The 57,671-nt window shown below is 45.8% G+C and carries 49 protein-coding genes and 1 rRNA gene (1 of these 50 running past the window's edge); 34 read left to right on the top strand and 16 right to left on the bottom strand.

What is annotated here, in order from left to right; genetic code table 11:
- Nucleotides 1-527, bottom strand: partial view of a DmsE family decaheme c-type cytochrome gene (locus tag Q1A86_RS02430; RefSeq protein WP_299802563.1) — the 5' portion only. The gene continues 337 nt to the left of window position 1, outside the view; the window shows 527 of its 864 coding nt (coding positions 1-527); it begins with the start codon at nucleotides 525-527; its stop codon lies beyond the left edge, outside the window.
- A gap of 664 nt (nucleotides 528-1,191) precedes the next feature.
- Entirely contained in the window at nucleotides 1,192-1,377 is a 186-nt protein-coding gene (locus tag Q1A86_RS02425) for an enolase C-terminal domain-like protein (RefSeq protein ID WP_299803124.1), read from the bottom strand.
- Between the two features lie 6 nt (nucleotides 1,378-1,383).
- On the opposite strand from Q1A86_RS02425, the gene Q1A86_RS02420 reads away from it, so the two are divergent.
- Nucleotides 1,384-1,617 carry a hypothetical protein gene (locus Q1A86_RS02420; RefSeq protein WP_299802557.1) on the top strand — a complete coding sequence of 78 codons (234 nt, stop codon included), beginning with the start codon at nucleotides 1,384-1,386 and terminating at the stop codon, nucleotides 1,615-1,617.
- 123 nt (nucleotides 1,618-1,740) lie between these two features.
- Here Q1A86_RS02420 and Q1A86_RS02415 read toward each other — a convergent pair whose 3' ends face one another.
- The 4 genes from Q1A86_RS02415 to Q1A86_RS02400 all read right to left on the bottom strand — a co-directional run bounded on the left by Q1A86_RS02415 (nucleotide 1,741) and on the right by Q1A86_RS02400 (nucleotide 8,738).
- On the bottom strand, nucleotides 1,741-3,009 hold the full coding sequence (locus Q1A86_RS02415) for a NupC/NupG family nucleoside CNT transporter (RefSeq protein WP_299802554.1): 1,269 nt from the start codon (nucleotides 3,007-3,009) through the stop codon (nucleotides 1,741-1,743).
- A gap of 201 nt (nucleotides 3,010-3,210) precedes the next feature.
- Nucleotides 3,211-4,050: a 5'-methylthioadenosine/S-adenosylhomocysteine nucleosidase gene (locus Q1A86_RS02410; RefSeq protein WP_299802549.1), complete on the bottom strand. Its 840-nt coding sequence runs from the start codon at nucleotides 4,048-4,050 to the stop codon at nucleotides 3,211-3,213.
- 449 nt (nucleotides 4,051-4,499) lie between these two features.
- Nucleotides 4,500-7,700, bottom strand: a complete 3,201-nt coding sequence (locus Q1A86_RS02405; protein WP_299802543.1) for a DUF3427 domain-containing protein — start codon at nucleotides 7,698-7,700, stop codon at nucleotides 4,500-4,502.
- 174 nt (nucleotides 7,701-7,874) lie between these two features.
- Entirely contained in the window at nucleotides 7,875-8,738 is an 864-nt protein-coding gene (locus tag Q1A86_RS02400) for a YicC/YloC family endoribonuclease (protein WP_299802539.1), read from the bottom strand.
- A 263-nt stretch (nucleotides 8,739-9,001) separates the two neighbouring features.
- Between Q1A86_RS02400 and rph the strand changes: the two genes are divergently transcribed.
- Nucleotides 9,002-9,715, top strand: a complete 714-nt coding sequence (gene rph, locus Q1A86_RS02395; RefSeq protein WP_299802526.1) for a ribonuclease PH — start codon at nucleotides 9,002-9,004, stop codon at nucleotides 9,713-9,715.
- A 101-nt stretch (nucleotides 9,716-9,816) separates the two neighbouring features.
- Nucleotides 9,817-10,458, top strand: a complete 642-nt coding sequence (pyrE, locus tag Q1A86_RS02390) for an orotate phosphoribosyltransferase (protein WP_220760937.1) — start codon at nucleotides 9,817-9,819, stop codon at nucleotides 10,456-10,458.
- A 265-nt stretch (nucleotides 10,459-10,723) separates the two neighbouring features.
- Here the strand turns inward: pyrE and folE are convergent, their stop codons facing one another.
- The 5 genes from folE to coaBC form a co-directional block, all read right to left on the bottom strand.
- On the bottom strand, nucleotides 10,724-11,383 hold the full coding sequence (gene folE, locus Q1A86_RS02385) for a GTP cyclohydrolase I FolE (protein ID WP_299802514.1): 660 nt from the start codon (nucleotides 11,381-11,383) through the stop codon (nucleotides 10,724-10,726).
- A gap of 235 nt (nucleotides 11,384-11,618) precedes the next feature.
- On the bottom strand, nucleotides 11,619-13,583 hold the full coding sequence (locus tag Q1A86_RS02380) for a S9 family peptidase (RefSeq protein ID WP_299802509.1): 1,965 nt from the start codon (nucleotides 13,581-13,583) through the stop codon (nucleotides 11,619-11,621).
- 134 nt (nucleotides 13,584-13,717) lie between these two features.
- On the bottom strand, nucleotides 13,718-14,311 hold the full coding sequence (gene slmA, locus Q1A86_RS02375; RefSeq protein WP_202722731.1) for a nucleoid occlusion factor SlmA: 594 nt from the start codon (nucleotides 14,309-14,311) through the stop codon (nucleotides 13,718-13,720).
- A gap of 99 nt (nucleotides 14,312-14,410) precedes the next feature.
- Complete coding sequence (gene dut / locus Q1A86_RS02370) at nucleotides 14,411-14,869, bottom strand: dUTP diphosphatase (RefSeq protein ID WP_299802502.1); 459 nt, start codon at nucleotides 14,867-14,869, stop codon at nucleotides 14,411-14,413.
- Nucleotides 14,869-16,062, bottom strand: coding sequence for a bifunctional phosphopantothenoylcysteine decarboxylase/phosphopantothenate--cysteine ligase CoaBC (gene coaBC, locus Q1A86_RS02365; RefSeq protein WP_299802494.1), 1,194 nt, complete (start codon nucleotides 16,060-16,062; stop codon nucleotides 14,869-14,871). Before coaBC ends, dut begins: the two co-directional genes overlap by 1 nt.
- A 150-nt stretch (nucleotides 16,063-16,212) precedes the next feature.
- Here coaBC and radC point away from each other — a divergent pair, with 150 nt between their 5' ends.
- The 5 genes from radC (at nucleotide 16,213) to Q1A86_RS02340 (ending at nucleotide 19,670) form a co-directional block, all read left to right on the top strand.
- Entirely contained in the window at nucleotides 16,213-16,890 is a 678-nt protein-coding gene (gene radC / locus Q1A86_RS02360) for a DNA repair protein RadC (protein WP_299802481.1), read from the top strand.
- 124 nt (nucleotides 16,891-17,014) lie between these two features.
- Nucleotides 17,015-17,251, top strand: coding sequence for a 50S ribosomal protein L28 (gene rpmB, locus Q1A86_RS02355; RefSeq protein ID WP_028769274.1), 237 nt, complete (start codon nucleotides 17,015-17,017; stop codon nucleotides 17,249-17,251).
- 6 nt (nucleotides 17,252-17,257) lie between these two features.
- Entirely contained in the window at nucleotides 17,258-17,431 is a 174-nt protein-coding gene (gene rpmG, locus Q1A86_RS02350; RefSeq protein ID WP_299802451.1) for a 50S ribosomal protein L33, read from the top strand.
- A 328-nt stretch (nucleotides 17,432-17,759) separates the two neighbouring features.
- Nucleotides 17,760-19,079: an amino-acid N-acetyltransferase gene (gene argA / locus Q1A86_RS02345; RefSeq protein WP_299802444.1), complete on the top strand. Its 1,320-nt coding sequence runs from the start codon at nucleotides 17,760-17,762 to the stop codon at nucleotides 19,077-19,079.
- An 84-nt stretch (nucleotides 19,080-19,163) separates the two neighbouring features.
- Nucleotides 19,164-19,670: a hypothetical protein gene (locus Q1A86_RS02340; protein ID WP_299802439.1), complete on the top strand. Its 507-nt coding sequence runs from the start codon at nucleotides 19,164-19,166 to the stop codon at nucleotides 19,668-19,670.
- A gap of 74 nt (nucleotides 19,671-19,744) precedes the next feature.
- On the opposite strand, the gene rarD is transcribed toward Q1A86_RS02340, so the two are convergent.
- The gene (gene rarD, locus Q1A86_RS02335; protein ID WP_299802434.1) at nucleotides 19,745-20,632 is read right to left on the bottom strand and encodes an EamA family transporter RarD; all 888 of its coding nucleotides are present in this window, start codon (nucleotides 20,630-20,632) and stop codon (nucleotides 19,745-19,747) included.
- Between the two features lie 166 nt (nucleotides 20,633-20,798).
- Nucleotides 20,799-21,263 carry a thioesterase family protein gene (locus Q1A86_RS02330; protein ID WP_299802426.1) on the bottom strand — a complete coding sequence of 155 codons (465 nt, stop codon included), beginning with the start codon at nucleotides 21,261-21,263 and terminating at the stop codon, nucleotides 20,799-20,801.
- Between the two features lie 166 nt (nucleotides 21,264-21,429).
- Between Q1A86_RS02330 and recQ the strand changes: the two genes are divergently transcribed.
- A complete protein-coding gene (recQ, locus tag Q1A86_RS02325) occupies nucleotides 21,430-23,253 on the top strand; it encodes a DNA helicase RecQ (protein ID WP_299802417.1) in 1,824 nt (607 codons plus the stop codon).
- A 48-nt stretch (nucleotides 23,254-23,301) separates the two neighbouring features.
- On the opposite strand, the gene Q1A86_RS02320 is transcribed toward recQ, so the two are convergent.
- Nucleotides 23,302-25,092, bottom strand: a complete 1,791-nt coding sequence (locus Q1A86_RS02320) for a histidine kinase (RefSeq protein WP_299802409.1) — start codon at nucleotides 25,090-25,092, stop codon at nucleotides 23,302-23,304.
- Nucleotides 25,093-25,616: 524 nt separating this feature from the next.
- On the opposite strand from Q1A86_RS02320, the gene leuA reads away from it, so the two are divergent.
- The 7 genes from leuA (at nucleotide 25,617) to glpK (ending at nucleotide 34,697) form a co-directional block, all read left to right on the top strand.
- Complete coding sequence (gene leuA / locus Q1A86_RS02315) at nucleotides 25,617-27,188, top strand: 2-isopropylmalate synthase (RefSeq protein WP_299802403.1); 1,572 nt, start codon at nucleotides 25,617-25,619, stop codon at nucleotides 27,186-27,188.
- Nucleotides 27,189-27,274: 86 nt separating this feature from the next.
- A complete protein-coding gene (leuB, locus tag Q1A86_RS02310; protein ID WP_299802398.1) occupies nucleotides 27,275-28,369 on the top strand; it encodes a 3-isopropylmalate dehydrogenase in 1,095 nt (364 codons plus the stop codon).
- 2 nt (nucleotides 28,370-28,371) lie between these two features.
- Nucleotides 28,372-29,772, top strand: coding sequence for a 3-isopropylmalate dehydratase large subunit (gene leuC, locus Q1A86_RS02305; protein ID WP_299802389.1), 1,401 nt, complete (start codon nucleotides 28,372-28,374; stop codon nucleotides 29,770-29,772).
- Between the two features lie 9 nt (nucleotides 29,773-29,781).
- Nucleotides 29,782-30,387 (top strand): 3-isopropylmalate dehydratase small subunit, encoded by a 606-nt coding sequence (leuD, locus tag Q1A86_RS02300; RefSeq protein ID WP_299802376.1) that lies wholly within the window; start codon nucleotides 29,782-29,784, stop codon nucleotides 30,385-30,387.
- Nucleotides 30,388-30,901: 514 nt separating this feature from the next.
- Entirely contained in the window at nucleotides 30,902-32,188 is a 1,287-nt protein-coding gene (locus Q1A86_RS02295; protein WP_299802364.1) for an outer membrane protein transport protein, read from the top strand.
- A gap of 481 nt (nucleotides 32,189-32,669) precedes the next feature.
- The gene (locus Q1A86_RS02290; RefSeq protein WP_299802337.1) at nucleotides 32,670-33,203 is read left to right on the top strand and encodes a nuclear transport factor 2 family protein; all 534 of its coding nucleotides are present in this window, start codon (nucleotides 32,670-32,672) and stop codon (nucleotides 33,201-33,203) included.
- A 12-nt stretch (nucleotides 33,204-33,215) separates the two neighbouring features.
- Complete coding sequence (gene glpK / locus Q1A86_RS02285) at nucleotides 33,216-34,697, top strand: glycerol kinase GlpK (protein WP_299802331.1); 1,482 nt, start codon at nucleotides 33,216-33,218, stop codon at nucleotides 34,695-34,697.
- A gap of 22 nt (nucleotides 34,698-34,719) precedes the next feature.
- Here glpK and Q1A86_RS02280 read toward each other — a convergent pair whose 3' ends face one another.
- Nucleotides 34,720-35,058, bottom strand: coding sequence for a hypothetical protein (locus Q1A86_RS02280; RefSeq protein WP_299802314.1), 339 nt, complete (start codon nucleotides 35,056-35,058; stop codon nucleotides 34,720-34,722).
- A 533-nt stretch (nucleotides 35,059-35,591) separates the two neighbouring features.
- On the opposite strand from Q1A86_RS02280, the gene mraZ reads away from it, so the two are divergent.
- From mraZ to lpxC, 15 genes are all read left to right on the top strand, one after another.
- Nucleotides 35,592-36,050, top strand: a complete 459-nt coding sequence (mraZ, locus tag Q1A86_RS02275; protein ID WP_299802309.1) for a division/cell wall cluster transcriptional repressor MraZ — start codon at nucleotides 35,592-35,594, stop codon at nucleotides 36,048-36,050.
- Between the two features lie 30 nt (nucleotides 36,051-36,080).
- Complete coding sequence (gene rsmH / locus Q1A86_RS02270) at nucleotides 36,081-37,028, top strand: 16S rRNA (cytosine(1402)-N(4))-methyltransferase RsmH (protein WP_299802292.1); 948 nt, start codon at nucleotides 36,081-36,083, stop codon at nucleotides 37,026-37,028.
- 16 nt (nucleotides 37,029-37,044) lie between these two features.
- Nucleotides 37,045-37,359 (top strand): cell division protein FtsL, encoded by a 315-nt coding sequence (gene ftsL / locus Q1A86_RS02265; protein WP_299802285.1) that lies wholly within the window; start codon nucleotides 37,045-37,047, stop codon nucleotides 37,357-37,359.
- Entirely contained in the window at nucleotides 37,356-39,092 is a 1,737-nt protein-coding gene (locus tag Q1A86_RS02260; protein WP_299802279.1) for a penicillin-binding protein 2, read from the top strand. The genes ftsL and Q1A86_RS02260 overlap by 4 nt, the downstream gene beginning before the upstream one ends.
- A complete protein-coding gene (gene murE / locus Q1A86_RS02255; protein WP_299802277.1) occupies nucleotides 39,092-40,558 on the top strand; it encodes a UDP-N-acetylmuramoyl-L-alanyl-D-glutamate--2,6-diaminopimelate ligase in 1,467 nt (488 codons plus the stop codon). Before Q1A86_RS02260 ends, murE begins: the two co-directional genes overlap by 1 nt.
- On the top strand, nucleotides 40,555-41,934 hold the full coding sequence (gene murF, locus Q1A86_RS02250) for a UDP-N-acetylmuramoyl-tripeptide--D-alanyl-D-alanine ligase (RefSeq protein ID WP_299802276.1): 1,380 nt from the start codon (nucleotides 40,555-40,557) through the stop codon (nucleotides 41,932-41,934). The genes murE and murF overlap by 4 nt, the downstream gene beginning before the upstream one ends.
- Nucleotides 41,934-43,016, top strand: coding sequence for a phospho-N-acetylmuramoyl-pentapeptide-transferase (gene mraY, locus Q1A86_RS02245; protein ID WP_299802274.1), 1,083 nt, complete (start codon nucleotides 41,934-41,936; stop codon nucleotides 43,014-43,016). The genes murF and mraY overlap by 1 nt, the downstream gene beginning before the upstream one ends.
- Before the next feature lie 50 nt (nucleotides 43,017-43,066).
- Nucleotides 43,067-44,386, top strand: coding sequence for a UDP-N-acetylmuramoyl-L-alanine--D-glutamate ligase (murD, locus tag Q1A86_RS02240; RefSeq protein ID WP_299802273.1), 1,320 nt, complete (start codon nucleotides 43,067-43,069; stop codon nucleotides 44,384-44,386).
- A complete protein-coding gene (ftsW, locus tag Q1A86_RS02235) occupies nucleotides 44,376-45,593 on the top strand; it encodes a cell division protein FtsW (RefSeq protein WP_299802271.1) in 1,218 nt (405 codons plus the stop codon). The genes murD and ftsW overlap by 11 nt, the downstream gene beginning before the upstream one ends.
- 11 nt (nucleotides 45,594-45,604) lie before the next feature.
- Complete coding sequence (gene murG, locus Q1A86_RS02230) at nucleotides 45,605-46,702, top strand: undecaprenyldiphospho-muramoylpentapeptide beta-N-acetylglucosaminyltransferase (protein ID WP_299803121.1); 1,098 nt, start codon at nucleotides 45,605-45,607, stop codon at nucleotides 46,700-46,702.
- Between the two features lies 1 nt (nucleotide 46,703).
- The gene (murC, locus tag Q1A86_RS02225) at nucleotides 46,704-48,173 is read left to right on the top strand and encodes a UDP-N-acetylmuramate--L-alanine ligase (protein WP_299802269.1); all 1,470 of its coding nucleotides are present in this window, start codon (nucleotides 46,704-46,706) and stop codon (nucleotides 48,171-48,173) included.
- Between the two features lie 105 nt (nucleotides 48,174-48,278).
- Nucleotides 48,279-49,043: a cell division protein FtsQ/DivIB gene (locus Q1A86_RS02220; RefSeq protein WP_299802268.1), complete on the top strand. Its 765-nt coding sequence runs from the start codon at nucleotides 48,279-48,281 to the stop codon at nucleotides 49,041-49,043.
- 3 nt (nucleotides 49,044-49,046) lie between these two features.
- Nucleotides 49,047-50,282 (top strand): cell division protein FtsA, encoded by a 1,236-nt coding sequence (gene ftsA, locus Q1A86_RS02215; RefSeq protein WP_299802266.1) that lies wholly within the window; start codon nucleotides 49,047-49,049, stop codon nucleotides 50,280-50,282.
- A 31-nt stretch (nucleotides 50,283-50,313) separates the two neighbouring features.
- Complete coding sequence (ftsZ, locus tag Q1A86_RS02210) at nucleotides 50,314-51,501, top strand: cell division protein FtsZ (RefSeq protein ID WP_299802264.1); 1,188 nt, start codon at nucleotides 50,314-50,316, stop codon at nucleotides 51,499-51,501.
- A gap of 178 nt (nucleotides 51,502-51,679) precedes the next feature.
- A complete protein-coding gene (gene lpxC, locus Q1A86_RS02205; protein WP_299802262.1) occupies nucleotides 51,680-52,600 on the top strand; it encodes a UDP-3-O-acyl-N-acetylglucosamine deacetylase in 921 nt (306 codons plus the stop codon).
- A 7-nt stretch (nucleotides 52,601-52,607) separates the two neighbouring features.
- On the opposite strand, the gene Q1A86_RS02200 is transcribed toward lpxC, so the two are convergent.
- Complete coding sequence (locus Q1A86_RS02200) at nucleotides 52,608-53,060, bottom strand: DUF721 domain-containing protein (RefSeq protein WP_220761001.1); 453 nt, start codon at nucleotides 53,058-53,060, stop codon at nucleotides 52,608-52,610.
- Nucleotides 53,061-53,087: 27 nt separating this feature from the next.
- Between Q1A86_RS02200 and Q1A86_RS02195 the strand changes: the two genes are divergently transcribed.
- From Q1A86_RS02195 to Q1A86_RS02185, 3 genes are all read left to right on the top strand, one after another.
- On the top strand, nucleotides 53,088-53,987 hold the full coding sequence (locus Q1A86_RS02195; RefSeq protein WP_299802259.1) for a M23 family metallopeptidase: 900 nt from the start codon (nucleotides 53,088-53,090) through the stop codon (nucleotides 53,985-53,987).
- Between the two features lie 60 nt (nucleotides 53,988-54,047).
- Nucleotides 54,048-56,771 carry a preprotein translocase subunit SecA gene (gene secA / locus Q1A86_RS02190; protein WP_299802258.1) on the top strand — a complete coding sequence of 908 codons (2,724 nt, stop codon included), beginning with the start codon at nucleotides 54,048-54,050 and terminating at the stop codon, nucleotides 56,769-56,771.
- Nucleotides 56,772-57,605: 834 nt separating this feature from the next.
- Nucleotides 57,606-57,671, top strand: a 16S ribosomal RNA gene (locus tag Q1A86_RS02185); the annotation flags it as partial.

Here is a 57,671-nt window from a genome sequence, read left to right as displayed (position 1 = left end):
AGGTGCTCTAAGTGAGTCGAACGCTTAAACTGAGCAGACTCTTGCTGCATATGACAATTTGCGCACTGAGCTTGAGGTTGCTCAACGGCTAGCTGCGCCTGATGAATCTTGTGACAATCACTACAGGCTTGGTCGTGGAATGGAGTGTGCTCTTGAGTATGGCAAGACTCACAAACGCTGTTACGGCCTTCGACTGAGATTTCGTCGCCGAAAGTGAGCATGGGCTCATTTTTACCTTTGTGTTTACCTTGAGGACCATGGCAAGCTTCACACTGCAGACCAGCCATTGGTCCCTTATTAGTATCACCGTGTGGCGTATTAAAAATTGCCATCACAGATTGAGACTTCTTGTGACACACAAGACAGGTGTCAGCACCTTTCTTGGAATACTTAGCTTCAGTGAATTTATCAACCAGCTGTTGCTCTAAAGGAGTAGTGCTCTCCTTTGCTTGCACACTGTGCACAGTCAGTGAGGTTATTAGCGTTAAGCCTATTAACACCCAGATTTTAATTAAGATATTCATCATCTATCCCACACTTATTATTTCGAAAGTAAATGGTTTTTTATGTCTTAGTACCTAGTTTGAGATAATTGTAGAGACAGGTGTCTACTTTTTCGGTGATGAATGTCACAGCAAAATAAACATGTGTGTACTGCTGTGTGTTATTTTGAGGTTGTTCAAAAAAAGCGCTGCGTTGTGACGGTGATCAGCTATTTTATTAACTGATAAACTCATTTTTTAGGGCTTTGGTGTGATGTTTGTTGGCTTTGTGGTCTTGCTGTGATCAAGCTTGTGTTTGCGGGGGGGTGGATTTAGTCTTTGGTTGACAACTGTCTATCTTGGCTCGTGTGGTCTACGTGTTTTGTTTGCAATCAATACCTGCATACACCTTGAGAAAAGGTGCTTTGAACCATGAGTGTGGTTAATTTAAAAGCACTCATGGTTCATTTTTTCAGACTATTTAGATCGTGGGGCTAGGGGAAGGCGCACTGCATTTATACATTGCTATAAACCGGCGACAAGCTTGAAAAACAGACATAAAAAAATGCCAGTAAGCTTAACTTACTGGCATTGTTGTTTAGCGGGTAAACTAGTCGATACTAGATAGCGCTACTCATTTACGTGGGACTAATTCACACGAAAGTTAGTTAACACGGTGCTAGTTTACGCGGTACTAATTCACTCAATACTAGTTCACACGGTATTTGGCAATCAACTCTTCGTCTAGCTCGATACCTAAACCTGGCTTGTCGCAAACGGCTACATAACCGTTGTCGAATTGCAGTTGGTTTTTCACTAAGCTAGTGAACAGTGGGCTGCTGCTCTGAGAGAACTCCATTAGCGTGCCTTGCTCACAAGCCGCTAAGAAGTGCACTGAAGCATGCAACAAAATACCTGTGCTGAAACCATGAGGGATCAACAATACAAGCAGATCTTGTATTCGTTGCGGGTTTATATTGCGCTGACCCACCAAGATTATGACTTATCAGATAGCGCTTCTAGCCATCAGGCGTTAGTGCAAGCTATCTGTTCAGGTAATGCTGTTATGGCAGCCGAGCAAGCAAGGGATAATATTACACCAATGTTCCGCAGCGATGCATTGCAAACCAATTAGTGTCGAGTATTAGCCATCTTTGAGTCGGCTAATCGCTAAAGTTAAACTCCATAAAAACAAACAGGCCCATTTAGCGAGTAGCCAAATGGGCCTATCTTTTAGCTAGCGTATGCAATGAGCGGATTAAACAAAGCTCATAAACAAGCCTGCAATCGTTGCTGCCATTAGGTTAGACAAGATACCAGCAAATAATGCCTTCAAACCTAGTGATGCAATTTCAGAGCGGCGCTCTGGCACTAAACCACCAATACCGGCAATCGCAATCGCTACCGTACCTAAGTTAGCAAAGCCACACAGTGCGAATGATAAAATCACTTGGGTGCGCTCAGACATCGGCATACCAGTTGCTTCAACAATGGCATCACCGCTTAGGTATGGTGCAAGGTTGATATAAGCAAAGAACTCGTTGATCACAATCTTCTGGCCGATGAACGAACCTGCTAATAGCGCTTCATCCCACGCCACACCCATCAACCATGCAACAGGTGCGAAAAGGTAACCAAGGATCAGCTGTAAGCTTAGGCCGTCAAAACCAAACCAGTTACCAATGCCACCTAACATACCGTTCATTAATGCCACTAAGCTGACGAAGGCAAATAGCATAGCGCCCACAGCCATGGCTAACGATAGACCGTTCATGGTGCCGGTTGTCGCAGCATCAATAATGTTAGCTGGTGGATTTTCTTCAACAACCGTTAGGTCTTGATCGTTTACTTTCTCGGTTTGCGGAATTAATAACTTAGCAAACAATAGACCACCTGGCGCTGCCATAAACGAAGCCGCTAACAGGTATTCCATCTTAATGCCAAGCTGGGCATAACCGGCTAGCATGGTGCCTGCAATCGAGGCTAAACCACCACACATTACCGCAAACAGCTCGGCACGGCTCATCTTAGGAATATAAGGCTTAATTAGCAGTGGCGCTTCAGTCACACCTAAGAAGATGTTAGCACTGGCAGACATAGATTCTGCTTTGCTGGTATTAAGGATTTTCTGCAGTGCGCCGCCCACGATGCGAACTACCCATTGCATAATGCCGAGATAGTACAGCGCCGCCGAAATCGCCGAGAAAAACACGATAATCGGTAGCACTTTAAAGGCGATAACGAAGCCACCTGGGCCAAACAGTTCATACATCTTATCGCTAACAAGGCCGCCAAACATAAACGACATGCCTTCGTTGCTGTAGCCAATCACGGTTGAAACCGCTTCAGCCATATTAAAAATAACGGCTTGGCCAAACGATGAATAGATGACAAACGCACCCATAATTAACTGCAGTAAAAACGCCAAACCAACCGTGCGGTAGTTAATGGCTTTACGGTTTTCAGACGCCAAAAAAGCCACTGCGAGTAGGGTGATGATGCCAACGATACTGATTAAAATTTGCATGTATTTTGTCTATTACTATCTAAGTTGATGAAAGGAGAAGGCTAGTGTTCTCCCCTCATATATTGAAAACGATGCTTAAAGCATTCTTTAAAGCAATTAAGCGTTAAATTAGCGTTTTTAAAGCGAGCGAAAGCGGGCGGGAATACGCTTGTTATTCCCGTCACTCATCTTGTCGCTTAGGTGTTGTTGCTAAAACTGGCTTTAAAAGGTCTTAATTAATGCCTTGATGACATCAAGCACATAAACCTGACAGTCAATCGCGGTTTGCGGCTCAAAGTCTTGCTTATGTTGGTCGGTATTAGACAGTACGCGAATACTCACAAAAGGTAGTTTGTAAGCTTCGGCAACTTGCGCAGCCGCAGAGGTTTCCATCTCTTCAACTGAAGTGCCCATGGTTTCGTGGAACCAGTTAATACGGTCAACTTCTCGGTTCCATTCGTCACAGCTACCAATTCTACCCACAACCACTTTGCCTTGGGTGTAGCTGCTTGCTTGCGACAGGGCGATTTCAACAAGCTTTGGGTCGGCTTTAAAGTGGTTATGCTCAACCACAACGCCGTTTTCACGCAGGTACATTGGCATATCGAAGTTCTGCCAAGTCGTTGGGTGTATGCCTTGGCCTTTTTCTACGAACTCAATCTTGTAAGCACCCATGTTAAAGCTGGTTGCACCAATCACGATGTCAGAGCGGAATAGCTTAGGATCGTGGCCACCAGAGGTGCCCTGATTGATGATCACTTTTGGCTGGTAGTGCGCAATGCCCAAAGTGGTAGAGGCGGCGGCGTTAGCCAAACCAATCTCGGTACGCGACACCACAACTGGGTAGCCATCTAATAGACCTTGCCAGAAAGTCCACGCACCATATGTTTTTTGTTTTACATCACTAAGGGCGGCAACAAGCGTCTCGACTTCAACGTCCATCGCGCCTTGAACTAAGATAGGATTTAGCATTTTTGAGGGTAACTTTTCATTGTGTGACTGTTCAGAGTTTACGTGTTCAGGGTCTAACTTTTCAGCTGTTGGCTGCTCGCAAGTTGGCATGACAAATAACTTCAAATGGAAAGTGCGCGGATGGTAACAACGAGATTTAGGCTAAACAACGAAATGAAAAGTAAAATACTTGTTGCGGTTTCGGTGGTCTAAAAAGCACACAATTTCTGGCTTGAGTCGCTAATTCCTTGATGTTGTAACCACTTATTTTGTAAGGATATTTCAAAAGGTGATTATTTGTTGAACGCATCGCGTTTGGCAATGACTTTAAATTAGAAAACAGTGTTTAAGAAAACAGGCTAGTTAGTAGGGCAGGATTGAGACCGAATTGGGATTTGAGTGGGACTAGAGTAGGGGAATAGAGTAGGGGAATAGAGGGGCTCGGACGGGGAGATAATTGCGTTTGCTTAGATGAGTGAGTGGCGCACTTTTACTTTGAACAAGGGCCACTCATTTTATCATTGGGAATAGGCAGGTGGTGTGCTTAGTAAAACGACCTATCAGCCAACAGCTAGCTTAGCAGTGTCATGCCACATATATGCAGGCATAGCTTGTTTTAGCTTCCATGTAATATTCATTGGTTGAGAGCCTTCATGCTTAACAAAGTCTACAGGGCCAAAATTCACAAATCCCATGGTTTTTCCATATTCATCTTTAGCTTGCTCTCTAACAAATAGGATGAATGTCTTGTTGTTTTCTTGCTGCGTTATATAGCCTAATCCTCTACCAGAGGTTGGCTTGGCACTGTTTTGGGTTTGCCAATGAAATAGCGTAGGGCTAATCGCGTAGTCATGGTACATGGTCGTTGCTGAAAACTGTTTTTCGCATTTATCTAAGGTAACAAACAGCAGTTCAGTATTGGCACCAGCAATATTAAGTATCCCTTCTCTACTGGATGATTTCTTATCAAATGTACTATCGCCAAACGCGACTAATATATGTTCCTTGGGATAACGTACATGCATCTTCAATGGCGAGTTATCCACTACTGCATTGCTAACTGCAGACATTTTAAATTCTTGTGTCGCTAAGCGTTCAATAAGCAGTGAAATAACGTCACTAAGCTCGTCTTGTAGTTTGTTATGTTTTAGTGCAAACAAGCTCTGCTCAACGGTATCAAATCCGGCTTGTTTGCCCGTTTTGTCCCAAAAATCATAGTGACACATGGTTGAAAAAAGCTGATTGTGTTGCTCATCTTTTGGCTCAACACTAGCTTGAGTTGGCACTGAGAAGTTGTTTTCACATAATGCTTTGATGAATCGCAAATAAGAGATAGAAGTGCAGCTTAATAAGCGATTGTTGATAGCACGATAGTAAGCGGCATAAATGGCTAGCTGGTTCTGCTGTATATCTTCACCGCAGCTTGTTTCTATAAGTGCTCGCCAACCACCAAACTTACCTACTTTTACTTTATAGATATCCTCTAATGACAAATCAGGGTAGATATGCAGAAAGTTTGCTAGCGTAAGAGGTAAATCAGTCACGTTAGGGTAGTTTGAAATTAAGTTAAGCAGTCTGTTTTTGTTTAAGGTTGCTAGCGATATGTTCCTTAAGATCATTTGCTGCGTTTTTTCTTGCAGTTCTATTCGGCAGCCTAAAGGTAAATGTGGGAACCCTTGTTTGATCTCTTTGGAAATAGATTGGTTGGTTTTGCCGATAAGCGCTCTAAACTTATGGGAAAAATCATACTCAGGACGAGAGTTACCAACGAAATCAATGACGGTGCAGCACTCTTTATCTTTAGTCAGTCGTAAGCCGCGACCTAATTGTTGAAGAAAGATAGTCAGACTTTCTGTTGGTCTTAAAAACAGTAATGTGTCCAGCTCTGGAATATCGACACCTTCGTTGAATATATCAACCACAAATAGCACGTTAATTTCTTTCGATTTTAAACGTTGCAGCTGAATATCTCGTTCTTTTGAATTGTCACTGGTGAGTACGCCGCAAGGGATATTGCTTAAAGTGAACTTTTGCGCCATGAAGTTAGCGTGATCTTTACTTACGCAAAACGCCAATGCGCGCATTTGCGATATATCTGTAACGATCTCTTCTAAGCTTCGCAGTATTCGCAAGACCCTTTGGTCATTGTAAGTGTAGAGCTTAGTCAGCTCGGCGATATCATAACGGCCTTTTGCCCATGAAATCTTTGTGAGATCGGTGTCATCATCAACTGCGAAGTATTGGAACGGTGATAAATGCCGTTGATTAATAGCTTCTGGTAATCTGATTTCAGCGGCAATGACATTACAAAAGTCTTTAAGAATATCAGCGCCATCATGGCGCTCTGGTGTGGCTGTTAAACCGAGTAAGACTCGAGGTGTAAAGTGTTGCAGAATCGCGCGATAACTGTTTGCTGCTATGTGATGGACTTCATCGATAACAATGTAATCGAAGTAATCTTCGGTTAATTGAATGGTCGCTAGTTGATTGTTTAAGCTTTGGATTGATGCGAACAACTGATTAAACTTTTGTGGTTTATTTTGCCCTACAAGTAGTTCGCCAAACTGGTTACTTTTTAAAACGCCGCGATATGCACTTCTTGCCTGTTTTAAGATTTCCTCTCTATGAGCCAAAAATAAAAACTTAGCTTCAGGATTCTCTGCATAAAATTCAGCGAAATCAAATGCTGAAATGATGGTTTTTCCAGTGCCTGTTGCTGCGACAACAAGGTTTCGATACCTTCCGTGAAGCTCACGTTCTACTTTTAGTTTATCTAAGATTGCTCGCTGATGTGAGTGTGGTTTTATATCAAAATAAAAGCTTTGTGCGGATGTATCGTAGGTACCTCTGGCCTTCTGTAATGCGTTAACTAAGCGCTCTTTGCTTTGAGTCTTACCATCAAAATATTCAAAATCGGGTGACTCCCAATAGGTTTCAAATGTACTGAGAGATTTTTCAATAATATGTGGGATCTCTTGTGAGGTGATCTTTAAGTTCCATTCTAAGCCACTAGTTAAAGCTGAATGCGACAGGTTGGATGAACCGATATAACCAGTATGAAAGCTCGAATTACGCATAAATAGATAAGACTTTGCGTGTAGGCGTTCTCTGTTGGTGTTGTAGCTCAGCTTCACTTCCGTATTTGGCAAAGACGCCAAGAATTCAACGGCTTTAGCATCTGTCGCTCCCATATAGGAGGTGGTGATAATCTTTAGCTGTTTACCGCAGCGAGTAAATTCTTCCAATTCTTTTTTAAAGATCCTGATCCCAGCCCATTTGATAAATGAGACTAACCAATAGATCTTATCGGATGACTGGATCTCACGCTTAATCTCAGTTTCAAGAGATACGCCTGCATTGCTTCCACAAAATAACTCGCTCTGAGTGAGTCCTGTTAGTGGCATGATGCCTTCAATATACTTTGGGAAATCTGAGGATATTGGGTTTTGCTTGTCGAGCAATGCTGTCAGGATCTTGCCTTGGCTATCAATGAGATTTTCGGTGATGAGTTCACTATCGCGAATGTTAGCGCTAAGCCATTCGATGACTTTATTGGCTAAACTGATTTGCTCAAAAACACGGTTATCGCTACTAGGTACAGAGTCTATCGCTATTTCGATAATTCGAGTCAAAAAGCGAGAGAGCCAAGAGGCGGCTTCACCATTTTCTAATGAACGTTCGCCAACATAGAAAGCTTTTCGATCTAATTTCTGCTCGACTAACTGAGTTATCAGTTGCTCATATATGCCGGTTTGGTTCATTAAAAGTGCTTTTATTATTTGAAGTTAGCTAAGAATAACTGAATTGATTAATAGAAATAAGTAGTGATGTTTAATCTTATTACCTGAACTTGAATTACTGATTTGCAGCCAACAAAAAGCCCAACATTTAGCTGGGCTCTTTTTGTCAAAGCAATTTGTTCAAACGAAGAAAGCTTATTCTACGTTCTGGATCTGTTCACGCATTTGCTCGATAAGCACTTTAAGCTCTACCGCAGCAGCGGTTACTTCTGCACTGATTGATTTCGACGCTAGGGTGTTTGACTCTCGGTTGAACTCTTGCATCATAAAGTCTAGACGGCGGCCTTGTGCGCCACCTTTCTTAAGAATGCGGCGTGTTTCAGCTACGTGGGCGTCAAGACGGTCCATCTCTTCGGCAACGTCCATCTTCTGTGCTAGCAACACCATCTCTTGCTCCATACGAGCAGGGTCTAGCTCACCGGTGATTTCGGCTAAACGGTTAGTGAGCTTGTCACGCTGCCACTGCATGACTTGTGGCATGTGCTCACGCACTACAGCTACTTGCTCAACGATTTGGTCAAGGCGGGTTTGTAGCATGGTGTTGATTGCATCGCCTTCACGGCCACGGGCTTCGATAAATTGATCGATTGCCGCATCAAAAGCCACTAACAACTCTTTGCCTAGTGCGTCCATGTCTTGCTCTGAGCCTGACATCACACCTGGCCAGCGTAGTACGTCAACCACGTTTAGCTCGCCTTGGCCTGCTTCGTTCTTCACCCAGTTAGCGGCATTGATAATTTGCTTAGCTAGATCTTGGTTTAGCTGTAGTTCGCTGTCGTTCTTTTCGTTTAGGTCATAGCGAAGGTTAACTTCGACTTTACCGCGGTTTAGGCGTTTACGTAGACGATCTCTAAGAACAGGCTCCAAGCTGCGGAAATGTTCTGGTAGGCGCAGGTAAGTTTCTAGGTAGCGCTGGTTAACTGAACGGATTTCCCAAGAGGCGGTGCCCCAATCTGCTTTGTGCTCAATGCGAGCGTAGGCTGTCATGCTTTGGATCATTGATGATTTCCAGTGTGATTCGTCTAAGTGAGTTGTGATTATATACCCAAACAAATTGTAGGTGCATTTAATTTGCTCATGCTGCCGCTTTGTAAAAGAGTGCTTTAGGGCTTTCATAGCGTCGATTGCGGTTATTGCGAGCTTATGCGCAAAATCAGCAGGCTGTTTTCTGCTGAGTTTACGGATTCAGATAGCATAGTGGCGCACATGTCCCTATAATATGCAGCCAAATTACCCCATGCCCTTAAATACAGGAATTCATCATGCGCCCAAGCAACAGAACTCCAGCACAGTCTCGCCCTGTGACTATTACTCGCCAGTTCACTGCTCATGCCGAAGGTTCGGTTTTAGTAGAATTTGGTGACACCAAAGTACTGTGTACCGCTAGTTTTGAAGAAGGCGTACCGCGTTTCCTTAAAGGCCAAGGCCAAGGTTGGGTAACTGCTGAATATGGCATGTTGCCACGTTCGACTCACAGCCGCATGCAGCGTGAAGCCGCTCGTGGTAAGCAGTCAGGTCGTACGCAAGAAATCCAACGTCTAATCGGCCGTTCACTGCGCGCTGCAGTAGATATGAAGTTGCTAGGCGAAAACACCATTGTTATCGACTGTGACGTGATCCAAGCTGACGGTGGTACGCGTACCGCTGCGATTACTGGTGCATGTGTTGCATTAGTTGACGCGCTTAACTGGGCTCGTGGTAAAGGCATCTTGAAGACTAACCCACTTAAGTTCCTTATTGCTGCGGTAAGTGTTGGTATTTATAAAGGCGAGCCAATCTGCGATTTAGAATATATCGAAGACAGCGCTGCTGAAACTGACATGAACGTGGTAATGACTGAGACCGGTAAGATCATCGAGATCCAAGGTACTGCAGAAGGTGAGCCATTTAGCCATGAAGAGCTATTGAGCTTACTTGATTTAGCTAAGCACGGTATTCGCGAAATCGTTGATACTCAGAAAGCTTCATTAAGCTAATCATCGTTTTTGTTATTAGGGCCCTACGGGGTCCTTTTTGTAAGTAAAGAAAAACCAAATAATACACAAAGTATTATCCCCTACATTTTTAAGGAGAGATTGTGAAAGCCTATCAACGTGAGTTTATTGAATTTGCCCTAGAACGTCAGGTACTTCGATTTGGCGAATTTACGTTAAAGTCAGGCCGCACTAGCCCTTATTTCTTTAACGCAGGCCTGTTTAATACGGGTCGTGACTTAGCGCGTCTAGGTCGTTTCTATGCTGCGGCGCTAGTTGACTCTGGTATTGAGTATGACTTGCTATTTGGCCCTGCATACAAGGGTATTCCAATCGCGACGACGACTGCTGTTGCTCTGTGCGATCACCACGATATCGATATGCCTTACTGCTTTAACCGTAAAGAGAAGAAAGATCACGGTGAAGGTGGCAGCTTAGTAGGTAGCGAGCTGCAAGGCCGCGTAATGCTAGTTGATGACGTGATCACAGCCGGTACCGCGATTCGTGAATCAATGGAAATCATTGAAGCGCATAAAGCAGCATTAGCTGGTGTGTTGATTGCACTAGATCGCCAAGAGAAGGGCAAGGGCGAGCTTTCTGCGATTCAAGAAGTTGAGCGTGACTTTGGCTGTGACATCGTGTCTATCATCAAGCTTGAAGACTTGATCAACTACTTGTCTGAAAAGTCAGGTATGGAAGCAGAGCTTGCAACGGTAAGCGCTTACCGCGACCAGTATGGGATTTAAAAGATAAGCTCAGATTGCTAGAGCGTTCGCGAGCTCACTTCGAGAGCGCTCACAAGTTCGATTCTAGAAAAAAGCAAAAGCTATTTGGCTTTTGCTTTTTTGTTTTCAGTCTCTCGCAGCGGCATGCCGCGTTCTAGAAGAGCCGAAGGCTCGCTCTCGAATCTGCTTTGACTTTTCGTGAGGCCGAAGGCCGTCCTCGAAGCGAAGCGTCCTAGAACCTAGAACCTTCTTTTACCTAATTACTTAGCTCTTAGTTGCTTAACTTTTAGTTACTTAAGAATTCAGCTCTTGTCGCTGGGTTTGACTTAAATTTGCCGCCAAGTGCTGTGGTGGTGGTTGAGCTGGTTGAGTCCATCACGCCACGTGATTTTACGCAGTAATGCACCGCGTCCATCTTCACTGCCACATCTTGAGTGCCTAATAGCGCTTGTAGCGCCACTAGAACCTGTTGCGTTAAACGCTCTTGCACCTGAGGACGCTGCGAAAAGAAACGCACGATACGGTTTATCTTAGACAGGCCAATGATGTTCTCACGTGGTAGGTAAGCCACGGTAGCCACACCATCGATGGTGACTAAGTGATGCTCACAGGTGCTGGTTAAGCTGATGTCATTAACCTTGACCATTTCATCGAAGCCCATCTTGTTTTCGATGACGGTGATCTTGGGAAAGTTGGCGTAGTCTAAGCCTGAGAATATTTCATCGACGTACATCTTGGCGATACGACGTGGGGTATCCGCTAGGCTGTCATCGCTTAAATCCAGTGACATTAAGGTCAAGACTTCACGCATATGGTGTTCAATCTTGTCTTTGCGCACTTCAGCGGTTAGGTCGCTAGGTAGCATAGGCGTTTCTAAGCCGCGCTCCATTAATGCAGCCTTTACGATTTGAGCAGATTCACTGAGGATTGCTTCTCTTGATGTCATAAGTTCCTCCTTCACCATAAATCATCAATGGTGAGTTTCGTATCCTTTGTACTAGGGCCGTGAGTCTCATTGGGAGACTTGGTGATCTCATAAAAATGAACAGTTAGACTGGTAACTGTTTGCATTGTATTTAGAGAGGACGAGAGAATAGCGCTATTTGCTGTAAATATACACCGAAAACCGCATTGGAGATAAGAAAAACCGACTAAATTAGTCGGTTTTTCTATTTTGAGGATTACAATTTAAGATTGGTTTTTAAGAAGCTAAGCATTTCACTGTAGTACTTAGCTCGATGATCATCGTCATAAAAGCCATGGCCTTCGTCATCCATAACTAGCTTTTTAAAGGGGTAATTGTGTGCTTTCAACGCATCTTCAAGGGCTTCAAATTGCTCGATTGGCGCACGCTCATCTTCTCCGCCATGTACTAGCATGATATTAGCCTTTAACTTGTCGACATTGTGAGTAGGTGACATAGCTTTGAGTACCGCTTCATCTTCACCTAGAACCTCTTGGAGGTAGCGTTTACCTGCGCGGCGTCCTTGCACATCGCCTTCATCGAACATCAGCTGTAGATCATAAACCCCAGCAAAACCGATAGCGCATTTAAACAGATCCGGCTCTATCGCAGAGCTCTGAATCGCTGAGTAGCCACCAAAACTTCCGCCTACAATGCAGATGCGGTCTTTATCGACCATGCCTTGCTCGATAACATATTTAGTGGCGTCAATAATGTCGTACTGAATATTTGTGCCCCATTTTTGGTGGCCCGCATTTTCAAAGCCGTTGCCGTAACCACCTGAACCACGGAAATTGATTTGGAGAACTGCTGCCCCTTGGCTGGCAATCATCTGGTTCTGCGGATCGAATCCCCACCAATCTCGCGGCCCATGAGGTCCACCATGTGGGTTAACCACTAAAGGAAGATTTTTCGCTTCCTTACCATGGGGCAAGGTGAGGTATCCGTGGATTTCAACTCCATCTCGACTGGTGAAATGAATCGGCTTAATTTCTGCCATTTTAGTTGAGTCGAGCCATTTCTTCTGCGAGACGAGGTATTCAAGCTTGAAGGCTTTAGTGTCAAACAGGTAGTAGTCGCCAGGGTTACGATCATTAAAGGCTTTAATAAGGATTTTATCGGCATTAGTTGTTTGGCTGACTATGTGGATCTGATACCCAGGAAGTGATGCCAGTAATTGCTTGAGATATTTTGCAGAAGGATCGCTTGAGTCTACAAACTCGTAAGTTGGGTAACCGTTTTCATATTCAACAGCATAGAGCTTCTTGGTGGTCGCGTTGATCCATACGTTGCTTGGATCAACCACGTCATCTTGGCTGACGAGATTTTTATCACCGGTTTTAATATTAATTAGATATATGCCAGCAGGCTTACCTGCTTCACTTGCGGTGACATAGAGGCTGTCTTTGTTATCGCTAAATGCAATAGGTTTTATTGCGTCTAAGCCTAGGTCCAGCTTATCGGTATTCACCCAATTACCATCGTCTCTGTAGTAGAGTTGTGTGTTAACGAAATCTCGGGTACCACTGACAAAACGCACGTTACCATCATGGTCGTTTAGGAAATCAGCATAAGGAATAGGGGCGCTAGCGATTTTCTTCCGTTTGCCCTTGTAAACATCGACACGATAAACCTTCTGACTTTTTTCTTCCCAATTACTCCCTCCGTTACCCCAAGGGAGCGCTTGTACTAGCATATAACGATCATCTTCAGGCATTGGGTCTAAGATATAGGCTGTGGCTCGAATAGGTGTATTTTTTTTAATGTTTGAACCAACTTGTTGCCCGCTCCCTTTATATCCAAATAAATAAGTGGCTTTTGAACCATCGGCATTGACTGCGATTAATTCGCCATAATAGAGGGGGTGATCGCTCCAGCCTTTAAGGTACTCTTTTTGTAGTACCACGCGTTCATCGTTTACCCACTCATAGTGGCCAACTTGGGCATTGCTATCAAAAAATACGGCATGCACCGGATTCTTGTTTGTAGCGTTTAAGATGATGAGCATGTTCTTGCCATCTTTCTTAGAGATAGCACTGAGATAATCTCCGCCAGGAGAGATCTTTACTTGAGAGAATTCTGCAGAACGACTGAAAAGACTCGCTGCATCATCCGTTTTTGCGGATGCGTTACAACTCAGCCAGGCAAAGCATGCCAAGCCAATGATTTTGACAAGTTTCATACAACTTCCTTGTGGAAACAAATGTGAATTTTTAAGTAGTTTCAGTATGAAAAGTAAACTAAAAGTAGGACGGAAACAATAGTTAATGGAGGAAATAGCAGCATATGAGTCATGCTGCTATTGTATTAGAATATTTAGCTTTGAAGTAGTTGCTGCTGAATGAAGTTCCACTGCTCATTGAAATGTTTGGTCGGCTTGAGTTTAAACTCACTACGGACAAACTGAGCGATTCGGCCTTCGGCCACTGCAAGCAGCAGATTGGCTAGCACGGCTTCGTCAAGATTAAAGGCTTTACCTTCACGCAGGCTTTTTTCACGTAAAATCTGCTTTAGGTGAGTCTCAATTTTCGAGAACAGCTGGCTAATACGACTACGTAGACGCTCGTTTTCGCCTAGCAGAGCATCGCCATTAAGTACGCGTGAAATACCTGGGTTGCGCTCGGCAAATACCAGTAGTAACTGCAGCAGTTGCTGACAACGCTTCATGGTGTCTTTCTCTTCGTCCATGATCAGGTTGATCCGCGACAATAGCGACTCTTCGATAAACTCAATCAGCCCTTCAAACATGCGCGCCTTACTTGGGAAGTGGCGGTAAAGCGCCGCTTCTGAAACGCCGACTTCAGCGGCTAGCTTTGCTGTGGTGATCCTTTGTCCTGGGCTTGTTTCTAGCATGGTCGCTAAGCATTGGAGGATATGCTCACGACGGTTTATTTTTGGGCTTGCAGCCATTTATCTGTCCTTCACTCGATTACTACTGAGCGAGACGGCAAGGAAACATTGCTCCATGCTATCCATTAAAAGTGATTGCGCAAAAAGCTCAACAATCAGTTATTTGGTTCCTGAGTGGCCAAATCCACCTGCGCCGCGATCCGACTGGTCAAACTCATCTACAAGTTTAAATTCAGCCTGAACAACCGGTACAAATACCAGCTGCGCGAGTCTATCACCAATTTCGATTGTAAAAGGCTCACTGCCACGGTTCCAACAAGAAACCATTAATGGACCTTGATAATCCGAATCGATAAGTCCAACTAAGTTACCTAGAACGATGCCGTGCTTATGGCCTAATCCTGAGCGCGGTAAAATAATTGCCGCTAGGCTCGGATCGGCAACGTGAATGGCTATTCCCGTTGGGATAAGCACAGTCTCACCCGGCTGGATAACCAATTGGGTATCTGTGATGGCGCGAAGATCCATGCCTGCACTGCCAGAAGTGGCATAAGCGGGTAGTGGGAATTCGGTGCCAATGCGTGAGTCTAAAATCTTTAATTCGATTGGTGTTTTCATCAGTTTTTTATTTTGTTCGCTATTAAAGTAAGCAATTGCTTGGCTAAAGTGTCTTTATCGACAGCGGGTAACTCGGTGCTACCATCACTCCAAAATACGCTTAGGGCGTTAGAGTCGCTGTTAAAGCCAATGGCGCTATTTGATACGTCATTAGCGGCAATCATGTCGAGCTTCTTACATGTTAACTTTCCACGGGCATATTGCTCTACATCATTGGTTTCAGCTGCAAATCCGACGGTGAATGGTCGGGCGGCATGGCTGGCAACGCTGGCTAAGATATCAGGATTTCGCACTAGCGCAAGTTGCATCTGCTCAGCCGATTTCTTGATTTTACTGTCGGCGACTTCTGCGATGCGGTAATCGGCAACGGCGGCGCAGCCGATAAATATTTGGTGCTTGTCAACTTGTGGCATCACCGCATCTAGCATCTCTTGCGCCGACTCTACATCGACTCGGGTGACGCCTGCGGGCGTAGCTAGGTTGACGGGGCCGGCGACTAAGGTGACTTCTGCGCCCATCTGTGCTGCAGCTTTTGCAAGGGCAAAGCCCATCTTACCTGAGCTATGGTTGGAGATATAACGCACCGGATCGATAGCTTCTCGAGTCGGACCTGCGGTGAGTAGCAGTGACATGCCTTGCAGCAGTTTTGGGCCAAAGAATTCAACCGCTTTGTCTGCAATCGCCACGGGCTCAAGCATTCTACCTGGGCCGACTTCGCCACAGGCTTGTGAGCCAGAATCTGGTCCCCAGATGTGGATACCGCGCTCGGCGACTTGTTTCAAGTTAGCTTGAGTGGCGGCGTTGCGATACATCTGTTGGTTCATTGCGGGGCAAATTACCACAGGGGCTTCGGTAGCTAAGCAGGTCGTGGTAATCAACTCATCGGCCATGCCGGCATTAACCCGAGCGATAAGGTTGGCCGTGGCCGGAGCGATAACGACTAAGTCTGCCCAACGCGCGAGTTCGATGTGCCCCATAGAGGCTTCGGCTGTTGGATCCAGCAGATCGGTAGCCACTGGATAACCAGAAAGTGCCTGCAAAGTTAGCGGAGTAATAAATTCCTGTGCACTTTGACTCATAACAACACGGACATCGGCGCCGCGTTCCTTTAACTTGCGTACTAGGTCGGCCGACTTGTATGCGGCAATGCCGCCACCGATACCCAGTAATACTTTTTTGTTATTGAGACCCATAGTTAACTCTTTTTGATAATCACGTTGTGGACCAAACCTTATGTCACACAGCAGAAGTTGGCCTAAGATATCACAAACCTCTAAATGGTGATGAACAACTTCCAAAAATCTAGACCATACTCAAACATAGTAAACAACAGGGAGGTTGTGATGGCGATAAAGGATTGGCCCGAAGGCGAGGCACCGCGAGAAAAATTGTTGAGCCAGGGGGTAAAACAATTATCAGATGCTGAATTATTAGCGGTTCTGCTTAGAGTGGGTTTAAAAGGCTTAAGTGCGGTAGAGCTGGCTCGTGTAATGATTAATGAGTTTGGAGGCCTTAGAAGCCTGCTTAATGCGTCTCAGGAACAGGTTTGTCGATTAGATGGGATTGGGCCGGTAAAATTTGCTCAAATGCAGGCTGCAGTGGAGTTGGGCACCCGAATTTCGCAAGAAAATCTAAAAAGAGGAAAAATTTTATCTGATCCTGATTTAACTCGGGACTATTTAATGAGACAATTGTCTGATCGTGCCTACGAAGTGTTCGCTATTTTATTGTTAGATAGTCAGCATAGAGTGATTCAATTCGTTGAATTATTTAGAGGGACAATCAATTCGGCATCGGTTTATCCACGTGATGTGGTGAGTTTGGTGCTTGAAAGAAAGGCTGCGGCTGTGATTGTTTGTCACAACCACCCCTCTGGAATTGCAGAGCCTAGTACTGCCGATAGACGAATTACTGAGCGATTGAAACAAGCCTTACAAACTATCGATGTTTCCTTGTTGGACCATATGGTTGTAGGCGATCGAGAGATAGTTTCTTTTGCAGAAAGGGGATGGATAGATTAACTATCCCTTGATCTTTGATTTTAGATCCTGTATAAAATGCGCCCTCTGTTGTGTGCCTCAGGCGACGGCCGTGTTCGAGGTGCATTAATGCTCGAGCGTTAAATATTGTTTTGGAGAGATTGACATGTCAAGAGTATGCCAAGTAACTGGCAAGCGACCAATGGTTGGTAACAACCGTTCGCACGCGAAGAATGCAACGCGTCGTCGTTTTTTACCTAACCTACAGAACCACCGTTTCTGGTTAGAAGACGAAAAGCGTTTCGTACAGCTACGTGTATCTACTAAAGGTATGCGTATCATCGATAAGAAAGGTATTGAAGTTGTTGTTGCAGAACTTCGTGCCCGCGGCGAGAAGGTGTAATAAACCATGGCTAAAGCTAAAGGTAACCGTGAGAAGATCAAGCTAGTTTCTAGCGCTAACACTGGTCATTTCTACACGACTGAAAAAAACAAGCGTAACATGCCTGAAAAAATGGAAATCAAGAAATTTGATCCAGTTGTTCGTCAGCACGTTATCTACAAAGAAGCTAAAATCAAGTAATTACTTGTTTAAGCATCTTGGAAAAAGCCTCTATTTATAGAGGCTTTTTTTTGCCTAAAATTCAGTGGTTCTTGGTATCTCTTGGTATTTGGTCATTGTAAATTCAGCCACATCGCTAACTGCTCACTTGCTCAATTCTAACTGGCTCGGTAATAAGAAACCCCACGGCCTTGCTGCTCAGCGTATAGCCAAAATATAAACAAATAAAATGAAAATAAATGCTTTTTAAATGAATTTAAATGCAATATCATCTTGGTAAGTTGCTGACTCATTGTGTGCTGGGTAGCAGTTCAAATGAATATCTATTTATTTTAAAGGTGATTCTAGCGTGCGTACCACTGAACTTGTTGATGGATTCCGTCATTCCGCTTCCTATGTTAATGCCCATAGAGGCAAGACCTTCGTTGTGATGCTAGGCGGTGAAGCGCTGGCACAGAAACAGTTCCGCGCAATTATCAATGATATTGCGCTATTGCACAGCCTTGGGATCAAAATAGTCTTAGTTCACGGTGCGAGGCCGCAAATTGATGAAGCGCTGGCGCAGCATAGTCTGGCAGCCGAATATTACAATGGTGTGAGGGTGACAGAAGAAGATGCCCTTAAAGTCATTAAACAGGTTGTTGGTGGCTTACATCTCGATATCACGGCGCGATTATCCATGAGCCTCAGTAATACCCCGATGCAAGGGGCACAAATCAACGTGGTCAGTGGTAATTTTGTGATTGCCCAGCCGTTAGGGGTTGAAGATGGCGTCGATTATTGCCTAAGTGGAAAGGTGCGCCGTGTCGATGGTCAAGGCTTACAGCGTCAGCTTGATAATGGCGGCATCGTATTGCTAGGCCCTGTGGCGGCCTCAGTAACGGGTGAGAGCTTTAATCTAACTGCGGAAGAGGTAGCCACCCAAATTGCAATAAAACTCAAAGCAGACAAGATGATAGGCTTTAGTGCCCAGAAAGGTATCTTAGATAACGATGGGCAGGTTGTGGCGGAGTTGATGCCTACCGAAGCGCAAAAAATCTTGAATGACTTCCCTGAGGTTTCTCCTTTATGTGTAGGAACTAAGGCCTTCTTAGAGGCCAGTATCGATGCTTGCCGTAATGGGGTCAGTCGTTGTCACTTTGTGAGTTATCTCGATGATGGTGCTCTCTTACAGGAACTCTTCTCCCGCGATGGTATCGGTACCCAGATTGTTACCGAAAGCGCCGAGCGTCTGCGTAGAGCAACGATTAGGGATATTGGTGGCATTTTAGATCTTATTCGTCCACTCGAGCAAAAAGGCATTTTAGTCAGACGTTCGCGTGAACAGCTAGAGATGGAGATCGAGCAGTTTATGTTGATTGAGCGCGACAGTTTAGTTATCGGCTGCGCGGCATTTTATCCCTTTGAAGAAGACAACGCGGGTGAGTTTGCTTGCTTAGTGGTGCACCCTGAGTATCGTGATGCCGACAGAGGCAGTTTACTGCTGCAAAACATCATTGGTCAGGCAAGAGTGCGTGGTTACTCACGCTTATTTGCGCTGACGACTCGCAGTATTCATTGGTTCTTAGAGCATGGCTTTAACATCGTTGAAGTTGATGAATTGCCAGAGAAGAAAAAGCAGCTTTATAACTACCAACGTAAATCTAAAATTTTGACGCTCGAACTGTAATTTGCTCAATAGGGCCCGATGTTGACATATTATGTCTGTATGCAAGAATACAGACGACTTGTTAATTATCGATAAGGATCGTCTATGCCTCAGGTTTATCCATTGGCGCCATTAACCTCGACTGGGCATGGTAGTTTTGTCGCGTTAATCGCTCTTTTGATTGGTTTGGCTGTGTTTATTTACTTTAAGAAGATGCCGCAAGTCAGTAAGGCGGTCAGCATAGGGGTATTGCTGCCTTTGGTGCTGGCGTTTAGTTGGATGTTCTACAAGGTCAATGATTCGAAACTGATTATGAGTTCGGATAGCTTGACTCTCGACGTTCCTTTCTACGGTTTTAGCTTGCCAATATCTGAAATTGATAGTGCTGGGATCAAGCGTTTAGATTTGAAGAAAGAGCCTGACTTTAAGCCTGATTTACGCGCCAACGGCATGGGAATGCCAGGGTTTCAGTTAGGCTGGTTTCGACTGGCTAACGAGCAAAAAGCTTTTGTCGCCAACAGCAATGCAGAGAAATTAGTGATGATCCCGACGCTGCATAATTACCCGCTGATTGTAAGCTTACAAGAGCCGGGTAAATTGCTAAATCGTTAGCAAGGATTGGCGGTCTCAAATTCAAAAAAGCGAACCCTGAGGTTCGCTTTTTTTGTTGGGCTAAAAAATAAGGATTATTTTTTTGCTTTTCGCTTGTACAGCATGTCTAGCGTAAATAGGAACAGTGCCGCCCAGATGAACGCAAAGGTAATGCCCTTTTCGGCATCGAAGGGTTCGTTGAATAGGGCTATCGCCAGCACAAACATGATACTTGGGCCAATATATTGGAAGAAGCCTAACATTGAAAACGGGATCCTAACGGCTGCAGAGGCAAAGCAAATTAGAGGTACCGTAGTAACAATCCCAGCAGCCATAAGCAATAGATTATGATGCAGATCATTACTGAGTAAGTGGCTAAATGAATCTCCGACGTTCGCAAACAGATAGACGAGTGCGATCGGAAATAAGATGGCGGTTTCTACCAGTAAGCCTGTCTTAGCATCAACGTTCACTTTTTTACGTAACAAACCATAGAAGGCGAATGAGCAGGCAAGACCCAGTGATACCAATGGAATAGAGCCAAATGAGATCAGCTGAATGGTTACCCCAGTTGCAGCAAGCGCAACAGCCGCCCACTGAAGCTTACGTAGGCGCTCGCCTAGAAATATCATGGCTAGACTGACATTCACCAGCGGATTAATGAAGTAGCCTAAACTGGCATCAAGCATATGGTCGTTATTGACCGCCCAGATAAATAACAGCCAGTTACCTGCAATCAGCACTGAGGTGACGCACAGTACGGCAAGTTGCTTTGGCTGCTTAAGTAGATGACGTAAACGTGCAAATCCACCAAACATGGCGATTAATAGGGTGACAAAGAAAAATGACCAGATCACTCGATGCAGTAAAATCTCGGCCGCGGGTACATTGTCGAGCAACTTAAAATAGATCGGGGCAAATCCCCAAAGGGTATAGGCGCAAATAGCATAGACTATGCCTTTGCGGTATTCAGTTTCTTGCATTGGAATGTGCTAAATAGGGAAGTAGCTGAGGATTGTAGTCTTGCTGAGCCTTAGACTCAAGTTGGCATCTGTTTTAATCAAGCTAGCCGCTGTTATGCCAAACTGACACTGAGGAAACTTATGCTGCCACAAAATTCAGCGACTAGGTCTGTGCTTATGAATTAGATTATCCAACCATGTAAGTCCCTGTGCCAAAAGCAATATGGTCGCCTTTTTCATTATGTAGCTCCATTCGCGATACTGATACGCGGTTACCTGAACGGATCACTGTTCCTGTACCTGTAAAAATTTCGCCACGGCCAGGGCGTAAATAATCGACTCGCATATCTATGGTGCCTAATGTTTTAATGCGGCTTTCTAGCTCTTCTAGGCTCCAATCATCTCGGCTGGCAACTAAGCCAGAGAAAGCGGTAAGGCCACCGACCACATCGAGTACCGTTGCCGTGACTCCGCCATGGAGGATCTGCTGATGAATATTGCCAATCAGTTCTGGTTTCATGGTCACTTGAACTTCAACACCATCCAGATCGTAGCGCTTGATATCCATACCCAGTAGATTGTGAAACGGCACCTGCTTATCAAAAATCTCGGCGACTCTGCGTAGGGTTTCTTGTTGAATAAGCTGACTCATCTGGCTTCCTTTTCTTCGATTAGTGATCTTATCTTTAGAGTATTTAATCTATCGCTAATGGTTAGAGGTATGCAAGCTTAAATTTTGCTCAACAGTGCTGTTCGAGAGAGACAAGCGGGCTCGCCTCAATTAGAATAGTCGACCCTATTTTAAACACAGGTTCATTATGGATCAGGCGGCGCTCGATACTTCAGTCGATCAGTTATCTTCCACCCTTCAGTCGGTATTTGGCTACCGAACTTTCAGAGAGGGGCAGAGGGAGGTCATTGAGCAGATCTGCGCGGGACAAGATTGCCTGGTTATCATGCCGACAGGTGGTGGTAAAAGCCTGTGTTATCAATTACCCGCTCTAGTCTTGCCCGGTTTAACTGTGGTGGTTTCTCCCTTGATCTCGCTAATGAAAGATCAGGTCGATAGCCTTATCCAGACAGGGGTGTCAGCGGCTTATTTAAACTCCTCTCAGCCAAGGGAAGAGAGCCTGCAGGTACTGCAAAAGATGCGTTATGGCGAGCTTAAGCTGCTGTATGTGTCGCCTGAGCGCCTGTTACAAGCGAGCTTTATCGACAGGCTGCATGAACTGAATGTGTCTTTGTTTGCTATCGATGAGGCGCACTGTATCTCACAGTGGGGCCATGACTTTAGGCCAGAATATGCTGCGTTAGGCCGTCTACGCCAGCAGTTTCCGCAAGTGCCGATTATGGCGTTAACGGCTACGGCTGATAAGGCGACACGAGCCGATATTTGCGAGCGTTTAACCATTACGCCGCACTCTTTACTGACAAGCTTCGATCGGCCTAATATTCGCTATACTGTGGCTGAAAAGCTCAACGCAGCCAATCAGTTGCGTCAGTTTGTTGATGCGCAAAACGGTAGCAGTGGTATCGTCTATTGCAGCAGTCGCCGCCGAGTCGATGAGGTCGCCGAGCGCTTGCGTCTGCAGGGCCATCAAGCTGAAGCTTATCATGCTGGTAAGACTCAAGAAGAGCGCGCTGATGTCCAAGATAGATTCTTAAAAGATCAGCTCGATATTGTCGTGGCGACAGTGGCGTTTGGTATGGGAATTAACAAGTCGAATGTGCGCTATGTGGTGCATTACGATATTCCCAAGAGTGTTGAGTCCTATTACCAGGAAACCGGCCGCGCAGGTCGTGACGGTTTAGACTCTGAAGCCTTAATGCTGTTTGATCCTGCCGATATTGGTCGAGTGCGTCACTTGATTGAGCAGTCAGAACCGGGCCCACAGCAGCAAGTGGAATTTCATAAGCTCAATACCATGGCTGCCTTTGCTGAGGCGCAGACTTGCCGTCGCCAAGTTTTACTGCACTATTTCGATGAACCTGCGCTACAAGCTTGTGGTAACTGCGATATCTGCCTCGATCCGCCTAAGAAATATAACGGTATTCAAGATGCACAAAAGGTGCTGTCTTGTATCTATCGTATTGGGCAACGCTTTGGTATTAATCATCTTATTGAAGTGTTGCGTGGTTCAAAGTCGGCGAGCGTGATTGAGCGTGGCCATGACAAGTTATCGACCTGGGGCATAGGCAAAGAGAAAAGCCACGAGCATTGGCTCAGCGTGATCCGCCAGTTGATCCATCTTGGCCTTGCCAATCAAGATATCACCCGTGGCTCGTCGGTCACCTTGAATCCTTCTGCGCGAGCAGTGTTAAAGGGTGAGGTGGAGTTATTACTCGCTGAGCCAAGAATCGTTATTCAAACCACTAAGCGACGCGGTACCAATCCTCGCGCACCACTCAATTACGATCGTAAGCTGTTTGCTAGGCTTAAACTGCTGCGCCGTACGCTGGCCGAAGAGTTAGATGTGCCGCCTTATTTGGTATTTAACGATGCGACGTTAGCGGAAATGGCTGCCATATTGCCAACTAGCCCGGGGGAAATGCTAGCGGTAAATGGTGTTGGTGAGCGCAAGCTCGAACGTTTCGGTGGCGAATTCCTAGATGAGATCGCTGATTATCTAGCGGAAGGCTAATATAAAGAAAGTCTGCCAAGCGTAAGCTGGTTATCTACGCGTTTTTATCTAAGTGCCTGACTTTCTCATTGGCGGTTGCTGACGGTTTTGGCTAACAGGCTTTAATCGTCTGAGCTGACTGATGTTGGCTCGCTTTATCATAGATTGTAAATTATCAAACTGCTGCATGCTGGCAAGGCCAATGTTGACCTTGCTGTCGTTTTGCCACTCTGCCACCGTATCCGATAACTGCTCGATAACATTGAGCGCCGCAGCCTCAGACGTATGAGGTAGCATGATTAATAATTGCTGCTCTTCCTGCAGGAACAACAGATCTTGAACTCTCAACTTCGTCTTCAGTTGCTCAATCATCAAAGGGATCTCACTACTCAAGACTCCACTCGGATCGAGCACTAATAATGATAGAGGGTAATTCGCGTGCTTACTTACGCTGAGCATATCCTCTAGCTTTTGCTTACCCGTCGCGTTAGGCCGTATCGGAATCGGCTCTTTAATTTCCAGTGACGACTTCGGTGGCCGTCTATTATACCAAGAGATAAAGATAATTAAGCTGAGGAGAACAAACAGTATTGGCAAGAGTTCTCTGGGGATCAGCTGACTAGGTAGGGCTGCAGCGCTGATACTTTGCTGTGTGTTTGAGGCTTGTTGTTGACGGCTTAAGTCTGATTTTAAATGAGATAGCCAGATCTTCTGGATAAATAGAGTCTCATTCTCAGAGGCTTGAAATTGCTTGAGTTGGTAATCATAGGCTAGGGCGAAATCCTGCTTCTTTGCAAAGTAATTGGCAAGTACTGCATAGCAAAGCTTAAGATCCGTATAACGTTTTTTTAGTTTCGCTGTTGCTACAGCTTCATTCATCAGTTTTAGGCCTAACTTCTCTTGACCCTGAGCTAACTTGACTTGTGCGAGCAGATGTAAGGCACTGATGGTTGCACTGGCGTTTGATTCTTTCCTAAAAGTATTAATGCTTAAGTTAAGCAGTTGCTCCGCGCTACTGTATTTTTCGCTACTAAAATCTATAAAGGCGATTTGCTTGTATGCAACGGCTAGCTCAAAGGGGCTGCCAAGCTCGGCCAGTTTACTTCTTGCTATTTGAATATAGTGATCCCTTAGCTTAGCTTGATTGTTCGATTGAGCTAAGTTGGCGGCAGCAATCGATAAGTTAAGTGCGATTTTTCCTGCCGAATCCTTATCTTCAAGCGCCTTATCTAGGAAGATCTTAGCCTCTTTAGGCTCATTTACATCCATCAATAATTTTGCCATGGAAGCATTTAAGTACGCAAAAGGGGTTAGCAGCCACTGTGCATCATGTCTTTTAATTTGCGGATAAAGGTCTAGCGCTAGACGTAAGTCTTCGATAGCTGTGTCGTTATGCTGAACCTTTGCGTCTAGCTGGCTTCTGAGCCACAGAGCATTAATCAAAGCCTGGGGTTGCTCTAAGCGACGAGACATGGTGATAGATGAGTGAATTAAAGGTAATGCCTGTTGGTAATTACCGTAATTAACATAGGCCTGAGCCATACAATTAAGAAAGTAGGGCCTAGCTTCATCTAGTTTGAGCTGTTTGGCTTTTGCCTCATTGAGTCTAGCTACGTTTATGGCCGCAGCATTCTCACCTAGCTGAAGATAGGTTTCGCACTTAAACGAGCTCATGCGCAGTTGTAGCACCTTGGGATCTAAATAGGCTTGAAGGTTTTGTTCAATAGCATGAATGCTATTGAGAGCTTTGCTGGGATATTGAAAGACTGAGGTATTGAGTTGATCTAGCTGTTCTAGGGTTAATGAATACGCAGGCGAAAGCCACAGCATCAAACTGAGAATGATAATGCGAAAATCCATTTTTGAACGCTTCAGTGGAGAATCCTTATCCGCTTTCTTTCAACTTGAGCCGCATTATAACGAATCTAAATAAAATGTGCATAAAAAGCTTGTTGCGAGAGAATATTGCGACATGTTACGGATATGTACGTTGTTGGGACGTAAAATGGCGTTAAAGTTGGTTTCTGCGCAATTCTGCGTCTTTTTAGTGCTTTTTTAGAGCAATAATTAGCTTGAAAATAACTCTAGTAAGCGAATTTATGGTTGACACTGGCAGCTGAGCAAGTTAAAAATTAATCGACTCAATGGCAGGGTTGAGCATATTTATCTATTTAGGTTGAATAAAAAGTGATGAAATTGAACGGTGCACTACTAAGACTCCTTATTCTCATTCTCGCAGAACCTGCGCGGAGGACTTAGTGCTATACGCTTTAAAATGAGCCAGCATTAATAAACCCCGCATATAGAGCGGGGTTTTTTGTATTTTTATCAAAACCAGCAAAGTGACCACATAACGGAACAGTGATGTTCAATGGAGAAGATAGATGTCTAACCGAGTGATTATATTTGACACCACCCTACGTGATGGTGAACAAGCATTAGCAGCAAGCTTAACGGTTAAGGAAAAACTTCAAATTGCACTCGCGTTAGAGCGTTTAGGTGTTGATGTGATGGAAGTTGGCTTTCCCGTTTCATCGCCAGGTGACTTTGAGTCGGTTCAAACCATTGCTAAGACAGTTAAAAATAGCCGCGTTTGTGCCCTATCGCGTGCGCTAGAAAAGGATATCGATGCCGCCGCGCAGGCTTTATCTGTGGCTGAGCAGTTTCGTATTCATACCTTTATTTCAACTTCGACCATTCATGTTGAGAGTAAATTAAAGCGTTCATTTGATCAGGTGCTGGATATGGCGGTAGGCGCGGTGAAGTACGCTCGTCGTTTCACCGATGACGTGGAATTTTCTTGTGAAGATGCAGGCCGCACACCTATCGACAACTTGTGCCGTATGGTGGAAGAGGCGATTAAAGCGGGTGCGCGTACCATTAATATTCCCGACACTGTGGGTTATACGGTACCGAGTGAATTTGGCAGCATCATTCAGACTCTGTTTAATCGCGTACCGAATATCGACCAAGCGGTGATCTCTGTGCATTGTCATGATGATTTAGGCTTGTCGGTTGCTAACTCTATTACTGCGGTGCAGCACGGTGCTCGCCAAATTGAGTGTACCGTCAACGGTATTGGTGAGCGTGCGGGTAACTGCTCGCTAGAAGAGATTGCCATGATCCTATCGACTCGCAAGGGCGAATTAGGACTTGAGACTGGCATTAATGCCAAAGAGATCCACCGTACCTCAAGCTTAGTCAGCCAACTTTGTAATATGCCGGTGCAGGCGAATAAGGCCATTGTTGGCGCGAATGCCTTCACCCACTCATCGGGGATCCATCAAGATGGCATGCTAAAAGCGCAAAACACTTATGAGATTATGACGCCTGAGAGCATTGGCTTGAACCGTAATAACTTAAATATGACATCGCGTTCTGGCCGTCATGTGATCAAACACCGTATGAGTGAACTGGGCTATGGTGAGCAAGATTACGATATGGATGTCTTGTATGAGGAGTTTTTGGCGCTAGCGGATAAGAAGGGGCAGGTCTTTGATTACGACCTTGAGGCTCTGGCCTTTATGGAAGCCCAAGCCGAAAGCGATGATCATTATAAATTACAGCAATTAGTGGTGCATTCAGATTCTACAGAAGGTAGCGCAACTGCCACGGTAAAAGTTGCGGTTAACGGTGAAACTGTTACCGAAGCGGCGACGGGTAACGGCCCAGTCGATGCTGCTTATAAGGCTGTGGCTCGTGCCAGCGGTTGTGAAATCAATATTACTAGTTACCAGTTAAGCGCAAAAGGCGAGGGGCAAAATGCCTTGGGCCAAGTGGACATCACCGCTAAGTATCGCGAGCAAAACTTCCACGGTGTCGGTTTAGCCACCGACGTGGTTGAAGCGTCAGCCAAGGCCTTAGTCCATGTGATGAACCTAACTTGGCGCGCCGATAAAGTCGCCGATTGTAAACAGCGTATTCAGCAGAACAAGCGAGAGCTAGGTGGCGTGTAAGTTGTCGAATCGATACTGATGCGTATGTATCAACGAATAAGTTTAAAGAACAAATTGAAGAATAAACCACAGGAGTGAGCCGAAGTATGAGTTATCAGATTGCAGTACTGGCCGGAGATGGCATTGGACCAGAGGTGATGGCTGAAGCACGTAAGGTGTTAAAAGCAGTTGAACAACGTTTTACACTTTCTATCGAATATTCCGAGTACGATGTTGGCGGCGCCGCTATCGATAATCATGGCTGCCCACTTCCTGATGCAACACTTAAAGGCTGTGAAGCTGCTGATGCGATTCTGTTTGGCTCTGTCGGCGGTCCTAAATGGGAGCACCTTGCACCGAACGATCAACCTGAGCGTGGTGCCTTATTACCGCTTCGTGGCCACTTCGAGCTGTTCTGTAATATGCGCCCTGCCAAATTACACGCCGGCCTTGAGCATATGTCGCCACTGCGCAGTGATATCTCTTCTCGTGGTTTTGATGTGGTTTGTGTTCGCGAGCTAACAAGCGGGATCTATTTTGGTAAGCCCAAGGGGCGCCAAGGTGAAGGTGAAAATGAAGAAGCCTTCGATACCATGCGCTACAGCCGCAAAGAGATCACTCGCATCGCTAAAATCGCCTTCGATACGGCGCAAGGTCGCCGTAAAAAAGTGACATCGGTGGATAAAGCCAACGTACTGGCCTGCTCGGTACTCTGGCGTGAAGTGGTGGAAGAGGTCGCTAAGGATTACCCAGACGTCGAGCTAGAACATATCTATATCGATAATGCGACCATGCAGCTACTACGCCGCCCAGATGAATTTGATGTCATGCTGTGCTCGAACCTTTTCGGCGACATCATCTCCGATGAGATAGCCATGCTAACCGGCTCTATGGGATTACTGTCTTCAATCAGTATGAACAGTTCAGGTTTTGGTTTGTATGAGCCCGCTGGTGGCAGTGCACCAGATATTGCAGGTCAGGGGATTGCTAACCCGGTGGCACAAATTTTATCGGCTGCCTTGTTGCTGCGTCATAGCCTTAAGTTAGAAGAGGCGGCTACTGCCATTGAAAACGCCGTCGGTAAAGCACTGAGTGATGGCTATTTGACGGGTGAATTGTTGCCAGCGGAGCAGCGTCACCAAGCAAAATCGACTAGCGAGATGGGTGATTACATTTCACAGCTAGTAAGAGAGGGAGTGTAGTCATGGCTAAGACGCTATATGAAAAAGTATGGGACAGCCATGTGGTTGTAGCCCCCGAAGCTGAGGCGCCAATTATCTATGTTGATAGGCATTTAGTACATGAGGTGACTTCACCGCAAGCATTCAGTGGGATAAAGGTCGCTGGTCGAAGATTACGAGCGCCACAGAAAACCTTCGCCACCATGGATCACAACACATCCACAACCAGTGCAAGTCTAGATGCTCTGAGCCCTATGGCGCGTACTCAGGTTGAAACTCTTGAGCGTAACTGTAAAGAGTTCGGTGTACGCCTCTATGATATTCACCATAAGAACCAAGGCATTGTACATGTGATGGGTCCTGAATTAGGCATTACCTTACCGGGTACAGTCATCGTTTGTGGCGACTCTCACACAGCCACTCATGGAGCCTTTGGTGCACTCGCATTCGGGATTGGTACCTCAGAAGTTGAGCATGTGATGGCGACGCAGACGCTACGTCAATTAAAAGCCAAGACCATGAAGATTGAAGTGCGTGGCCATGTAGCATCGGGCATTACAGCGAAAGATATTGTACTGGCGATTATTGGTAAGATCGGCATGGATGGCGGCACAGGTTATGTGGTTGAGTTCTGTGGTGAGGCGATTGAAGCCTTATCCATGGAAGGACGCATGACTGTGTGTAATATGGCCATCGAAATGGGCGCGAAAGCTGGCATGATTGCGCCTGATGCGACGACAGCTGAATATCTAGAAGGTCGTGAATTTGCACCCAAGGGAGAAAGCTGGACTCAAGCCATTGCTGCCTGGGAGCAGTTAAAAACCGATGAAGGCGCAGTATTTGATGCTGTTGTGGTACTCGATGCCAAAGATATTGCCCCACAGCTGACTTGGGGAACCAATCCCGGCCAAGTGGTTGCGATCGATCAGCTTGTGCCTAATCCACAGGATGCAACTAATTCCACCGTGCGTAGCAGCATCGAAAAGGCCTTGGAGTACGTTGATTTAACCGCGGGGACTTTGATGACTGATGTGAGCATCAATAAGGTGTTTATTGGTTCTTGTACTAACTCTCGTATTGAGGATCTTCGCGCCGCAGCGGTTCACGCCAAGGGGCGTAAGGTTGCTGATGGAGTAAAGGCGATTGTTGTTCCGGGCTCTGGTTTAGTGAAAGATCAAGCTGAAGCGGAGGGTTTAGATAAAATTTTCCTAGAGGCTGGCTTTGAATGGCGCTTACCGGGTTGTTCTATGTGTTTAGCGATGAATGACGATAAATTGGAAGCTGGCGATCGCTGCGCCTCGACCAGTAATCGTAATTTTGAGGGCCGGCAAGGACGTGGCAGCCGCACTCACTTAGTGAGCCCTGCTATGGCCGCCGCTGCTGCGGTTGCCGGACACTTTGTTGATATTCGCAAACCATACTAGGAGCACAGCATGCAACCATTTATCTCACATACAGGGCTTGCGGTTATCATAGATAGTGCAAACGTGGATACCGATCAGATCATCCCTAAGCAGTTTCTCTCTAAGGTGACTCGTGACGGTTTTGGTATTCACCTTTTTCACGACTGGCGCTATTTAGATGATGCTGGCGATCAGCCAAACCCAGAATTTAATCTAAATAAGCCCCGCTATCAGGGCGCTTCTATTTTAGTGTCTCAAGAAAACTTTGGCTGTGGCTCGAGTCGAGAACATGCGCCTTGGGCATTAGCCGATTTTGGTTTAAAAGTGATTATTGCCCCGAGCTTTGCCGATATTTTTTATGGCAACTCAATCAATAATGGCTTATTGCCTGTTAGGTTAACTGACGCCGAAGTAAAACAGCTTATGGCCGAAGTTGAAGCGCAGCAAGGCGCCGAAATTAATGTCGATTTGCAAGCGCTAACGGTGACGTCACCTAAAGGTAGCGTGTTTTGCTTTGCAATTGCAGAGTCTGCAAGACATAACCTATTAAACGGGTTGGATGCGATTGGCTTGACACTGTCACACGCAGATACAATTGCTAAGTATGAAGCAAATATACCTACATGGAGAGGGTGAAACTGGGTGAATTAGGGTATTAGCGCCGGCGTACACTCGTACCAACAATGAGTATTAGCTAAGCCATTTAGATATTTTTCTAAATGGCTTTGTTTTATTCAGGGAGTGCTAAATCAATTTACTTATTGTTTTTATTGTGATTATTTTGTTTTGACTTGCTTGTTCATGCGGCTTTGTTGTCGAGGTAGTGATTTGTGCTGTAATTGCGGCAAAATTTGAGTGTACATGTGTTTTTAGGTTTTTACTTCTTTTAGTTGTTGTTTTTTCTGGTTTAGTTTGGGTGGTCTTGTCTTTTGCGGCTTTCTTTCAGCGACGCTTTTTGCCGTAATGTGCATGCTTTTACAGTTTTAAAGTGTGATGTTGAACGTTTTTTCTCTGAGTTTGGCTTGGTTGGCTAGTGTTTTATGCTGTTTTTTATAAAGTACTTGTAAAGATATTCTGCAGTTGTAGAATCGCCGCCATTAGAAAGTGGAGTTAATACTCTACTTTTTGTTAACATAATTAGAGATTACACATGAATAAGCGTTTAATTACACTTGCTGTAAGTACAGCACTTTTGGGGACAGTTACACAGGTTCAAGCTGCAGGTTTTCAATTAGCTGAATACTCTGCAACAGGTTTAGGACGCGCATATGCGGGTGAAGCCGCTATGGCTGACAATGCTGCGGCGCAATTTCGTAATCCTGCAATGCTGACATACCTTGAAGGTACACAAGTTACTACTGGTGCAATTTTGGTTATGCCAAATATTGATGTTGACGGCACTGTGACATCTGGCGCTGGCTCAACTCCGTCATCAGCAAAAGATATTGCTGGCGATGCGGTTGTGCCTAACTTTTATGTGTCACACCAGTTAAACGACCAATGGTTCCTAGGTTTAGCGCTAGGTAGCAACTTTGGTATGGCTACTGAATTAGACGATGATTTCCTCGGCACTCAGTTTGGTAACGAAGCCTCAATTATGGCAATCGAAATTAACCCAAACGTGGCTTACCGCATTAATGATCAGTTCAGCGTGGGTGCTGGCGTACGCTTAGTACTCGGTGAAGGTAGCTTTGGTGCCCAAGCGCCTACTTCAACAGGCCCTTTCCAAGGTAAAACGCTTAAATATATGGAAGGCGATGATATCTCTTGGGGCTGGCAGTTAGGCGGTGCTTGGCAGATTAACGCTAACAACCGTATCGGTTTTAACTATCGCTCTGAAGTTGAGCAAAACCTTGAAGGCGATGCTAAAGGCTTAGGCTTTGACTTAGCGATGATTATGCAAGGTAAAGCACCTTCTACCCAGTACGCTGGTTCGATGGAATTAGCGTTGCCAGCGACTGCTGAAATTGCCAGTTTTCACCAACTGACAGATAAGCTTGCTATTCATGCGAGTGTTAACTGGACGGATTGGAGCTCATTCGAAAAGCTTGAAGCAATGATCCCTGAGATCTCAGCTGACCCAATCTTAGTGAAGCAAGAGAACTGGGAAGATAACTACCGCTTTGCTGTAGGTGCAACTTACCAATTATCACAAAAGTCGACCCTAAGAACTGGTGTTGCTTACGACCAAGCTGCAGTGTCTGATGCTAACCGTACAACCACTATCCCTGAAGTTGACCGTCTATGGTTAAGCGTGGGTTACGGTTACCAGTACAGCGACAACTTAGATTTTGATTTCGGCGCTACTTACATCTTTGCTGACGAGTCACCAATCCATGAGCATGATGAAGATTCTGCTAAGTTTGGCGGTACTTTCGAAGGCCAGGTTAGCGGCAATATCATCTTAGTGGGTGTACAGGCTACTTACCGTTTTTAATACCTAAGCTATGTATTGGAATATTCCATTAAGCTAACAACTTAAGTTTGTTATGAAAAGCCTCGCATTCGCGGGGCTTTTTTGTACAGGAAGTACTTATCCTCGAATGCCACGGACGGCATAGGAGAGGGTTTGTACAGGAAGTACTTATCCTCGAATGCCACGGATGGCATAGGAGAGGGTTTGTACAGGAAGAACTTATTCTTGAATGGCTCGAATGGCTTGAATGCCATGGACGGCATGGAGGATAGCATAGGAGAGGGTTTGTACAGGAAGTATCTATTCTTGAATGGCTTGAATGGCTCGAATGCCATGGGTGGTATAGGAGAGGGTTTGCTGCTACTCGCCACGCAGCTGCGAGGTTGAGTATTTGCTTTCATGGTAAAAGAGGTTAACGACTGCCTGATGGAGCTACATCTATCGTCATGGCTGTGCTATTACTATCTATTCCTAACATATCAAAATAAACAAGAGGTTCACCATGAAACCCAAAATTTGGTTACTCGCCTTTGGTTCTGTATTTATGACGCTATCACCACTAACTGATGCTGCAGAGTCCCTGCCACTTGAAGAACAGCCCAAATCAGTGCAGGTAGTAAAGCAGTTTATTCAAGGCTTTAATAACCATAGTGTGGAGCAGTTACTGCAGCATACAACGCCAAATGTGCACTGGTTTAATTTAACAGGCACCAAGATGGATATCGAAACATCGACTCAGCAAGAGCTTGGTGCAGCTATGACCGATTACTTTGCTAGTCTCACAGATGCTAAGGCCAGCTTAAGGCAGATCCTCGTTTCGGCTAATTACGTGAGTACGGTCGAGGAAGTGACTTGGAGCCACGATGGTGAACAAAATAGCCAATGTAGCCTCGGTATTTATCAGTTGGCGGGTGATAAAATTAATGCAGTATGGTTCTACCCTAGCCATGCCTGTGATGAGACGCCTTGGATAGAAGTGGCTACCCCCGAAATCGTTCAGCCAGAAATTGGTTTATTAAAAGAAACGCGCCAATAAGGAAAGAATTAAGTGTCAAAGAAATACATCATAGCACTGGATCAGGGGACAACGAGCTCCCGAGCGATAGTGTTCGATCATGATACCAAGATGGTTGCTAGTTCACAGCGTGAGTTTAGCCAAATGTATCCTCAACCTGGCTGGGTTGAGCATGATGCGATGGAGATCTGGGCGTCTCAAAGCTCGACTCTTATTGAAGTGTTAGCGCGGGCTGATATTCACAGTGAAGATGTGGCTGCTATCGGTATTACCAACCAGAGAGAAACGACTGTCATCTGGGACAAGGTAACGGGTAAGCCTGTTTACAACGCAATTGTATGGCAGTGCCGACGCAGTAAAGGTATCTGTGATGAGCTCAAAGCACAGGGGTTAGAAGGTTACATTAAGCAGACTACAGGCTTAGTACTCGATCCTTATTTCTCGGGCAGCAAGATTAAGTGGATTTTGGATAATGTTGAGGGGGTGCGGGAGCGAGCTGAGAAAGGTGAGTTGCTGTTTGGTACCATAGATTCTTGGCTTGTTTGGAAGCTCACCGAGGGCAAGGTGCATGTTACCGATCCGACCAATGCGTCACGGACAATGCTATTCAATATTCATACTCAAGAGTGGGATAATAAGCTACTAGAGGCGTTTGATATCCCTCGCTCAATTCTGCCTGAGGTCAAGCCTTCTTCGGCTATCTATGGCTATACCCGTATAGCTGGGGAAGGTAGTCACATTGCTATTGCTGGGATGGCGGGAGATCAACAATCGGCTCTGTTTGGTCAGCTTTGTATCGAAGAGGGCATGGCCAAAAATACCTATGGCACGGGTTGTTTCTTGCTGATGAATACAGGTGTAGAAGCCGTTCAGTCTCAGCATGGATTGTTAACCACCATTGCAATTGGAGCCGACGGTGGCGTCAACTACGCGCTAGAGGGCTCGGTATTTATGGGCGGAGCGACAGTACAGTGGCTTAGAGATGAGCTGGGTCTAATCCGTGATGCACAAGATACCGAATACTTTGCTAAAAAAGTTGAAGATACTAATGGCGTGTATCTGATCCCGGCATTTGTTGGCTTGGGGGCTCCCTATTGGGATCCTGAGGCGAGAGGAGCCTTAGTGGGCTTAACCCGAGGAGCAAACCGTAACCACATTATTCGAGCCGCGTTGGAGGCAATTGCCTATCAGAGCCGCGATCTATTGGATGCCATGTCTAAAGATAGTCGCGTGGAGCTTAAACAGATTAAAGTTGATGGCGGGGCGGTGGCGAATGACTTCTTGATGCAGTTTCAGGCCGACATTACCAACGTTGAGGTTCAGCGCCCAGAGCTGACTGAAACCACGGCACTTGGAGCGGCATTTCTTGCAGGTCTTGCCGTGGGCTTCTGGGACTCAACCGATGAGTTAAAGAATAAGGCTGGAATCGAGCGTAACTTTACACCAGAGATCAGTGTGCAAAAGCGCGATAGCCTGTACCAGGGCTGGTTAAATGCGGTCACTCGAACACGTTAAAGTGGAGCGATACCCGTTAAGGCTATACATCGATGTCGATTCGAGTGTGGATCGACTCAGGAATTTCGTCACTTTTTTGCTCTAGCGGTGGCTCTTGAGCCTCTTGGGCAGACTTATCTCGCCTCGGGCCCTTTCTTCTCTCAAGGTTAGGGTCGAGTTGGTAGGCTATTTTTTGATTTTTGCGCCTATCATCGGTAGAGGTGCGTCTCTCTAGGTGAGGGGGCAGTTGTGCCTGTGGTGCCTCATGGCTGTCAGCTGTTATGGCTGCAGTATTATCAATTTTCTTAACTTGCTGTTTTGATTTGAGCTTTGAGGTCGCAGGCTTAGCAAGCATGGCATATACACTATCTAAGCTAATCATTGGTCATTCCTCATTTTTAATAGGAGTTAATTACACCAATCATGTATTTAGTACGATTGTATTATATATATCGGCAGCGGCTGGTTAAAATTTAGCCTTGTTTGGCATGGTGAGAAAGTTGAGCGATGAGAGTGGGGGTAAATAGGTCATTCGGTTAATTATGTTTAATTTTACCTGCATTTATTGAGCAGCTTTTACAGGGCTCACAGCCAAATCTAAGCTAGCTGACTCTTGACTAAGGCAAGCTCTATGGGAAAAAAGCCCACTAAATGTCATGGTTTGTTGTGATTAACCCCACTCTTCTGCCTGTTTTTCCTACTTTTTAGAAGAAAAACGCTATTAAATCTCCACATAAATCCCTAACACTCGCTTTGGTTAAATTTAATCTAAATTCGCTGCTAACCCGCTTGGTTACTGGATTTTTAAATCTGCGCTTCCCTTGACAAGTCTTGCGTTCTATCCCTAAACTTAGCTGTTGTGGGGAAATGTGGATATTTGTGGGATATTTTATAGAACAACAGGGATGATATAAGGTGTTTTCTGGGGCAAGCGCTATTAATCTTGATGCAAAAGGCCGGATCGCGATTCCTAAGCGATACCGTGAGTCTCTGCATGCCTGCCATAATAACCAACTTGTGATCACTGTAGATATTCAATCCTCTTGTTTATTGCTGTACCCCATTCATGAGTGGGAACAAGTTGCAGCTAAACTCGCATCTCTTTCCGACACACAGCCTACCGAACGAGCAATGAAGAGACTATTGCTCGGATACGCCCATGAATGTGAATTGGATGGTAATGGCCGAATGTTATTACCACCGCCACTGCGCCAATATGCCAACTTAGATAAGCGGGCAATGTTAGTTGGGCAGCTCAATAAGTTTGAGCTATGGGACGAAGCTGCATGGCAGCAACAGATTGAACAGAGTCGAATAGCGATTCTTAATGAAGACTTGGCTGCCAATGAGCGTTTGGCAGATTTTTCACTTTAGTCAGTGATACTTAAATAGTAGAAGAAACCCATGACACAAGAATTTGAACACCTATCAGTGCTGCTAGCGGAAACCGTTGCTGGCTTAAACATTAGACCCGATGGCATCTATATCGATGGTACTTTCGGTCGTGGTGGTCATTCTCGAAAAGTTCTTGAGGAGCTTGGACCGAATGGAAGACTGATTGCTATCGACCGTGATCCGCAGGCTATTGCCGCAGCGGAGCAGTTTAAAGACGACAGTCGTTTTCAGATCGTTCATGGTGGTTTCGGCCAGCTAGCTGACTATGTCGAAGATTTAGGCTTAAAAGGCCAAATCGATGGTGTATTACTGGACTTTGGCGTGTCATCGCCACAGTTAGATGATGCCGAGCGTGGTTTTAGCTTCTTACGTGATGGTCCATTAGATATGCGTATGGATAACTCTCAAGGCGAGACTGCCGCTCAGTGGCTTGCTCGTGCTGAAATAGAAGATATGGCATGGGTGTTTAAGACCTATGGCGAGGAGAAAAACTCCCGTCATATCGCGCGCTGTATCGCTGCTGACCGTGACAAAACCCCATTTTTACGCACTAAAGATCTAGCCGATTTGATTGCCCGTATCACTAAGAGCAAAGAGCGTAATAAGCATCCTGCAACACGTGTATTCCAGGCTATTCGTATCTACATTAACAGCGAATTAGAGCAGATTGATCAAGCCCTAGAAGGCGCATTGACCGTGTTAGCGCCAGAAGGCCGCTTATCTGTGATCAGCTTCCATTCGTTGGAAGACCGTATGGTGAAGCGCTTTATTCGCCGTAATAGCCAAGGCGAGAGTGTACCGCATGGTTTACCTATTACTGAGGCTGAGATCAATAAGTCACGTAAGTTAAAGGCGATGGGCAAAGCGATTAAGCCTTCGGTAGAAGAGGTTGAGCGTAATGCGAGAGCTCGTAGCTCGGTGCTACGTATCGCCGAGCGCTTACCTTACGAAGCATAAACGATTAGCAACTTAAGTGAGTAAAGCTCAATTGAATTTAACCCGCATAGTGTTGCTCGATCTATGGCATCACAAATGGATCATGATACTCGCGCTGCTTGTCATGATGAATGCGATTGCGGTGGTGTATACCAGCTATGAAGGCAGAAAATACACCAGTCAATGGGAGCAGTTATTACAAGAGCGAGACAGGCTAGATATTGAGTGGCGTAACTTACTGCTCGAGGAGCAGTCTCGGTCGGAACATAGCCGAATTACTCGGATAGCGACTAAAGAACTGAATATGAACCGTCCATTACCAAAAGAAGAGGTTGTGGTAAGAGTCCCATGAGCAAACAGGCGAAGCGTAAACAAAAACCACAGTTAATCCAATGGCGTTTATACGTCGTGGTGGCTTTTGTTTGCCTGATGTTTACCAGTTTGGTTGGTCGAGCCGCTTATATTCAAATTATCGAGCCGGAAATGCTACGCCACCAAAGCGACATGCGTACTTTGCGTACCACCAGTCGTGAAGTACAGCGTGGGCTGATCACCGACCGTAATGGCGAGATGCTTGCGGTGAGTGTGCCAGTTAAAGCTGTGTATGCGGACCCTAAAGTCGTACATGACAAAAATGGTTTTGCTGATATGCGCCGTTGGCAAGCGTTGGCTGATGTATTACATGAACCTAAAGAAGACATTCTGAAGCGGGTTCAATCTAACCCACGTAAACGTTTTACCTATCTTAAGCGTCAAGTTACCCCGGCCGTTGCTGACTATATCAAGCAGCTAAAACTACCAGGTGTTTACCTTAAATCCGAATCCCGTCGCTATTACCCAACAGGTGAGATTTCGGCGCAGTTAGTCGGTATCACCAATATCGATGATAAAGGCATCGAGGGTATAGAGAATACTTATAACGACTGGCTCACTGGTACACCAAGCAAGCAAAAAGTGCGTAAATCTCGTGATGGACATGTGGTTGAACGCCTAGATATGGTGCAAGAGGGCGAGAGTCCAAATGATTTAGTACTAAGTCTCGATCAACGCATTCAACAGCTGGCCTATCGCGAGCTTAAAAAGGCCACAGAGATTAACCAAGCAACATCAGGTTCAATCGTGGTGCTTGATGTACTTACTGGGGAAGTGCTAGCGATGGCGAATACGCCCTCTTATAACCCCAACTCTCGCGAAGGTCTGCAGAGTTACCGCATGCGAAATCGGGCGTTGACTGATGCTTATGAACCTGGCTCTACCATCAAACCATTTGTGGTTGCTGCTGCACTTGATGCCGGAACGATTAAGACAGATCAAATTATTAAGACCAACCCTGGGCGCCTGCGTATCGGTGGCAAAATTGTTCGTGATGGGCGTAATTATGGTGACCTTTCCTTAAGCGGCATCTTGGTTCACTCGAGTAACGTGGGTATGACCAAAATTGCGCTGTCTATGCCAGTTCAAGAGCTGTTAGGTGCATATCAGACAATGGGCCTGGGTAACTATTCGGGTATTAATTTAGAGGGTGAAAGTGCAGGACTTATCCACGACCGACGTCGCTGGTCTGAATTTGAGCGTGCAACTTTATCATTTGGTTATGGCTTAATGGCCACACCACTGCAGCTCGCTAGAATGTATGCCACCTTGGGTAATAAAGGCGTGCAGTATCCTGTTTCAATTTTGAAACTAAAACAGACACCTGAGGGCACGCAAGTCATTTCACCACAGGTAGCGCAAGACGTGATGGAGATGCTGGTGGGGGTTACCGAGAAAGGTGGCACCGCACTTAAAGCACATATCGAAGGCTATCCTGTGGCAGGTAAAACCGGTACCGCGCGTAAAGCCGTCGCAGGTGGTTATGGTGAAGACTACGTGGCGCAGTTTGCCGGTGTCGCACCCGTGCATAACCCCAGATTGGCCATAGCCGTGGTGGTGAACGAGCCTAAAGGCGATCGCTATTATGGTGGTGACGTTGCGGCGCCAGTATTTGCCGCAGTGATGTCAGGTGCTTTACAAATGCTAAACGTTGAGCCTATTTCAAATCGTGAGAAGGTGCGTCTAGCTGCAAATTCTAGGAGTGTTGAATAATGCTGATCCGTGATCTGCTGGCTCCATGGTTTCACTATTCAGGAACTGAAGATTTTCAGGATATCACCTTGGATAGCCGAGCAGTAAGAGATGGCGATCTGTTCGTCGCGATCCCAGGCTATCAAGTCGACGGCAGGCAGTTTATTGCAGCTGCACTTGAGGGAGGCGCTAGAGCGGTGCTGGTGCACACAGATTCCCCCGAAAAACACGGGACTGTGGTTAACGATGTTGGATTACAGATCCTATTTTTTCAGCTTAATCGGCAAATTTCAGCTTTAGCCGCACAGGCTTATCCACTGTCTCAAGCGCGCCCGCAAATTGTCGGTGTGACCGGAACTAATGGTAAAACCTCTGTGACGCAACTGATCGCTCAGCTGCAGTTACTGCAAGGTAAACAAACCGCGGTGATGGGCACCTTAGGTAATGGCTTGTGGGGCGAGCTTGTAGATAGCGGTAACACCACTGCCGACCCTGTCACTCTGATCAAGCAGTTACAGGAATTTGAACAGAAGGGGGCCGATACCTGTGCGATGGAAGTCTCTAGCCACGGTTTAGTGCAAGGTCGAGTCGAGGCTGTTCCATTCGATGTCGCCGTGTTTACCAACTTAAGTCGTGATCACCTCGATTATCATCATACGATGGAAGAATATGGCATCGCCAAGAAGCGCCTTTTCCAGTTCGCCAATCTAAGTGGTGGCATAATCAATATCGATGATCCTGTCGGCCGAGAGTGGCTTGCTGACTTGGCGTCTGACAAATTATTAGGTTTTAGTGTTAAAGGTGATGCTAGCGCTGAAATTTATACCAAAGATAACCATTTTCATGATGGCGGCGTATCTTGCAGCTTAGTGTGGCCGACTGGTGAAGCTCAGCTTAACTCATCGTTACTGGGTGATTTCAACTTATCGAATTTGGTTGCCGCACTCGGTGCTCTTTATCTGATGGGTGAAGATATGCACGCGCTTGTCGCCCTAGCAGCTCAGCTTGAGCCTGTCGCTGGAAGAATGGAGCGTTTCACCAGCCAAGATGGCGTCACGCTTGTGGTCGACTACGCCCATACGCCAGATGCCATAGAGCAGGCATTAAAGGCATTACGAGTACATTGTAAAGGCCAGCTTTGGTGCTTGTTCGGTTGTGGTGGTGACAGAGATAAAGGTAAGCGCCCAATGATGGCGGCGAGTGCCGAGCAGTTTGCCGATCGGGTTATGGTAACTAGCGATAACTGTCGCAGTGAAGACCCCAACGCCATTATTAGCGATATTTTGGCCGGATTGCAGCATCCACTGCGAGCGCTTTCACAAGTAGACCGCCAAGTTGCAATCAAGGAGATTGTCGCTTTGGCAGCTTCTGGCGATATGGTGCTTTTGGCTGGTAAAGGCCATGAAACTTACCAAGAAGTGAATGGTAAAAAACTAAATTACGATGAAAGAGCATTCGCGAAAGCAATTGCCGAAGGTAACGCATGATTAGGGTTTCTTTAGCCGAATTGGCGACGCACATAAATGGCCAGTTGGTTGGTGATGACTTGCCAATCGATAGCGTCTCTAGTGACAGTCGAGCGGTAGATAGCAAGACGCTTTTTGTCGCATTGAAAGGCGATAATTTTGATGGGCATAACTTTGCTCAGGCGGCGGTTGATGCTGGCGCGAACGCACTGTTAGTGGAAAGGCTGTTACCTATTAACGCTGCACAAATTATCGTGGCTAACAGTCAGCGTGCGATGGGTGAAATTGGCGCCTATGTGCGTGAACAGCTTGCGCCAACTTGCGTTGCCCTAACCGGCTCAAATGGTAAGACTAGCGTCAAAGAGATGATAGCGACTATCTTGTCGCAGAAACATCAAGTGCTTTATACCGCGGGGAATTTCAATAACGAAATTGGGGTGCCATTAACCCTATTGAGATTACAAGCCGGTGATGAATTTGGTGTATTTGAACTTGGTGCTAATCACGCTGGTGAGATTGACTACACCTCAAGCCTAGTCAAGCCGAGTGTGGCCATGGTGAATAATGTTGCTTCGGCTCACCTTGAGGGCTTTGGTTCTTTAGAAGGAGTGGCTCAGGCTAAGTCTGAGATCTTCAATCATGTGGCGAATAATGGCACCGCGGTTATTAATGCTGATGATGCTTTTGCTGATGTCATGCTGCAGGCCTCTAGTCACGTAAAGCAGTTATGTTTTGGTGTTAAAGATGAAACGTCGAGAGATCTTGATGTTTTTGCAACTGACTTGATTGCGGATGCTTATGGACGTTATGCCTTTAGCCTTTGCTTTGATGCAGAAGTTCATAGAGTTGAGTTGCCATTGACTGGGCGTCATCAGGTGTCGAATGCCCTGGCGGCCACCAGTATCTGTTTAGCGTTAGGTTTGTCTTTGGCCCATATTTGCCAAGGGCTTAGCCAGCTAAAACCGGTTAAAGGGCGCATGTTACCAAGTGTGCTTGGACGGGTGACAGTGATCGATGATAGCTATAACGCAAATCCGGCTTCGGTGGGTGCAGCTATTGACTGGCTTCAAGAAATTAAAGGAAATCGCTGTTTAGTACTGGGCGATTTGGGCGAATTAGGCGACAATGCCGCCCTTTTGCATCGCGAGCTTGGGACATTAGCCAAGGCAAAAGGCGTAAATGCGCTGTTTTGTGTTGGTACGCTAAGCGAAGGTGCGAGTCATGCTTTTGGTTCTAAACACTATCAAGATATTGATGATTTAGTTGGTGGATTAATTCAATACATTAATGAATTACCAGCAGAGATCACCGTGTTAGTGAAAGGTTCTCGCAGTGCGAGAATGGAACGTGTAGTAGAAGCTTTAACAACGGCCTTTGGGCGCGGGGAGTTTGTTTAATGCTGGTTTACCTGGCTGAGTATTTAACCCAATTTTACACTGGGTTTAATGTATTTTCTTACGTTACCTTCCGAGCCATTCTTGGTTTGATGACGGCAATGATATTAAGTCTTTGGTTAGGTCCAAAGATGATAGCACGTTTGCAAATGATGCAAATTGGTCAAGTCGTGCGTAACGATGGCCCGGAGTCACACTTTAGTAAGCGTGGAACGCCTACTATGGGGGGGCTTTTGATCCTTGCCGGTGTGTTTATCAGCGTATTACTTTGGGGCGATCTTGGTAGCCGCTATGTATGGGTAGTGCTATTCGTGCTGGGTAGTTTTGGTCTGATCGGCTTTATTGATGACTACCGTAAAGTGGTTCGTAAAGACACTAAAGGCCTGATTGCTCGCTGGAAATACTTTTGGCAATCGGCGGCAGCATTAACAATAGCTGTTTACCTGTATGCATCGGCGGCAAGTCCAGGTGAAACTCAACTCGTTGTTCCTTTCTTTAAAGATATTATGCCGCAGCTTGGTGGCTTCTTTATTGTATTGGTTTACTTCACTATTGTGGGATCGAGTAACGCAGTAAATCTTACCGATGGTCTAGACGGTTTGGCGATTATGCCAACAGTGATGGTTGCAGCGGCATTTGCCTTGATTGCATACCTTTCTGGACACGTTCAGTTTGCTAATTATTTGCACCTTCCTTACTTGCCCGGCGCAGGTGAGCTGGTGATTGTGTGTACCGCGATTGTCGGTGCAGGTCTCGGCTTCCTATGGTTTAACACCTACCCAGCGCAAGTGTTTATGGGCGATGTTGGCTCACTAGCCCTTGGTGCGGCACTGGGTGCTATTGCGGTATTAGTCCGTCAAGAGATCTTATTAGTGATTATGGGCGGCGTCTTCGTGATGGAGACTGTGTCGGTGATCTTGCAAGTAGGTTCTTATAAGTTACGCGGTCAGCGCATCTTCCGCATGGCACCTATTCATCATCATTATGAGTTGAAGGGATGGCCGGAGCCGCGAGTCATTGTACGTTTTTGGATTATCTCTTTGTTCCTAGTGTTGCTTGGTTTAGCAACCTTGAAACTTAGATAGCAGATTTAGTTTAACGAACTCATTTAACTTAGATACTAGATAGGTCTGATATGGCGCAGCAATATTCACACATAGTTTTAGGTTTAGGTGCGACAGGTTTGTCTGTTGTACGTTACCTGTGTGCGCAAGGGATTGTTCCTTTAGTCATGGACAGCCGAACTCAGCCTCCAGGAGCTGATAGCTTGGCGGCAGAATTTCCTCAGGTTGAGCTGGTCACCGGTGGTTTTGACTGTCGCTATTTAGTTCAGGCACAGCAGATTGTCATTAGTCCAGGTATCGCCTGTGAAACGCCGGAAGTGCGAGTCGCATTTGATATGGGGATTGAGGTGATTGGTGATGTTGAGTTGTTCGCCCGTGCAGTGGCGCAAACGTCAGCCAAGGTCATAGGCATAACAGGCTCAAACGGCAAGACCACAGTCACCACCTTAGTGGGTGAGATGGCTAAGGCTAGCGGTAGCTCTTACGCTGTGGGTGGCAACATTGGTGTGCCAGCTCTTGACCTATTGCTCGAACCTAAAGACCTGTATGTGCTCGAGTTGTCGAGTTTCCAGTTAGAGACAACCTATAGCTTGCAGTGTGTTGCGGCGACTTGCCTTAACATCAGCGAAGACCATATGGATCGTTATAGCGACCTTGAGTCTTACCGTCAGGCGAAGCTTAAGCTATACGAGCAGAGCAAGATGGCGGTGTTTAACCGCGAAGACGCGTTAACGCTACCAAACAACCCAACTAACCAACAAAGCTTTGGGTTAGATGCGCCAGAGGCCGATGACTGGGGTGTTTCTGGTGGCATGATAGTGCAAGGTAGTAGCCAGATCATGCCTGTTAGTGATGTCGCGCTCGTGGGAAGCCACAACCATGCCAATATCATTGCAGCAATGGCGTTAGCTACTGCGGCAGGTATCAGTCGTGAGTGCCAGATCGAGGTTGCTAAGACATTCTTAGGCTTGGCTCATCGCTGTGAAGTGGTTGCAGATATTGCGGGTGTGACTTATGTCAACGACTCGAAGGCCACTAATATCGGTGCTACCGTTGCGGCTATTGATGGCTTGAGTGAGCATTTAGGTGAATTGATTTTGATCGCCGGTGGCGATGGCAAAGGGGCTGACTTTAAACCTTTAGAACCCGTGCTTGAGAAGGTGAGTCAGTTAATCGTTTTAGGTAAAGATGGCGACAAAATCGCAGCATTGAAACCAGAGGCTATAAAAGTAACTAGCATGGCCGAAGCGGTTGCTAAAGCCAGCGAGCTAGCGACTGCAGGTGATATCGTTATTCTGTCACCAGCTTGTTCGAGCTTAGATATGTACCCTAATTTTATGGCCCGCGGAGATGAATTCCGTAGCCTAGTTGCAGCGCTCCATGGCGAATAGCGAGAAGCAGTTAAGTCTGTTTGGCAGCCGTTTAAAATGGTCGTTGCCGAATCTGTTTAGCGATAACTCGGCGCCAGGGATGCAGCTGTACGATAGAGCATTGTTATTTGCTGTTTTGTCGTTGATCTGTTTTGGCTTTGTTATGGTGATGTCAGCCTCTATGCCTGAGGCGCAAACTTTAACGGGAAACCCGTTTCATTTTGTTTGGCGTCATGGTGCTTACCTTGTTGGCTGTGTAATGATTGCCGCAGTGGTATTACAGGTTGAGATGCGCCATTGGCAAAACTTTAGTCCTTTGTTACTGCTGATTGTAGGCATCATGCTGGTAGCTGTACTGATTGTCGGTACCACGGTAAATGGGGCAACCCGCTGGCTGTCTATCGGGCCGATTCGTATTCAGGTGGCCGAGATAGCAAAGTTTGCTTTTGCCATCTATATGGCGGGTTACTTGGTACGTCGTCACCAAGAGATTAGAGAAAACGCTAAAGGCTTCTATAAACCGATTGGTGTGTTTGCGGTATATGCTTTCTTGATTTTGATGCAGCCTGACTTAGGTACGGTTGTGGTGCTATTTGTTGGCACTGTTGGTTTGCTGTTTTTAGCGGGTGCGCGATTACTGGATTTCTTCGCGCTGATCTTAACCGGCATTTTGGCATTCGTGGCGCTGGTATTACTCGAGCCGTATCGTATGCGACGGGTGACCTCGTTTCTTGACCCATGGCAAGATCCGTTTGGTAGCGGTTACCAGCTGACTCAGTCACTGATGGCCTATGGTCGCGGCGATTGGTTTGGCCAGGGCTTAGGTAACAGTATTCAGAAGTTGGAATATTTGCCTGAGGCACATACCGACTTTATCTTCGCTGTGATTGGCGAAGAGCTTGGGTTTATCGGCATTATCGCTGTCCTTGCTGTACTGCTGTTTGTGGCGCTGCGGGCGATAAAGCTAGGTAACATGTGTTTAGCGCTAGAGCGTGCATTCGAAGGCTATTTGGCCTACGGCATCGGAATTTGGATCTGTTTCCAAACCGTGGTTAATGTCGGCGCGAGTATTGGTATGTTGCCAACCAAAGGGTTAACCCTGCCATTTATTAGCTATGGCGGTAGTAGTTTATGGGTGATGACGGCAGCAGCAATGATGCTTATCCGAATTGACCATGAAAGAAGATTGAGTGTTATCCAGGCCGTGGAAGGCCGGACAAACAAATAATGAGTGAGATAATGACTAACCAAGCTGAAGAAAAACGCATTTTAATCATGGCTGGCGGTACAGGCGGTCATGTGTTTCCTGCGTTAGCGGTAGCTAAGTATTTAAGCCAGCAAGGCTGGAAGGTACGTTGGTTGGGTACGGCTGAGCGAATGGAAGCGAGGCTTGTGCCTCAACATGGCTTCGATATCGACTTTATCGATATTAAAGGTGTTCGTGGTAATGGTTTAATGCGTAAATTAGCGGCGCCTTTTAAGATCCTGCGCTCGGTGATGCAGGCACGCGCCGTAATTAAGAGCTTTAAGCCCCATGTGGTGATGGGCATGGGCGGTTTTGCCAGTGGCCCAGGCGGCGTTGCCGCTAAGTTATGTGGTATTCCTCTGGTATTGCATGAGCAAAATGCCATACCGGGTATGACTAATAAACTGCTTTCACGTATCGCATCAGAGGTGCTATGTGCTTTTGAAGGCACCTTTACCGATATACAAGCGCAGACGGTTGGTAACCCAATTCGTAAAGAGCTGATTGCTTTAGGTGATAAACGCGAAGCATGTTGTGATGATGACTCATTAAAGGTGTTGGTTGTTGGCGGCAGTTTAGGCGCCAAGATATTTAACGATTTGATGCCGAGTGTTTTAGAGGGGGTGAGCAAAACCCATTCTATGACGGTTTGGCATCAAGTAGGGCGTGACAACCTTGCATCTGTGAAGGCTGAATACCAACGACTAGGTCAAGATGGCAGCGTGAGTGTCGCTGAGTTTATCGACGATATGGAAGCTGCCTATCGTTGGGCCGATGTGGTGGTTTGTCGCTCTGGCGCATTAACCGTATCAGAGCTAGCAGCGGTGGGCTTACCGAGTTTATTGGTGCCATACCCACATGCGGTTGACGACCATCAAACGAAGAACGCCAAAGTGTTAGTTAATGCAGGGGCAGCCTTCTTGTTGCCACAGCCGATAGTGGATACCAGTAAGTTGATGACGAAATTGTCGATGCTGGCATCTGATAAACAAGAATTATGTAATATGGGCCAGCGTGCTCGAGACGTAGCCATTTTAGATGCGACAGAGCGTGTAGCTAATGTCTGTATTCGATTAGCTGAGAAGGGTTGAGATGAGTAACAAAGCAGAGAAGTATTCGCAGCTAAGAACCATGATCCCTGAAATGCGTAGGGTGAAGCACATCTATTTCGTTGGAATAGGTGGGGCTGGTATGGGCGGCATAGCGGAAGTGCTTGTTAATGAAGGTTACAAGTTAAGTGGTTCTGATATCGCCCCGAGTGCGGTAACTGAGCGATTAACTCAACTTGGCGTGACTATCTACATCGGCCATGACGCGAGCCAGGTAAAAGATGTCGATGTGGTTGTGGTATCTACGGCGATCAGCGCTGATAACCCAGAGTTAGTGGCAGCAAAAGAATTACGTATTCCTGTGGTACGCCGCGCGGAAATGTTAGCTGAGCTGATGCGTTACCGCCATGGCGTTGCCGTGGCAGGTACTCACGGCAAGACCACCACGACTAGCCTAATTGCTAGCGTTTATGGTGAAGCCGAGCGCGATCCAACATTTGTGATTGGTGGTTTGCTAAATAGTGCCGGCACTAACGCAAGATTAGGCCATAGTCGTTACCTTATCGCCGAGGCAGATGAGAGTGATGCGAGCTTCTTGCACCTGCAGCCTATGGTTAGCGTAGTGACTAATATCGAAGCTGACCATATGGATACCTATGAAGGCGATCTAGAGAAGCTTAAAACCACCTTTGTCGACTTCTTGCATAACTTACCTTTCTATGGCGTCGCGGTTGTCTGTATCGATGATCCTATCGTACGTGAGCTTATTCCGCGTATTGGTCGCCGTATCGTGACTTATGGTTTCAGTGAAGACGCTGATGTTCGTGCGTTAGATTTTAAGCAGACAGGCTATAGCTGCGAGTTTACCGTTAGACGCGCTGGTCTTGAGGATCTGCAACTATCGGTTAACCTGCCGGGCGAACACAATGTATTGAATTCGCTGGCTGCTATTGCGGTGGCGACTGAAGACGATATCGAAGATGAAGCGATTATTGCTGCTCTGGCAGAGTTTCAAGGTATCGGTCGTCGCTTCCAGCAGATCGGTGAGTTCGCGACAAGCAAGGGCGAGATTAAGCTGGTTGATGACTACGGTCATCACCCAAGCGAAGTCGCCGCAACCATTAAGGCTGCAAGACTCGGTTGGCCTGAGCGTCGCTTAGTGATGATCTATCAGCCACACCGCTATAGTCGAACTCGCGACTTGTATGAAGACTTTGTCGAAGTCTTATCGCAAGTGGACTGCTTGTTGATGCTTGATGTATATGCCGCGGGTGAAGCGCCAATACCAGGTGCCGATAGCCGTGCGCTATGTCGCTCGATTCGCGTGCGTGGACAGGTTGAGCCCGTATTTGTTGCCAGCACCGAGCAACTCGAAACGGTATTACCAGAGATCTTGCAAGACGGGGATCTACTACTGACCCAAGGGGCTGGCAGTATTGGTATGTTGTCTCGCAGTCTAGCGGAATCGAACCTTGGTTTTGATTCTGCAGCAACAGATGAAAAAAATGCGTAAATTAGAGCGATATAGCTTAACTTACGCATCAAATTTTGACGCTTGGAATAAGGGCTATATAATGGCCGATTTTCCGGGATTACGGTTGCAAAAGGAAGCCTAAAGGTGTCTTGGCGCGATAAAGGTCAGCGTGTTCGAGTTTTGCTTTCGCAAGCCGATTGGTATCTGTGCTTCGGAGTCGTGTTTTTACTGTGCGTATTGATTGGTTTATCGATGGCAGTAATGAAACTCAATTCCTTGCTAAATGATGCCGATGCGCTGCCTATTGAAGCCGTGGCGATTAGCGGAAAGCGGTTGTATACCGATGATAAAGAGATCCAGGTTGCACTGCAGGATTTAATGCAGCGAAGCTTTTTCTCGGCGGACGTTAATCAAGTGCAAGATGCATTAGAAGCCTTGCCTTGGGTATATCAGGCCTCAGTTCGACGAGAGTGGCCTGCAAAATTGAAGGTCTATCTGGTTGAACAAAAACCAGTTGCACATTGGAATGGTGATGCTTGGCTCAATATTTATGGCGAAGTATTTGATGCGCCAGCGAAAGAAGGTATACCTAACTTACCTTTCTTGACCGGACCTGAAGAGCAAGGTAAGTCGGTGCTAACTACTTACCAACAGTTAGGCGAACTATTAAGAATTAATGGCTTTAACTTACAGAGTTTAAGTTTGAGCCCTAGACATGCTTGGCACGCACAGCTGAATACTGGCATTAAGCTGGAGCTCGGTCGTGAAGACAAGATGGCAAGGATACAAAGATTTATCCACGTCTACCCGCAACTTGCAAAGCAAGATAAACAGGTAGCTATTGTGGATTTGCGCTACGACACAGGTTTAGCCGTAGGTTGGGATGATGCACAGAAAGAGAGCCGTTAATTAATGACCAAGAATCTGGATAGAAATCTGATCGTGGGATTGGACATAGGGACATCAAAGGTCGCTGTCATCATTGGTGAAGTGTTGCCTGACGGTGAGATCAGTATTGTCGGCCTTGGAAACCATCCTTCAAGAGGTATGGATAAAGGCGGCGTTAACGACCTTGACTCTATCGTTCGCAGTGTACAAAGAGCACTGGATCAAGCCGAACTAATGGCTGATTGCCAAGTCTCATCGGTTTACTTGAGTATTTCGGGTAAGCATATCGAATGCCAGAATGAAAACGGCATGGTATCGATTAACGACGAAGAAGTGACCCAAGAAGACGTCGACAACGTGATTCATACCGCGCGTTCGGTAAAGATCCCAACGGAACGTCGTATCTTGCATGTGCTACCGCAAGAGTACGCTATCGATATTCAAGACGGCATTAAGAGCCCGATAGGCATGTCTGGTATGCGTATGGAAGCCAAGGTGCATATCGTCACTTGCGCTAACGATATGGCTAAGAACATCACCAAGAGCGTAGAGCGCTGTGGCTTAAAGGTCGATGACCTTGTGTTCTCTGCGATCGCATCAGCCGACTCTGTATTGACAGATGATGAGAAAGACTTAGGTGTCTGCTTAGTCGATATGGGCGGAGGAACAACAGATATTGCGGTTTATACCAATGGCGCACTGCGTCATTGTGCTGTGGTTCCGGTCGCGGGTAATCAGGTGACTAACGATATCGCTAAGATATTCCGTACACCGTTATCTCACGCGGAGCAGATTAAGGTACAGCACGCTAGCGCTCGTAGCGCGATGGTGAGCCGTGAAGACAGTATTGAAGTGCCTTCAGTGGGTGGTCGCCCTTCACGTAGCATGTCGCGTCACACGTTGGCGGAAGTGGTTGAACCAAGATACCAAGAGTTATTTGAACTGATCTTAAAGCAGCTACGCGATAGCGGACTCGAAGATCAGGTTGCAGCGGGTATCGTCATTACTGGTGGTACAGCATCGATTGAAGGTGCAGTGGATATTGCTGAGGCAACATTTGGTATGCCAGTAAGAATGGCGCAGCCGTTGCCAGTTAAAGGTTTACATGAATATGTGGATCAACCTATATACTCTACCGGAGTTGGGTTGCTTCACTATGGTGCGCGCAGAGTGATTGAACGTCAGTTCGAGCGTCCTGAGCGACAAGGGGTCACCAGTCTTTGGAATCGGGTCCAGAGTTGGTTTAAAGGCGAGTTTTAGTTAATAACGCAGGCAGAACGGAGAAAAGACCATGTTTGAGATCATGGATAGTCATTCAGACGAAGCGGTGATTAAGGTCATCGGTGTCGGTGGCGGCGGTGGTAACGCTGTCGAGCATATGGTTAAACACAACATCGAAGGTGTTGAGTTTGTGGCAACAAATACTGACGCACAAGCGCTGCGTAAGTCTGCTGCATCAACCACAATTCAATTGGGTCGTGATGTGACTAAAGGTTTGGGCGCTGGCGCAAACCCTGAAATTGGTCGCTTAGCGGCAGAAGAAGATAGAGAAAACATCCGTAATGCGATTAAAGGATCGGACATGATCTTTATCGCTGCGGGTATGGGCGGTGGTACCGGTACAGGTGCAGCACCTGTAGTTGCAGAAATTGCACGTGAAGAAGGTATTCTTACCGTTGCAGTTGTGACTAAGCCTTTCCCATTCGAAGGCAAGAAGCGTATGACCTTTGCGGATCAAGGTATTGAACAGCTTGCTAAGCATGTGGATTCGTTAATCACCATTCCAAACGAAAAGTTACTTAAAGTACTAGGTCGTGGCACCTCTTTGTTAGATGCGTTTGCCGCCGCTAACAACGTACTGCTTGGTGCGGTTCAAGGTATTGCTGAGCTAATTACTCGCCCAGGTCTAATCAACGTCGATTTCGCCGACGTGAAAACCGTTATGTCTGAAATGGGTAATGCCATGATGGGTACCGGTGTTGCAAGCGGTGAAGATCGTGCTGAAGAAGCAGCCGAAGCAGCTGTTGCTAGTCCATTGCTAGAAGATATCGATCTTGCTGGCGCTCGTGGTGTTCTTGTAAACATTACTGCTGGTATGGATATGAGCATCGAAGAGTTCGAGACTGTCGGTAACCACGTTAAGGCTTATGCGTCTGATAACGCAACTGTCGTAGTGGGTGCGGTTATTGATCCAGAGATGTCTGATGAGCTACGCGTAACTGTAGTAGCTACGGGTATCGGCGCAGAGAAGAAGCCTGATATTCAGCTTGTTTCTAAGCCTGCTCCACGTCCAGAGCCTATCGTACCGGCTGAGCCTCGTGTTGAGAATATCGTACCGGAAGATACGATTGCACCGGCTATGTCGCACGGCAATACTGCTACCGCAGCTCAACCACAAGTGGCAACACCTGTAACAGAGAAAAAGAACGAACTTGACTACTTGGATATTCCAGCATTTTTGCGTAAGCAAGCTGATTAACTCAAGTGTTAATAAATAGTTAAGAAATATAAGGCAATACTAAAGTGTTGTCGAAAAGCTGAGTGAATTTTGGTGAATTTGCAAAGATATGCTAAGATATCCGACCAGCATAGCCTACACACGACTAAAAAGTGTGTGGTTAGTGCTCTTTATGTTGAGATGATAAACGGGTAAATACATGATTTTTCAAAGAACTGTCAAAGAAATGGTTAAGACTACTGGTGTTGGATTGCATTCCGGCAACAAGGTGACTTTGATCATTAAGCCCGCACCAGTTAATACCGGCATTAAGCTAGTTCGTACCGATTTGTCGCCAGCAGTGGAAATTCCAGCTGTTGCCGATCAAGTGCGTGAAACGACTATGTGTACAGCCTTGGTTAATGACGATGGTGTTCGTATCTCAACAATTGAGCATCTATTCGCTGCGCTAGCCGGATTAGGTATCGATAACGCAGTTATCGAAGTTGACGCACCTGAAATTCCAATTATGGATGGCAGTGCGAGTCCTTTTGTTTTCCTATTGCAATCAGTAGGTATTCAAGAGCAAAACGCAGCTAAGAAATATATCAAAATCACTAAACCTATCCGTGTTGAAGACGGTGACAAGTGGGCAGAGTTAAAGCCGTTTAAGGGCTTCCGAGTCGATTTCGCAATTGACTTTAACCACCCAGAGATCGCTCGTAGTCAACAGCATATGGTTATGGATTTTTCATCATCTGCTTTTGTTAAAGATATCAGCCGCGCTAGAACTTTTGGTTTTATGCGAGATATCGAATATCTAAGAGCCAATAATCTTGCACTAGGCGGCAGCATGGAAAATGCTGTTGTACTTGACGAATATCGCGTCCTCAACCCCGATGGCCTGCGTTATGAGGACGAGTTCGTTAAACACAAGATCCTTGATGCTTTTGGTGATTTGTATGTGGCGGGTCACGCGATTGTTGGTGAGTTCTGCGCATATAAAACAGGACACGCACTTAACAACCAGTTGGTGCGTGCCATGCTAGCACAGCAAGATGCTTGGGAAATCGTGAGCTTTGAAAAAGAAGCCGATGCACCAGTCAGCTTCTCAGTACCCGCGGGTGCTGTATTCGCTTAATCGCGAATTAAGATTGCCTTGAACGGCTGGCTAATGCAGCCAGCCGTTTTAGTTTTACCGCTAATGTCCCCTCTGTATGTTCAGCTAAAGCTTCGATATGAGCGGCGGCGTTTTCACTAATTAGGTTGTGAGCAGGCTTGCGTTTTGTTTCATACATTAACAAGCTTGGGTTGACTTTAACTTCGATTGCGGTAAGCATGGGTAGCGTTTCGGCTTGTAGCAATTGTAGTATTTTGGGTTTTTGGAAGTTAATTCTTGCCGCCCAAGCAGCCGTGGTTGTTTCAATCACCAAGATCCCTTGGCGTAAATTGGCGACCTTTAGTTGCTCTGTCACTGGACCAGTCAGCACTTGTTTCACGTAGTGATCTAAGTGTAATAACAATTCTGCTTTTTCAGCGAGATTAGGCATAGTGCCTTGCTGATGCAGTAATTGACTGAGATCCTGAGGGGGCTTTTTCATATGATAATAAAATGGCTTAATTAGGCTATGAGTGTAACAGTTTTTATTCAAGGTCGAAATGGTGCCACACGCTGGCAACCAGGAAAGCGTTGGCTACTATTGCCGATACTGCTAATTGCTGCAGGAACCGGACTATATCAGCACAATGCTAAGCAACTTACACAGCAACAAGCTAATGTCGATAGCGAGCGTATGGCTCGTGAAGATCAAAAGGATGAGTTAATTGCACTTAAAAATGCGACTGAAACTCAACTTTCGATGTTGGTTGCCCACGTTGCACGTATGCAAGCTAAACTCACGCGCTTAGAAGCCTTGGGTCAGCAAGTTGCTTTAAATAATCAATTAGAAGATCAGTTTGATTTCTCTTCAGAAGTCGGTGTTGGTGGTATCAGTGATTTAGGTACTAACATCGAACTCGATCAGCTTATTGCCGATATGGATAAGCTGGTATCTAGAATAGATAATAATAATGTTCAGCTTTCACTACTTGAAACGGTAGCATCTAATCTCCATATAGATGAAGAACGTTATATATCTGGGCGACCAATTCAGAAAGGTTGGTTATCTTCGCCCTACGGTTTACGTAATGATCCTTTTAACGGTAAACGCACGATGCATAAAGGTATCGACTTTGCCGGAAAAGAGGGCGTCGATGTAATCGCTACCGCAGGTGGTGTGGTTACATGGGCGGACAAGATGTTTGGCTATGGTAATTTAGTTGAAATTGATCATGGAAATGGTCTAAGTACACGCTATGGTCACAATAAAGCTTTGTCAGTAAATGTGGGTGATGTGGTCGCTAAAGGCGATAAAATCGCTGTTATGGGGAGTACTGGGCGCTCGACAGGGCCTCATGTGCATTATGAAGTGTTGCGCGGTGGACAGCAGATTGATCCGCAAAAATATGTCTACCGCAAGGCTGGGTAATCGTAAAATCGGCTTTCAGGCTCTAAAAGGGACTTGGCCAATAACATAGAAGTGGTTCAGATGTTTGGTAAATTACTGACAAAAGTATTTGGTAGTCGCAACGATCGTACACTTAAGGCATTTGGTAAAGTCGTTAATAAAGTTAACGCGCTAGAAGCTGAATACGAAAAGCTATCGGATGAAGAATTAAAAGCAAAAACAGCTCACTTCCGCGAGCGTTTAGACGGCGGTGAATCATTAGAAGGCGTTTTACCAGAAGCATTTGCTACGGTACGTGAAGCATCGAAGCGTGTATTTGATATGCGTCACTTCGATGTGCAACTTATTGGCGGCATGATTTTGGATAGTAACCGCATCGCAGAAATGCGTACCGGTGAAGGTAAGACCCTAACGGCAACTTTGCCAGCTTATCTTAATGGTTTAACAGGTAAAGGCGTACACGTTATTACAGTGAACGACTACCTAGCGGGTCGTGATGCTGAAAATAACCGTCCGCTTTTTGAATTCCTTGGCTTAACAGTTGGTATTAACGTAGCGGGTCTTGGTCAAGTCGAAAAGAAAGCGGCTTATGACGCTGACATTACTTACGGTACTAACAACGAATTCGGTTTCGATTACCTACGTGACAACATGGCGTTCTCTCCTGCAGAACGTGTACAACGTCCACTTCACTACGCATTAATTGACGAAGTCGATTCAATCCTTATCGATGAGGCGCGTACGCCACTGATTATTTCTGGCGCTGCTGAAGATAGTTCTGAGCTTTACATCAAGATCAACACATTGATCCCAAATCTTATCGCACAAGATAAAGAAGATACTGAAGAGTATGTGGGTGAAGGTGATTACTCAGTTGATGAGAAGTCAAAGCAAGTTCACATGACAGAGCGTGGTCAAGAGAAAGTAGAGGTGCTATTGACTGAGCGTGGCATGCTAGGCGAAGGCGATTCACTGTATTCAGCAGCTAATATCTCTTTGCTCCACCATGTGAATGCAGCTCTACGTGCACACACACTATTTGAAAAAGACGTCGACTACATTGTTCAAGATAACGAAGTGGTTATTGTTGATGAACACACTGGCCGTACTATGCCAGGTCGTCGTTGGTCTGAAGGTCTGCATCAAGCAGTTGAAGCTAAAGAAGGCGTTCATATTCAAAATGAAAACCAGACTCTAGCATCGATTACTTTCCAGAACTTCTTCCGTCAGTATGAAAAGCTTGCCGGTATGACGGGTACTGCTGACACTGAAGCATTTGAATTCCAGCATATTTATGGCCTTGATACCGTAGTGGTACCAACAAACCGTCCAATGGTACGTAAAGATCATGCGGATCTGGTTTACCTAACCGCTGAAGAAAAATATGCCGCTATCGTTAAAGATATCGTTGGCTGTCGTGAGCGTGGTCAGCCAGTATTGGTTGGTACGGTTTCGATTGAGCAGTCAGAATTGCTACACAGCTTGCTGAAGAAGCAAAAGATCCCACATGAGATCTTGAACGCTAAGTTCCATGAGCGTGAAGCGGATATCGTTGCTCAAGCGGGTCGTACTGGTGCAGTAACTGTTGCAACTAACATGGCGGGTCGTGGTACGGATATCGTGTTGGGCGGTAACTGGAACATGGAGATCGAAGCATTAACTAATCCAACTGACGAACAGAAGGCCAAGATTAAGGCTGACTGGAAAATTCGTCACGATGAAGTGGTTGAAGCCGGTGGTCTACATATCCTAGGTACAGAGCGTCATGAATCACGTCGTATCGATAACCAGCTACGTGGTCGTTCTGGTCGTCAAGGTGACTCTGGTTCATCTCGCTTCTATCTATCTATGGAAGATAGCTTAATGCGTATCTTCGCTTCAGACCGTGTATCTTCAATGATGAAGAAGTTAGGTATGGAAGAAGGTGAAGCGATTGAGCATCCATGGGTATCGCGCGCTATTGAAAACGCACAACGTAAAGTAGAAGCTCGTAACTTCGATATTCGTAAGCAGCTACTGGAATTTGATGACGTAGCTAACGATCAGCGTCAGGTTGTTTATGCACAGCGTAATGAATTGATGGATGCTGAAAGTATTCAAGACACCATTACTAACATTCAAGAAGATGTAGTAAATGGTTTAGTCGACCAATATATTCCGCGTCAGTCTGTTGAAGAGCTTTGGGATGTTGAAGGCTTAGAGAAGCGTCTACAACAAGAGTACGGGATGAGCCTTCCTATCCAAGAATGGTTAGATAAAGAAGACGACTTGCACGAAGAAACATTACGTGAGCGTATTGTTGAAACTTGGGTGAATGCATATAAAGCAAAAGAAGAGATGGTAGGCGAGCAAGTACTACGTCAATTCGAAAAAGCGGTAATGCTGCAAACGTTAGATGGTCTGTGGAAGGAACACCTTTCAGCAATGGACCACTTGCGTCAAGGTATCCACTTACGTGGTTATGCACAGAAGAATCCAAAGCAAGAATACAAGCGTGAATCGTTTGAGCTTTTCCAGCAAATGCTTGAGTCATTAAAGCATGATGTCATTAGTGTACTGTCTAAAGTTCAAGTACAGGCACAATCTGATGTTGAAGAGATGGAAGAGCGTCGTCGTCAAGAAGACGCGAAGATCCGTCGTGATTACCAACATGCAGAAGCTGAAGTAATCGTTGGTGCAGAAGAAAGGGCATCATTAGCTGCTACTCAGCCAACTGTTCGTGATGGTGAGAAAGTTGGCCGTAACGATCCATGCCCATGTGGCTCTGGTAAGAAGTATAAGCAGTGCCACGGTAAGTTAAGCTAATTACATTATTAAACGAAAGGGTGACTCATTGAGTCACCCTTTTTTTTTATGCGCAAATTTCTAATAAGGAATATTGCTAGCTGAGTGGGTCGGTGGCAGTTTCGATAAAGTTAAGCTATATATACTGGCTGAGTTACCAAAGTCGAAATGTTTTAATGTACTGGTTTAAGTATATAGCGCATCAATTTTAATATGGCAGTAGCTTTAAATCGTGTTGAAGTGCGAAAAAACAACAAATTTGAAGCAGTGTGTGGATAACTCTGAGAATAACTAGTGTTTAAGTTGTGCTTAAATAATAAGATTGAAAAAAGACGAATTTTTTCGAAAAAAGCGCTTGCGCTAAGATCAAATCTCCCTATAATGCGACCCCACTGACACGGTGAAGCAGGCAGCAAGCCTGATACAGCGAGTTAGAGAGGTTAACTTCTACGGAAATTAATCTTAGGTGAAAAGCGGTTTAAGAGCTTCACTTGATGTGCCTTGTATAAGAAATCATCGCTTGGAAAACTTCTTAAAATAAACGCTTGACGCCAACAACGGGAAGTGTAGAATACGCCTCCTCAGCCAAACGACCTAAGCGTCTAAGGCGCCATTTTGAAAGACTTGTTCTTAATAGAAGTGGCACGCTCTTTAACAATATGACAAGCAAATCTGTGTGGACACTCACAGGTGTTGAGTTATTCGAAATTGCTTCGCAAGAAGCAATCAAAAATTTTCTCGATGAACCACTGAGTGACCATAGCAATATGTAAACTTCATTAGCCTTAGGGTTGATGAAAAACAGTATAATTCATTGAGCCGTTTTGCTCTTAACCGAGTGAAACAACAAAACTTTAATTGAAGAGTTTGATCATGGCTCAGATTGAACGCTGGCGGCAGGCCTAACACATGCAAGTCGAG

Origin of the sequence: uncultured Shewanella sp. (genome assembly GCF_947497935.1) — a bacterium.
Classification (GTDB): Bacteria; Pseudomonadota; Gammaproteobacteria; order Enterobacterales; family Shewanellaceae; genus Shewanella.
Note: the sequence above shows the minus strand (reverse complement) of the source record. Positions and strands in the feature narration are given on the sequence as shown.

What these genes read in the sequence shown, in the direction of transcription:
- lpxC (WP_299802262.1), top strand. Translation starts at nt 51,680, where the DNA reads ATGATTTTTCAAAGAACTGTCAAAGAAATGGTTAAGACTACTGGTGTT.
- murF (WP_299802276.1), top strand. Translation starts at nt 40,555, where the DNA reads ATGATTAGGGTTTCTTTAGCCGAATTGGCGACGCACATAAATGGCCAG.
- murE (WP_299802277.1), top strand. Translation starts at nt 39,092, where the DNA reads ATGCTGATCCGTGATCTGCTGGCTCCATGGTTTCACTATTCAGGAACT.
- mraY (WP_299802274.1), top strand. Translation starts at nt 41,934, where the DNA reads ATGCTGGTTTACCTGGCTGAGTATTTAACCCAATTTTACACTGGGTTT.
- rpmG (WP_299802451.1), top strand. Translation starts at nt 17,258, where the DNA reads ATGGCTAAAGCTAAAGGTAACCGTGAGAAGATCAAGCTAGTTTCTAGC.
- Q1A86_RS02415 (WP_299802554.1), bottom strand. Translation starts at nt 3,009, where the DNA reads ATGCAAATTTTAATCAGTATCGTTGGCATCATCACCCTACTCGCAGTG.
- Q1A86_RS02330 (WP_299802426.1), bottom strand. Translation starts at nt 21,263, where the DNA reads ATGAGTCAGCTTATTCAACAAGAAACCCTACGCAGAGTCGCCGAGATT.
- rsmH (WP_299802292.1), top strand. Translation starts at nt 36,081, where the DNA reads ATGACACAAGAATTTGAACACCTATCAGTGCTGCTAGCGGAAACCGTT.
- murC (WP_299802269.1), top strand. Translation starts at nt 46,704, where the DNA reads ATGAGTAACAAAGCAGAGAAGTATTCGCAGCTAAGAACCATGATCCCT.
- Q1A86_RS02380 (WP_299802509.1), bottom strand. Translation starts at nt 13,583, where the DNA reads ATGAAACTTGTCAAAATCATTGGCTTGGCATGCTTTGCCTGGCTGAGT.
- radC (WP_299802481.1), top strand. Translation starts at nt 16,213, where the DNA reads ATGGCGATAAAGGATTGGCCCGAAGGCGAGGCACCGCGAGAAAAATTG.
- Q1A86_RS02320 (WP_299802409.1), bottom strand. Translation starts at nt 25,092, where the DNA reads ATGGATTTTCGCATTATCATTCTCAGTTTGATGCTGTGGCTTTCGCCT.
- ftsW (WP_299802271.1), top strand. Translation starts at nt 44,376, where the DNA reads ATGGCGAATAGCGAGAAGCAGTTAAGTCTGTTTGGCAGCCGTTTAAAA.
- Q1A86_RS02195 (WP_299802259.1), top strand. Translation starts at nt 53,088, where the DNA reads ATGAGTGTAACAGTTTTTATTCAAGGTCGAAATGGTGCCACACGCTGG.
- rarD (WP_299802434.1), bottom strand. Translation starts at nt 20,632, where the DNA reads ATGCAAGAAACTGAATACCGCAAAGGCATAGTCTATGCTATTTGCGCC.
- Q1A86_RS02420 (WP_299802557.1), top strand. Translation starts at nt 1,384, where the DNA reads ATGCAACAAAATACCTGTGCTGAAACCATGAGGGATCAACAATACAAG.
- secA (WP_299802258.1), top strand. Translation starts at nt 54,048, where the DNA reads ATGTTTGGTAAATTACTGACAAAAGTATTTGGTAGTCGCAACGATCGT.
- rpmB (WP_028769274.1), top strand. Translation starts at nt 17,015, where the DNA reads ATGTCAAGAGTATGCCAAGTAACTGGCAAGCGACCAATGGTTGGTAAC.
- leuD (WP_299802376.1), top strand. Translation starts at nt 29,782, where the DNA reads ATGCAACCATTTATCTCACATACAGGGCTTGCGGTTATCATAGATAGT.
- leuB (WP_299802398.1), top strand. Translation starts at nt 27,275, where the DNA reads ATGAGTTATCAGATTGCAGTACTGGCCGGAGATGGCATTGGACCAGAG.
- Q1A86_RS02280 (WP_299802314.1), bottom strand. Translation starts at nt 35,058, where the DNA reads ATGATTAGCTTAGATAGTGTATATGCCATGCTTGCTAAGCCTGCGACC.
- leuC (WP_299802389.1), top strand. Translation starts at nt 28,372, where the DNA reads ATGGCTAAGACGCTATATGAAAAAGTATGGGACAGCCATGTGGTTGTA.
- Q1A86_RS02200 (WP_220761001.1), bottom strand. Translation starts at nt 53,060, where the DNA reads ATGAAAAAGCCCCCTCAGGATCTCAGTCAATTACTGCATCAGCAAGGC.
- slmA (WP_202722731.1), bottom strand. Translation starts at nt 14,311, where the DNA reads ATGGCTGCAAGCCCAAAAATAAACCGTCGTGAGCATATCCTCCAATGC.
- Q1A86_RS02340 (WP_299802439.1), top strand. Translation starts at nt 19,164, where the DNA reads ATGCCTCAGGTTTATCCATTGGCGCCATTAACCTCGACTGGGCATGGT.
- dut (WP_299802502.1), bottom strand. Translation starts at nt 14,869, where the DNA reads ATGAAAACACCAATCGAATTAAAGATTTTAGACTCACGCATTGGCACC.
- Q1A86_RS02405 (WP_299802543.1), bottom strand. Translation starts at nt 7,700, where the DNA reads ATGAACCAAACCGGCATATATGAGCAACTGATAACTCAGTTAGTCGAG.
- Q1A86_RS02290 (WP_299802337.1), top strand. Translation starts at nt 32,670, where the DNA reads ATGAAACCCAAAATTTGGTTACTCGCCTTTGGTTCTGTATTTATGACG.
- Q1A86_RS02295 (WP_299802364.1), top strand. Translation starts at nt 30,902, where the DNA reads ATGAATAAGCGTTTAATTACACTTGCTGTAAGTACAGCACTTTTGGGG.
- recQ (WP_299802417.1), top strand. Translation starts at nt 21,430, where the DNA reads ATGGATCAGGCGGCGCTCGATACTTCAGTCGATCAGTTATCTTCCACC.
- rph (WP_299802526.1), top strand. Translation starts at nt 9,002, where the DNA reads ATGCGCCCAAGCAACAGAACTCCAGCACAGTCTCGCCCTGTGACTATT.
- coaBC (WP_299802494.1), bottom strand. Translation starts at nt 16,062, where the DNA reads ATGGGTCTCAATAACAAAAAAGTATTACTGGGTATCGGTGGCGGCATT.
- leuA (WP_299802403.1), top strand. Translation starts at nt 25,617, where the DNA reads ATGTCTAACCGAGTGATTATATTTGACACCACCCTACGTGATGGTGAA.
- ftsA (WP_299802266.1), top strand. Translation starts at nt 49,047, where the DNA reads ATGACCAAGAATCTGGATAGAAATCTGATCGTGGGATTGGACATAGGG.
- murG (WP_299803121.1), top strand. Translation starts at nt 45,605, where the DNA reads ATGACTAACCAAGCTGAAGAAAAACGCATTTTAATCATGGCTGGCGGT.
- Q1A86_RS02410 (WP_299802549.1), bottom strand. Translation starts at nt 4,050, where the DNA reads ATGCCAACTTGCGAGCAGCCAACAGCTGAAAAGTTAGACCCTGAACAC.
- Q1A86_RS02400 (WP_299802539.1), bottom strand. Translation starts at nt 8,738, where the DNA reads ATGATCCAAAGCATGACAGCCTACGCTCGCATTGAGCACAAAGCAGAT.
- folE (WP_299802514.1), bottom strand. Translation starts at nt 11,383, where the DNA reads ATGACATCAAGAGAAGCAATCCTCAGTGAATCTGCTCAAATCGTAAAG.
- ftsZ (WP_299802264.1), top strand. Translation starts at nt 50,314, where the DNA reads ATGTTTGAGATCATGGATAGTCATTCAGACGAAGCGGTGATTAAGGTC.
- Q1A86_RS02260 (WP_299802279.1), top strand. Translation starts at nt 37,356, where the DNA reads ATGAGCAAACAGGCGAAGCGTAAACAAAAACCACAGTTAATCCAATGG.
- murD (WP_299802273.1), top strand. Translation starts at nt 43,067, where the DNA reads ATGGCGCAGCAATATTCACACATAGTTTTAGGTTTAGGTGCGACAGGT.